Origin of the sequence: Nitrosospira sp. Nsp14 (assembly GCF_900113575.1) — a bacterium.
GTDB lineage: Bacteria > Pseudomonadota > Gammaproteobacteria > Burkholderiales > Nitrosomonadaceae > Nitrosospira.
The window spans coordinates 1-57,671 of sequence record NZ_FOPV01000006.1 but is presented as its reverse complement, the minus strand read 5'-3'; the positions used below and the strand labels follow the sequence as shown (position 1 = coordinate 57,671).

The 57,671-nt window shown below is 57.3% G+C and carries 34 protein-coding genes and 1 tRNA gene (1 of these 35 running past the window's edge); 22 read left to right on the top strand and 13 right to left on the bottom strand.

The genetic code is table 11. The features are described 5' to 3' along the window. Together BM022_RS05390 and BM022_RS05385 are read left to right on the top strand one after the other, a co-directional pair. On the top strand, positions 1–1,989 hold the 3' portion of the coding sequence (locus BM022_RS05390) for a non-ribosomal peptide synthetase (protein ID WP_091137518.1). The gene continues 1,365 nt to the left of window position 1, outside the view; 1,989 of the gene's 3,354 nt are visible here — the last part of the coding sequence; its start codon lies beyond the left edge, outside the window; it ends in the stop codon at positions 1,987–1,989. After that, entirely contained in the window at positions 1,990–14,124 is a 12,135-nt protein-coding gene (locus tag BM022_RS05385) for an amino acid adenylation domain-containing protein (RefSeq protein WP_091137517.1), read from the top strand. A 166-nt stretch (positions 14,125–14,290) separates the two neighbouring features. Here the strand turns inward: BM022_RS05385 and BM022_RS05380 are convergent, their stop codons facing one another. The 4 genes from BM022_RS05380 to BM022_RS05365 form a co-directional block, all read right to left on the bottom strand. After that, complete coding sequence (locus tag BM022_RS05380; RefSeq protein ID WP_091137516.1) at positions 14,291–15,250, bottom strand: alpha/beta hydrolase; 960 nt, start codon at positions 15,248–15,250, stop codon at positions 14,291–14,293. Positions 15,251–15,285: 35 nt separating this feature from the next. Continuing rightward, positions 15,286–17,559: a TonB-dependent siderophore receptor gene (locus BM022_RS05375; protein ID WP_256208953.1), complete on the bottom strand. Its 2,274-nt coding sequence runs from the start codon at positions 17,557–17,559 to the stop codon at positions 15,286–15,288. A gap of 76 nt (positions 17,560–17,635) precedes the next feature. Next, on the bottom strand, positions 17,636–18,940 hold the full coding sequence (locus BM022_RS05370; RefSeq protein WP_091137513.1) for a lysine N(6)-hydroxylase/L-ornithine N(5)-oxygenase family protein: 1,305 nt from the start codon (positions 18,938–18,940) through the stop codon (positions 17,636–17,638). Positions 18,941–18,950: 10 nt separating this feature from the next. Continuing rightward, positions 18,951–20,042 carry a GNAT family N-acetyltransferase gene (locus BM022_RS05365; RefSeq protein WP_091137511.1) on the bottom strand — a complete coding sequence of 364 codons (1,092 nt, stop codon included), beginning with the start codon at positions 20,040–20,042 and terminating at the stop codon, positions 18,951–18,953. A gap of 253 nt (positions 20,043–20,295) precedes the next feature. On the opposite strand from BM022_RS05365, the gene BM022_RS05360 reads away from it, so the two are divergent. After that, complete coding sequence (locus tag BM022_RS05360; protein WP_091137667.1) at positions 20,296–21,954, top strand: cyclic peptide export ABC transporter; 1,659 nt, start codon at positions 20,296–20,298, stop codon at positions 21,952–21,954. Positions 21,955–21,970: 16 nt separating this feature from the next. Beyond that, entirely contained in the window at positions 21,971–23,233 is a 1,263-nt protein-coding gene (locus BM022_RS05355; protein WP_091137510.1) for a PepSY-associated TM helix domain-containing protein, read from the top strand. A gap of 68 nt (positions 23,234–23,301) precedes the next feature. Here the strand turns inward: BM022_RS05355 and cgtA are convergent, their stop codons facing one another. From cgtA to rplU, 3 genes are all read right to left on the bottom strand, one after another. Further along, complete coding sequence (gene cgtA, locus BM022_RS05350; protein ID WP_091137508.1) at positions 23,302–24,360, bottom strand: Obg family GTPase CgtA; 1,059 nt, start codon at positions 24,358–24,360, stop codon at positions 23,302–23,304. A 132-nt stretch (positions 24,361–24,492) separates the two neighbouring features. After that, the gene (rpmA, locus tag BM022_RS05345) at positions 24,493–24,765 is read right to left on the bottom strand and encodes a 50S ribosomal protein L27 (protein ID WP_091137507.1); all 273 of its coding nucleotides are present in this window, start codon (positions 24,763–24,765) and stop codon (positions 24,493–24,495) included. Between the two features lie 12 nt (positions 24,766–24,777). Next, positions 24,778–25,089 carry a 50S ribosomal protein L21 gene (gene rplU / locus BM022_RS05340; protein WP_091137506.1) on the bottom strand — a complete coding sequence of 104 codons (312 nt, stop codon included), beginning with the start codon at positions 25,087–25,089 and terminating at the stop codon, positions 24,778–24,780. Positions 25,090–25,292: 203 nt separating this feature from the next. Here rplU and ispB point away from each other — a divergent pair, with 203 nt between their 5' ends. The 4 genes from ispB (at position 25,293) to ampD (ending at position 27,630) form a co-directional block, all read left to right on the top strand. Beyond that, entirely contained in the window at positions 25,293–26,261 is a 969-nt protein-coding gene (ispB, locus tag BM022_RS05335) for an octaprenyl diphosphate synthase (RefSeq protein WP_091137504.1), read from the top strand. A gap of 163 nt (positions 26,262–26,424) precedes the next feature. Next, positions 26,425–26,501 (top strand) — tRNA-Pro (locus BM022_RS05330). Between the two features lie 288 nt (positions 26,502–26,789). Beyond that, positions 26,790–27,026 carry a PP0621 family protein gene (locus BM022_RS05325; protein WP_091137502.1) on the top strand — a complete coding sequence of 79 codons (237 nt, stop codon included), beginning with the start codon at positions 26,790–26,792 and terminating at the stop codon, positions 27,024–27,026. 61 nt (positions 27,027–27,087) lie between these two features. After that, positions 27,088–27,630 carry a 1,6-anhydro-N-acetylmuramyl-L-alanine amidase AmpD gene (ampD, locus tag BM022_RS05320; RefSeq protein ID WP_091137666.1) on the top strand — a complete coding sequence of 181 codons (543 nt, stop codon included), beginning with the start codon at positions 27,088–27,090 and terminating at the stop codon, positions 27,628–27,630. A 53-nt stretch (positions 27,631–27,683) separates the two neighbouring features. Here the strand turns inward: ampD and BM022_RS05315 are convergent, their stop codons facing one another. Continuing rightward, positions 27,684–29,351, bottom strand: coding sequence for an ABC-F family ATPase (locus tag BM022_RS05315; RefSeq protein WP_091137501.1), 1,668 nt, complete (start codon positions 29,349–29,351; stop codon positions 27,684–27,686). A gap of 320 nt (positions 29,352–29,671) precedes the next feature. Between BM022_RS05315 and BM022_RS05305 the strand changes: the two genes are divergently transcribed. Then, the gene (locus BM022_RS05305; RefSeq protein WP_091137498.1) at positions 29,672–30,640 is read left to right on the top strand and encodes an acetyl-CoA carboxylase carboxyltransferase subunit alpha; all 969 of its coding nucleotides are present in this window, start codon (positions 29,672–29,674) and stop codon (positions 30,638–30,640) included. Beyond that, positions 30,609–32,027, top strand: coding sequence for a tRNA lysidine(34) synthetase TilS (tilS, locus tag BM022_RS05300; protein WP_091137496.1), 1,419 nt, complete (start codon positions 30,609–30,611; stop codon positions 32,025–32,027). Before BM022_RS05305 ends, tilS begins: the two co-directional genes overlap by 32 nt. A 131-nt stretch (positions 32,028–32,158) precedes the next feature. Here the strand turns inward: tilS and BM022_RS05295 are convergent, their stop codons facing one another. Both BM022_RS05295 and BM022_RS05290 read right to left on the bottom strand, forming a co-directional pair. Then, entirely contained in the window at positions 32,159–32,857 is a 699-nt protein-coding gene (locus BM022_RS05295; protein ID WP_091137495.1) for a pirin family protein, read from the bottom strand. A gap of 110 nt (positions 32,858–32,967) precedes the next feature. Beyond that, a complete protein-coding gene (locus BM022_RS05290; protein WP_091137493.1) occupies positions 32,968–34,614 on the bottom strand; it encodes an MFS transporter in 1,647 nt (548 codons plus the stop codon). Positions 34,615–34,927: 313 nt separating this feature from the next. Between BM022_RS05290 and BM022_RS05285 the strand changes: the two genes are divergently transcribed. The 4 genes from BM022_RS05285 to BM022_RS05265 all read left to right on the top strand — a co-directional run bounded on the left by BM022_RS05285 (position 34,928) and on the right by BM022_RS05265 (position 38,608). Further along, a complete protein-coding gene (locus BM022_RS05285; RefSeq protein ID WP_091137492.1) occupies positions 34,928–35,488 on the top strand; it encodes a sugar O-acetyltransferase in 561 nt (186 codons plus the stop codon). Between the two features lie 480 nt (positions 35,489–35,968). After that, positions 35,969–37,327 carry a DNA repair protein RadA gene (gene radA / locus BM022_RS05275; RefSeq protein WP_091137664.1) on the top strand — a complete coding sequence of 453 codons (1,359 nt, stop codon included), beginning with the start codon at positions 35,969–35,971 and terminating at the stop codon, positions 37,325–37,327. 20 nt (positions 37,328–37,347) lie between these two features. Further along, positions 37,348–38,208, top strand: a complete 861-nt coding sequence (locus tag BM022_RS05270; RefSeq protein WP_256208952.1) for an alkaline phytoceramidase — start codon at positions 37,348–37,350, stop codon at positions 38,206–38,208. Positions 38,209–38,221: 13 nt separating this feature from the next. Beyond that, on the top strand, positions 38,222–38,608 hold the full coding sequence (locus BM022_RS05265) for a group II truncated hemoglobin (protein ID WP_256208951.1): 387 nt from the start codon (positions 38,222–38,224) through the stop codon (positions 38,606–38,608). 142 nt (positions 38,609–38,750) lie between these two features. Here the strand turns inward: BM022_RS05265 and BM022_RS05260 are convergent, their stop codons facing one another. Beyond that, positions 38,751–40,136 carry a DEAD/DEAH box helicase gene (locus BM022_RS05260; protein ID WP_091137487.1) on the bottom strand — a complete coding sequence of 462 codons (1,386 nt, stop codon included), beginning with the start codon at positions 40,134–40,136 and terminating at the stop codon, positions 38,751–38,753. 811 nt (positions 40,137–40,947) lie between these two features. Continuing rightward, on the bottom strand, positions 40,948–42,777 hold the full coding sequence (gene ftsH, locus BM022_RS05250; protein WP_091137483.1) for an ATP-dependent zinc metalloprotease FtsH: 1,830 nt from the start codon (positions 42,775–42,777) through the stop codon (positions 40,948–40,950). 299 nt (positions 42,778–43,076) lie between these two features. Here ftsH and BM022_RS05245 point away from each other — a divergent pair, with 299 nt between their 5' ends. The 6 genes from BM022_RS05245 to BM022_RS05220 all read left to right on the top strand — a co-directional run bounded on the left by BM022_RS05245 (position 43,077) and on the right by BM022_RS05220 (position 52,935). Next, positions 43,077–43,763 (top strand): paraquat-inducible protein A, encoded by a 687-nt coding sequence (locus tag BM022_RS05245; RefSeq protein ID WP_091137481.1) that lies wholly within the window; start codon positions 43,077–43,079, stop codon positions 43,761–43,763. Next, complete coding sequence (locus tag BM022_RS05240; RefSeq protein ID WP_256208950.1) at positions 43,760–44,389, top strand: paraquat-inducible protein A; 630 nt, start codon at positions 43,760–43,762, stop codon at positions 44,387–44,389. The genes BM022_RS05245 and BM022_RS05240 overlap by 4 nt, the downstream gene beginning before the upstream one ends. Beyond that, entirely contained in the window at positions 44,386–46,092 is a 1,707-nt protein-coding gene (locus BM022_RS05235; RefSeq protein ID WP_256208949.1) for a PqiB family protein, read from the top strand. The genes BM022_RS05240 and BM022_RS05235 overlap by 4 nt, the downstream gene beginning before the upstream one ends. A 5-nt stretch (positions 46,093–46,097) precedes the next feature. Further along, positions 46,098–46,730, top strand: coding sequence for a PqiC family protein (locus BM022_RS05230; RefSeq protein ID WP_143079531.1), 633 nt, complete (start codon positions 46,098–46,100; stop codon positions 46,728–46,730). A gap of 431 nt (positions 46,731–47,161) precedes the next feature. Continuing rightward, positions 47,162–48,958: an autotransporter assembly complex protein TamA gene (locus BM022_RS05225; protein ID WP_091137477.1), complete on the top strand. Its 1,797-nt coding sequence runs from the start codon at positions 47,162–47,164 to the stop codon at positions 48,956–48,958. Positions 48,959–48,978: 20 nt separating this feature from the next. Continuing rightward, positions 48,979–52,935, top strand: coding sequence for a translocation/assembly module TamB domain-containing protein (locus tag BM022_RS05220; RefSeq protein ID WP_091137475.1), 3,957 nt, complete (start codon positions 48,979–48,981; stop codon positions 52,933–52,935). Positions 52,936–53,026: 91 nt separating this feature from the next. On the opposite strand, the gene BM022_RS05215 is transcribed toward BM022_RS05220, so the two are convergent. Beyond that, complete coding sequence (locus BM022_RS05215; protein WP_091137473.1) at positions 53,027–54,523, bottom strand: alkaline phosphatase PhoX; 1,497 nt, start codon at positions 54,521–54,523, stop codon at positions 53,027–53,029. A gap of 412 nt (positions 54,524–54,935) precedes the next feature. Between BM022_RS05215 and BM022_RS05205 the strand changes: the two genes are divergently transcribed. Both BM022_RS05205 and coxB read left to right on the top strand, forming a co-directional pair. Beyond that, on the top strand, positions 54,936–56,036 hold the full coding sequence (locus BM022_RS05205; RefSeq protein ID WP_091137470.1) for an ADP-ribosylglycohydrolase family protein: 1,101 nt from the start codon (positions 54,936–54,938) through the stop codon (positions 56,034–56,036). A 787-nt stretch (positions 56,037–56,823) separates the two neighbouring features. Further along, positions 56,824–57,671: cytochrome c oxidase subunit II (gene coxB, locus BM022_RS05200; protein ID WP_091137468.1), on the top strand; the 848-nt coding region annotated here is incomplete at its 3' end.

The following is a 57,671-nucleotide window of genomic DNA, read 5'->3' as shown; positions in this document are numbered from 1 at the left end:
ACCATCAGGCGTCTGGCCGGCCATTACCTTCACCTGCTTGAGCAGCTGGCGGCGCACCCTGAACGATCGTTGGCCGATATTGACCTTTTGAGCGAAGCCGAACGAGCAGAACTGAAGGTATGGGGAATCAACGAGCACCGCTATTCGAACACGGAGCCTGTGCACCATTTGATAGAACGGCAGGTGGAGTCTTGTCCCGACGCTACCGCCCTCATTTTTGATAATTTCGAAATGAGCTATGCAGAACTCAATCAGAGAGCGAACCGGTTAGCGCACCGGCTGATCTCGTTGGGCGTTAAGCCCGACATGAAGGTGGGCATCGCGGTTGAGCGCTCGATTGACATGATCGTCGGTTTGTTGGGGGTTCTCAAGGCTGGGGGCGCGTACGTGCCCCTCGACCCGGAGTATCCGCCCGAGCGCCTGAAATACATGGTCGAGGACAGCGCCATCGGCATGCTGCTGACGCAGAGCCATATCAGGGCATCCATACCGTGTCCGCCCGGATGCGAGGCGCTGGAGCTGGATAGAGTGGATGTGAGCAGCGAAACGGCAAGCAACCCTCAAGTTTGCATGCACCCCGATAGCCTCGCCTATGTCATCTATACCTCCGGCTCAACAGGAAAGCCAAAGGGCGTGGGCCTGTCTCACCGTGCCTTGGCGGAGCATGCTCAGGCAGCAGTAGGATTCTTTCGTCTGAACGCCAGTGACCGGATGCTTCTTTTTTCTACGATCAATTTCGACGGTTTCGTCGAGCAGCTTTTCCCACCGTTATGCGCCGGTGCGGGAATCGTCTTACGCGGCCCTGCATTGTGGGACAGCGAGACATTTTACAGGGAGCTCGTCACTAGACGCATCTCCGTCGTCGATCTTACCACCGCCTACTGGATGTTGCTGGTTCAGGATTTTGCAAGGCGAGGTTTGCAGGATTACGGTCTGCTGCGACAAGTACACGCAGGCGGCGAGGCCATGTCACCCGAAGGACTCAAGGCCTGGCGCGATGCGGGGCTTGGCGGCATCACGCTTCTTAATACCTATGGCCCGACCGAAGCAGCCGTAACCGCCACTGCGTTGAATTGCAGTCATTACTCAAATGACGACATGCCCGCGCAGGTAAGCATTGGCGCACCGCTTGCGGCGCGTAATATCTATTTGCTTGACTCAAACCTTGTTCCGGTTCCGCCAGGCGTGGCAGGTGAATTATGCATAGGGGGAGACCTGCTGGCCCGTGGTTATCTGAACAGGCCGGGTTTGACTGCCGAGCGTTTCATTGCAGATCCATTTAATGAGAGGGGTGGCCGGCTGTACTGCACGGGGGATCTGGCGAGATGGCGTGCGGATGGACAGATCGAATACTTGGGCCGCATGGATCACCAGGTCAAGATACGAGGTTTCCGCATCGAGCTTGGGGAGATCGAAGCCCAGCTGCTTTTGCAGCGCGAGATCAGGGAAGCGATTGTGATAGCCCAGGAAGGGCCAAGCGGAGCCAGGCTGGTGGCCTATGTCGCCCCGCATCCCGGGTCCCGGGCAGATGTGGGCGCCTTGCGCGAAGCGCTGGGTAGAGCACTGCCGGATTACATGGTTCCTTCCACCATCGTGGTCCTGGAGAGTTTGCCGCTGAACCCGAACGGCAAAGTGGACCGCAAGGCGTTGCCCGAGCCTGATTTTGTCAGTACCAGCCACTACGAGGCGCCACAAGGCGAAGTGGAAGAAGCACTTGCAGGGGCTTGGCGTGAAGTACTGGGTATTGCTCAGGTCGGACGCCACGATAATTTCTTCGAGCTGGGGGGACATTCTCTGGCCATACTGCAGGTTCAGCAGAAGCTGCAACAGGCTCTGTCCGTTTCATTGCCACTGCGCCTCTATTTTGAAAATCCTCTTCTAAAAGATATTGCGGCCGCTGTTCACGAAAGACGTCCCTTTGCTGAACAAAATGATGAGTATGACGAGTTGTCGGGAATGGTGGAATTGCTTGATTTAATGGAGAGTTGAATGGAATTGAACAAGCATGATATTGCCGGGCGCTTTGCAGCGCTTGCGCCCGGGAAACAGAAAGAATTCCTCGCTGCGTTGAAGAAGCGGGGGCTCGACTTCTCTCTCCTCCCCATCGTTCCGCAAAAAAGCGAAAAGCGGAGGCTGCTTTCCTATGCGCAGCAGCGGCACTGGTTCTTATGGCAGCTTGAACCATTGAGCACTGCGTATCACCTGAACGGCGCCTTGCGTTTAAGCGGAAGGCTCGATGTTGAAGCGCTGCGTTCAAGTTTTCAGGTGCTGGTTGCGCGGCATGAATCGCTCCGTACCGTTTTTCAGGCGAACGAGGACGGATTGCCACAACAGGTTATACAGGCGCAGGGAAAGGTTGATATACCGTTGATCGACCTCAGCAGTCTTCCGGTCGAGCAGCGGGAGAAGAATGCACAGGAGGAGGCCAGCCGGATAGGGGTTACCCCTTTTGACCTCACGCAAGGCCCGCTACTGCGCGTTGCGCTTATCCGAACAGCGCCGGAAGAACACCTGCTGGTCGTGGTGATGCACCACATCATATCCGATGCGTGGTCCAACCAGATCGTCTTTCATGAGTTTGCAATCGTCTACCGCGAACACATATCCCGCGAAGAAGCGAGAAAGGAAGGAGGCGAGGCACCGAGAGCCTCTCTGCCAGTATTGCCGGTTCAATATGCCGACTATGCGATATGGCAGCGCAATTGGCTCGAAGCAGGGGAGAAGGATAGGCAATTAGCCTATTGGCGTGGCCAGTTGGGAGAAGAGCATGGGGCATTGCAGTTGCCTGTCGATCACCCCAGATCCTCGGATGCGCGCTATCGCGCTGCGTCTCATACCTTTATGTTGCCGTCTGTGCTCACAGCGGGCTTGCAGCGCCGGGCGCAAAACCAGGGAGCGACGCTGTTCATGACGTTACTGGCGGGGTTTCAGGCCTTGCTGCAACGCTATGCCGGACAGAACGACATACGTATCGGCGTGCCTATCGCCAATCGGCACCGGGTCGAGATTCAGAACGTGATCGGTTTTTTCATCAATACCCAGGTGCTGCGCAACAGCATTGATGCGCGCATGACGCTAAAGGTCATACTCGATCAGGCTCGCGAAGCGGCCCTTGGCGCGCAGACGCACCAGGACCTGCCTTTCGAGCAACTTGTCGAGGCCCTTCAACCCGAACGCACGCTGAATCAGAACCCGTTGTTTCAGGTCTTGTACAACCATCTGCGTGAAGATCACCGTGAATCAGAGCAATTACCCGGATTAACGGTCGAAAATTACGACCTTGGGGGACAAGCAGCCCAGTTCGAACTAACCCTGGATACGGTCGAGCGATTGGATGGCACGGTGGAGGCTACCTTCACCTATGCGGCCGAACTGTTCGAGTCGGGCACGGTCAGGCTCCTCGCCCAGCATTATCTTCATCTCCTTCATCAGTTGGCCGAGCACGCGGAACGCTGTCTCTGCGAGATAGACTTATTGAGTGCAGGGGAGCGGGCGCAGATCACCGCGTGGGGTGTGAACGAGCAGCGCTACGGCAATACGGAACCGGTGCACTGTCTGATCGAGCGGCAGGTACAAGCCCGGCCGGAAGCGTTGGCGCTGATCTTTGGTGCCGGGCTCGACTGCGTTGAGCTCAGTTATGCCGAGCTGAACCGACGCGCAAACCGGTTGGCGCATCGGTTGATCGCGTCTGGGGTCATGCCCGAGGTCAAGGTAGGCATCGCGGTGGAACGCTCCGTCGATATGATCGTGGGGCTACTGGCCATTCTTAAGGCAGGGGGCGCCTACGTGCCGCTGGATCCCGACTATCCGCGTGATCGCCTCGAGTACATGGTGGCGGACAGCGCGATAGGGATGCTGCTGACGCAAAGCCCGCTCCGTTCGCAGATACCTTGTCCGCAAGGATGCAGGGTGCTGGAACTGGACCGGCTGGACCTGACAGCCGAACCGGAAACCAATCCCGACGTATGCCTCCATGGGCATAACCTCGCCTATGTCATCTATACCTCCGGATCGACCGGAAAACCAAAGGGCGTGGGTGTCGCCCATGGGCCGCTGGCAATGCATGTGCGATCGATCGGCGAGATGTATGGTATGACAGTATCCGATCGCGAGCTTCAGTTTGCATCGATCAATTTTGATGGCGCGCATGAGCGCTGGCTCGTACCCCTGGCTTTCGGCGCGGCGTTGATGCCACGCGACAACGAGCTGTGGACGGTCGATCGTACGGTCAACGAAATCGAGCGGCACGGGATAACCATCGCCTGTTTCACGCCGGGTTATCTGCATCAGTTGGCGGAACTGACAGGCACAGCAGGAAGGAGCCTGCCCATCCGTTCCTATACGGTGGGCGGCGAAGCGATGAGCCGGGCGAGTTTCGATTTTGTGCAGGAAACGCTGCAGCCGCCGCGCATTATAAATGGTTACGGCCCTACGGAAACTGTCATTACTCCGCTGATTTTCAAGGCTTACCCTGAAACACAGTTTGAGTCCGCATACCTCCCGATCGGTCATCCTGTTGGAGACCGTAGGGCATACATTCTCGACAGCCATCTCAATCCGGTTCCGCAGGGAGTGGCGGGCGAATTGTACCTGGGCGGCGACGGACTCGCCCGCGGCTATCTTAATCGGGTCGGACTAACGGCAGAGCGCTTCATAGCCGACCCATTCGATTCTCAGGGAGGGCGGTTGTACCGTACGGGCGATCTGGCCCGCTGGGGGCGAGATGGGCAGGTTGAGTATCTGGGCAGGCTGGATCATCAGGTGAAGGTGCGGGGTTTCCGGATTGAGTTGGGTGAAATCGAGGCGCAGCTGCTGGCGCAGCCGGAGATAAGGGAAGCCGTGGTTGTTGCGCGGCAGGGTCCGGCCAGCGTAGACCACGCGGGGGACACCGCTGCTTCGAGGGGGATCAGGCTGGTGGCATATATCTCCTCTCAACCGGGTGCCGAGGTGGATAGCGCGACTGCGCGGGAGGCCCTGCAGAAAACGCTGCCGGATTACATGATTCCCTCTGTCATCGTAATGCTGCAAAGCCTGCCGTTGAATCCGAACGGAAAGGTGGATCGGAAGGCATTGCCTGAGCCGGAGTTTGAGAATGCGGAGAATTACGAGGCACCGCAAGGGGAAGTGGAAGAGGCGCTTGCGGCCGTCTGGTCGGAAGTACTGGGCATCAAGCAGGTGGGGCGTCAGGACAATTTCTTTGAGTTGGGCGGCGATTCCATACTCAGCCTCCAGATCGTAACGAAATTACGCCGCGTGGGTTGGAAGATCACGCCGAGGCAATTGTTTGAACGCCAAGCCATAGCCGCGCTCGCACCGGTGGTGACCGCGGTAACAGCCGGGGCTACTCCGAGTAGCGGTCTAGAGAACGGGAACGAAAACCGGGAGCAACTGGGGCCGGTGCCTTTGCTGCCCATCCAGCTGGAATTTTTCGAACAGGAGATTCCCGCCCGGCATCACTGGAATCAGGCGGTTCTCCTGAAAAGCCGCAATTGTTTGCAACGGGAAACGCTCATTCAAGCGCTGGAGAGCATCGTGCAGCACCATGATGCTCTTCGTTTTCGATATGCGAAGCAGGACGGCAACGGCTGGGAGCAAAGTTACAGCGCAAATCGCAGCAAAGAGGTTGCAAGCGAGTTGCTTTGGGAGCGTCAAGCGCAGAGCACAGGTCAGTTCGAGTCGATATGCAACGAGGTCCAGCGCAGCCTGAACCTGGTCGAAGGGCCACTTCTGCGCGTTGCCCTGATTGATATGGCGGACGGTGCCCAGCGTTTGCTGCTGGTTATCCACCACTTGGTCATTGACGGTGTTTCCTGGCGCATTTTGCTTGAAGACTTGCAGACCGCATATGGTCAGGCCCTGAGCAATACCGCGGTGGTATTGCCCGAGAAAAGTGCAGCCTACGGGACTTGGGCCAAGCGGCTGCGGGGGTATATTCACGAGCATGCGGATGAGCTGACCTTCTGGCATCGCTTGGCGGATGCGCAGGCAACGCTGCCATCGAGCATTTCCGACGGGACAAAAAAGCTCGGCGAGCAGGCCAGCATTGAGATCAGGCTGGACAGCGACTTGACGCATGCGCTGCTCAGGCAGGCACCTGCGGCGTATCGCACGCAAGTCAACGACCTCTTGCTGGTTGCCCTCGGAAGCGCGCTCTGCCGGTGGAGCGGTCATGAGAAGATCCTGATTGATCTGGAAGGCCACGGCCGCGAGGATTTATACGAGGAGATCGACCTTTCGCGTACCGTGGGGTGGTTTACCTGCCTCTATCCCGTGGTACTCGACGCGTCCGGAGATTTGGCTCAAAGAATCAAGCGTATCAAGGAGAGTCTCCGGCAGGTTCCTCATAAAGGCCTGGGTTACGGGTTATTCAAATATTGTGGCACACCGGCTCAGCGGCAAGCTTTGGCATGTCTGCCGAAAGCGGAAGTGGTATTTAATTATCTAGGCCAATTCGATACAAGTTTTGACGAAAAGGCCTTGTGGACGCTGGCGGATGAGCCTGTGGGCGACTTGATAGACAAGGCGGCACCCTCAAGCCACGGCGTTTCCATTAATGCGCATGTTTACGAGGGTGAGCTTAGGGTAAACATCAGCTACAGCGAGGAGCGCCATGATGAAGCTGCAATTAAAGCATTCAGTGAAATCCTCCGGGTCGAGCTGGAATCGCTGATTGGTCATTGCGTTGGCGGTAATTTCGATTTTACTCCGTCGGATTTCCCGCTCGCTCGCATTACGCAGGAGGAATTGGACAGCCTTCCGATCCTGCGTGAACAGGTAGAGGATTTATATCCTCTTTCGCCCATGCAGTCGGGAATGCTGTTTCACAGCGTATTCGACGCGGATGCCGATACCGACGTCTACCTCAACCAGCTCAAAGTCGACATCCAGGGATTGGATGTCAGACGATTCAAAGCTGCGTGGCAAACGGTAATGGGCCAACATGAAACGCTGCGCACCGCCTTTCTCGACCGCGGCAGGGCATCTTTGCAATGGGTGGCGAAGTCTGTCGAGTTGCCCTTCATCGAGTACGATTGGCGCAGGCCGGCAACCGCCTCCGCAGGCCATCGGGAAGCGGATAACGCGCAAACGGATCTCGAAAAGCTGGCGGAAGCGGAGCGGGCAAAAGGGTTTGATCTTGCACGGCCGCCGCTGATGCGGCTCACCCTGGTCCGCCTTGACGAAGACCGGTATCACTTCATCTGGACCATGCACCATCTTCTGCTTGACGGCTGGAGTACCTCCCGTTTAATGGGTGAGGTACTTCGCCAATATGGCAGCGGCTTTCCGTCATCGGCGCGTGCAGAACAGGGAGGAGGCCGCTATCGGGATTTCATTGAATGGCTCGACCGCCGGGATGCGCATGCTTCGGAAGTTTATTGGAGACAGCAACTGGCAAGCGTGGTCCAGCCCACGCGGCTGGCAAGCGTATTGCCCAGCCCGGCAAAGACGGCTGGCTACGGCGAATATTCTGTCGAACTGGAGCAGTCTGTCACCGAAAGCCTGATTCGCTTTTCCCGCCGCGAACATATTACTGTGAATACGCTTGTGCAGGGAGCATGGGCACTGCTGCTCCACCGGTATACGGGGCTGCAGACAGTGGCCTTTGGCGCGACGGTATCCGGGCGGCCAGCGGATCTGCCGGGCGCGGACCGGTTACTGGGGCTGTTCATCAACACCTTGCCGATGATCGTGGCCCTTGATCCGGAACGAGAGAAGGTTTCGTGGCTGCGCGATCTGCAGGAACGGAATATCGCCTTGCGCGAGCACGAACAAACCCCCTTGTACGAAATTCAGCGTTGGGCGGGGAGAAGCGGAGAAGGGCTTTTCGACAGCATCCTGGTTTTCGAGAATTATCCGATGGACGAGGCTCTGCAGCAAGCCGCACCCGGCGGTCTCGTTTTCTCGGACCTCGGCGGCCGGGAAACGACGAACTATCCGATGACCGTTTCGATACTCCAGAGCGACACGCTTCGCTTGCACTATAGCTATCTTTGCACCCATTTCTCCGAGGCTGCGGTGGACTCCATCGCAAAACAGGTCACCCGGCTGCTCAAAGATATCGTCCGGGGGACGAGCCGGCTGTCGTGCGAGATAGACTTATTGAGTGCAGGGGAGCGGGCGCAGATCACCGCGTGGGGTGTGAACGAGCAGCGCTACGGCAATACGGAACCGGTGCACTGTCTGATCGAGCGGCAGGTACAAGCCCGGCCGGAAGCGTTGGCGCTGATCTTTGGTGCCGGGCTCGACTGCGTTGAGCTCAGTTATGCCGAGCTGAACCGACGCGCAAACCGGTTGGCGCATCGGTTGATCGCGTCTGGGGTCATGCCCGAGGTCAAGGTAGGCATCGCGGTGGAACGCTCCGTCGATATGATCGTGGGGCTACTGGCCATTCTTAAGGCAGGGGGCGCCTACGTGCCGCTGGATCCCGACTATCCGCGTGATCGCCTCGAGTACATGGTGGCGGACAGCGCGATAGGGATATTGCTGACGCAAAGTCCGCTCCGTTCGCACATACCTTGTCCGCAAGGATGCAGGGTGCTGGAACTGGACCAGCTGGACCTGTCAGCCGAATTGGAAACCAATCCCGACGTCTGCCTCCACGGGCATAACCTCGCCTATGTCATCTATACCTCTGGATCGACCGGAAAACCAAAGGGCGTGGGACTGCCCCACTCAGCGCTCGCCGAACATGCCCAGGTATCGATCGGTTTCTTCAATCTCGACTCTTCCGATCGAATGTTGCAGTTTTCCACCCTTAACTTTGACGGATTTGTTGAACAGCTTTTTCCTCCCCTGTGCGCAGGAGCGGCTGTTGTGTTGCGTGGCGCTTCGCTCTGGGATAGCGAGACATTTTACCGTGAGCTGATAGAAAAGCGGATCACGGTGGCCGATCTGACTACCGCTTACGCGTCTTCACTATTGCAGGATTTTGCCCGGAACGGCCACCGGGATTACGGGCTGCTGCGCGAAGTGCACGTGGGTGGGGAAGCAATGACGCAGGAGGGCATCAACACATGGCAGGAAGCAGGGCTTCAGGGCGTGAAGCTGCTCAACACCTACGGCCCGACCGAGGCAACCGTAACCGCCACGGTGGCAGATTGCACCAGCCTGCCCAGGGGCGATGAGTCGAGGCTGGGTCAGGTGCCCGTGTCTGTGCCCATCGGCCGCCCGCTTGCGGGCCGATGCATCTTCCTGCTTGACGCGAACCTGATCCCTGTTCCCGTAGGGATTCCGGGTGAGCTATGCATTGGCGGCGACCTGCTCGCTCGCGGGTACTTTAACCGGGCTTCGCTTACCTCGGAGCGGTTCATAGCCGACCCCTTCGACTGCCGGGGAGGTCGGCTGTACCGCACGGGAGACTTGGCGAGATGGCGGGCGGATGGAGAGATCGAGTACCTCGGGCGGCTGGATCACCAAGTCAAGATTCGCGGGTTTCGGATCGAGTTGGGGGAAATCGAATCGCTATTGCTGGCACGGCCCGAGGTGCGGGAAGCGGTGGTCGTTGTGCAGGAAGCACCGGGTGCGGCAGGCGGGGCAAGCGGGAAAAGACTTGTCGGCTACGTTTCCCCGGCGACTGACGCGACGGCCGATGGCCATGTCCTCCGGGAGGCGTTGCGCGAAACCCTGCCGGATTACATGCTCCCCTATGCGATCGTGGTACTTGAAAGACTGCCCCTTAATCCGAACGGTAAAGTGGACCGCAAGGCCTTGCCCGAGCCCGAGTTCGCTAATGCGGAAAATTACGAGGCGCCTCAGGGGGAGGTGGAGGAAACATTAGCCGCTATCTGGGGGGGAGTACTGGGTATCGCTCAAGTAGGCAGGCATGATAACTTCTTTGAACTGGGCGGCGACTCTATCCTCAGCCTCCAGATCGTTACCGAGGCGCGCCGCGCGGGGTGGAAGATCACGCCAAGGCAACTGTTCCAACGCCAGACCGTGGCTACGCTGGCAGAGGAGGCGGAAGTCATTCGTGAACCCGTCGTCGTGGCAGCGAAGCCTGAACGCGGTTATCTGCGTGATCACCTGAGTGCCGAAACGATTGCCGGGCTGAGTTTCGGCGAGGAAGCAATCGAGGATGTCTATCCGCTATCGCCGACTCAGGAAGGAATGCTGTTCCATACCCTGGAAGCGCCGGGCACGGGCCTCTATGTGAACCAGTTCAGTGTTGAAGTAACCGGTCTCGTGCCTGAACGGCTGGTAGATGCATGGCGAACGATGGTTGCGCGGCATCCTGTCTTGCGCACGGGCTTTTTATGGCAGTCAGGCCTGCCACGACCGTTGCAAATAGTGTTCAAACAGGCGGAAGTCCAAGTCGTACTCCTGGACTGGAGAGGTGACGACCAACTGGAATCACGTATCGCGGCCTACCTGGACGAAGACCTGAAGCAGGAATTCGATTTTCTCGCACCCCCCCTGGGCCGGCTCAGCCTGATTCGCATAGACGATGACCGCTATCGGCTGGTCTGCACGTTGCACCACATCCTACTGGACGGCTGGAGTGAATCGATCCTGATAAGCGAATGGCTGCGTTGCTACGCCGGCGAGGCTCTTGGCGCACCCGGACCGGACTATGGCCATTACGTGCGCTGGCTTGCCGATCAGGATGCGGAAGCGACGAAGGTTTTCTGGCAAGCCGAGCTTGGCCACGTGGACGGCGCGACGCTGCTGGCGTCACCCTCAGCCAACTCCGCGGAGACGGACCAGCGTGAGGGCTTCGAGCTGATCTATACTCGCTTGGACCGGGAGGAAACGGGTCAGTTGCGGGCCTTCGCGCAGCAGCAGCGGGTTACGGTCAACACGTTCGTACAGGCGGCCTGGGCGCTGCTGCTCCAGCGCCATACGCGCAAAGAAACGGTCGTATTTGGGGCGACCATAGCGGGCCGCCCCCCCAGTCTGCATCGGGCAGACGAAATCATTGGTCTCTTCATCAACACGATTCCCATTCCGGTCAAACGGCAAAGCGGGCTGAAGGTGGCAGAATACCTGGAGTCGATGCAGGAAACCAATGCCCGCTTGCGCGAATACGAGCATGCGTCCCTCGCGGACGTTCAACGCTGGGCGGGGTCGTCGGGCCGACCTCTGTTCGACAGCATCGTGGTTTTCGAAAACTTTCCTATCGTCGAGACCCTTCGCAGCAACGAATTCTACGGACTTCGTTTCGGCGAAATGGAAGGCAAGGGGCTTACAGGCTATGCCATGGATTTGCAGGTGACCCTTGGCGAGACGATGGAAATCGAATACGCATACGGCCGGAAGGATTTTAGAGACGACTTCGTGCTGGACCTGCGCGCCCAGATGGAACACCTGATGCGGGAAATGATAGCCAATCCTTCCCGTGCGGTGGGTGAACTCGGATGGATGGAAAGGAGCGGCCTGGAATATCTGTTTTCTCTCGGTCGGGCTCCCCGCCCGGCTTCCCTTTTCCCGGCACAGGCGCGCCAACCTGTTCACAGCCTGATCGAGCGCAATGCAACTGCGCAGCCTAATGCGATTGCACTCTTGATGGGCGAGCGCGAGCTTTCCTACGCCGCGCTGAATGCAGGGGCGAACCGGCTTGCACATCGCCTTATCCGCATGGGTATTGGTCCTGAGGTTCGTGTAGGGGTCGCACTGGAGCGATCCTTGGATATGATCGTCACGCTGCTTGCCGTTCTAAAGGCCGGAGGAGCGTATGTTCCGCTGGACCCGGAGTATCCATCCGCCAGGCTCGCATTCATGATGAAAGACAGCGGCCTGTCTCTTCTTATCACTCAGGCAAGCCTGTCGTCAAAGCTTGCAGTAACTGAGCCTGATCAACCCGGGGTGCAGGTGCTGATATTCGATCCGGCCGATCTTGCCGAGGAGCAGGCGTCGAACCCGGATAGCGCGATCAATGAACACAACATGGCGTATATCATCTACACCTCGGGGTCCACGGGGCTGCCGAAAGGTGTCGCCGTGGCGCATGGGCCCCTTTCCATGCACTGCCAGGCTACGGCTGAGATCTACGGCATGACGCCCCGATCGTGCGAACTGCTTTTCATGTCGTTTTCGTTTGATGGTGCTCATGAGCGCTGGCTCACCGCCCTCACTGTGGGCGCAGGACTGGCCATACGGGATCAGGAGCTGTGGACCGCCGAACAGACCTACGACGCACTGCATCACTATGGCATAACCAATGCGGCGTTTCCGCCGGCCTATCTGGGCCAGGTGGCCGAGTGGGCCGCGCCTCGCGCCGATCCTCCTCCGGTGGATCTGTATGTATTCGGAGGGGAAGCCATGCCCAAGGCTTCCTACGATCTGGTCCGCCGTACCCTGCGACCCCGCATTCTCATCAATGGATACGGGCCGACCGAGACAGTTGTCACGCCATTGATCTGGAAGACCGAGGCGAGCAATAGCTTTGATTGCACGTACGCGCCGATTGGGCGTCCCGTCGGCGAACGCACAGCCTATGTGCTTGACGACGACCTGCAGCTCGTACCCATGGGCGAGGTGGGCGAGCTGTACATCGGCGGGTATGGCTTGGCACGTGGCTATCTCGGACGCGCCGGCCTGACGGCGGAACGCTTTGTCGCCGATCCCTTCGATGACAACGGCGGACGGCTCTACCGGACCGGCGATCTCGTGCGCTGGATGAGTGACGGGAATATCGAATACATCGGACGCGCCGACCATCAGGTAAAGATTCGAGGGTTTCGTATCGAGCCGGGTGAAATCGAGGCACGCATACGCGAGGTTAATGGCATCGCGGACGCTGCGGTGGTGGTTCACCAGGCTGCGACAGGTGCGCAACTTGTCGCATACGTGGTGTCCCAACCAAGTGCTTCAAGGGAAGATCCGTCCAAAATAAGCACGCGGCTCAAGCAGGAGCTTGGCAAACGATTACCCGAATACATGCTCCCCACAATGTTCATTACGTTGGAGACGATGCCCCGTTTGCCCAGCGGTAAGCTCGACCGGGAAGCCTTGCCCGAGCCAGGCGCAATCGCGATTGACGCATATCGGGCGCCCTCCACTCCGGAAGCCAAAATGCTCGCGGAAGTATGGCAAGACGTTCTGGGGGTCGAGCGCGTGGGTGAAAGCGATAACTTTTTTGCTCTGGGCGGAGACTCGTTATCCAGCCTGAAGGTAATGGCGCGAATGCGCACCCTGCCTGATGCGAAATTCAACTTCAAGCTGAGGGATTTGATGCAGCGGCCGACCATCGCTGGACTGCTTGGGCTGGAGGTGCAGGCTTTCACCCAGTCGAATGCATTGCTGGCCTTGAACCGGACCAATGTACAGGAAACCGTACGGCCATTATTCTGCATCCATGCGGGACTGGGAACCGTTTTTGACTATCAGCCCCTGGCCCGGCAATTCCAGAATCAGCGAACTGTCTACGGGCTTCCCTGCCGGATGCTGGGCAATCCCGCGCACCGGGATGACTCGCTTGAGCAGATGGCGAAAGACTATTCTGGAATCATCCGGAGCATGCAGCCGGAGGGACCTTATCACCTGATAGGCTGGTCTCTTGGTGGCACGCTTGCGGCAATGATTGCCGCCCGGTTGGAGGCGGACGCGCAAACGGTAGCATTCCTGGGACTCATTGATCCTTTCATTCCAAATATCGATGAACCTGACGTGGATGATTGGCAGCGGGATTTCTCGGATTTCGTTTCCGTGCTGTTTCCCCATGCGGCAACAGGTATTGATGGGGCGGAGGGCGAGGAATCGCCTGACGGAAACCTGATACATTCGCTCCCCGAATCGATACAGATGATAGAAGACCGGATCGAGCGCCTGATTGCAGCAGCAGGTAACAATAAACGAAAAGGCGCAGGAGACCTTGCCGGCGTAACGGCCGGCGGTTACGCGGATATGGGCGCGGAGGAGCTTGCCCGCATCTTTATGGTTGCGCGGCATCTGAAAGCGATATCTGCAAAAGCGCCTTCGTTAAGGCCGCTATTGGTAGAGCCGGTCTGCTGGTGGGCAGCCGCACGTCCCGTGGCCGAGCGTCTGGCGCTTGCAGAGCAGATAAGCCAGCAAGAGTTGAGCTCAATCGAAATCGACGCCGACCACTTTGGTATCGTGCGGGATGATGCTCTGATGCAAACAGTCGAGTCGGCCCTCGGCGGCTTGCCCACGATGTCTTCGGCCTAAACGACGAAAATATTGGGTTGGCCTGCCCCTGATCCTGTCATAAGGCCACTCTGGATTCGGATTTGCCTTCCTACGGGAGGGCTGAGCCATTGTGCGCATGAAGCAAGAAGGGCGCTGCCAGAGGGGGTGGCGCCGGAGGTTTGCTTCAAAAAAGATGCCGGCCGACTTAATCAGCCTGGAAAGCAATTGCAAGGGCGCGCGCAATATCTTCGCGTACTTGAATTCCTTCAGCGACGACATTGCCTAGACGAGCGAAATCGTGCGTCATCCCCGGATAGATCCTGAGGTCTGTCGGCACCCCCGCAGTTTGCAGTCTTTCCGCATACGCGATGCCCTCATCCACCAAGGGATCATATTCGGCCAGGACGACGAAGGCCGGAGCGAGGCCGCTCAAGTCAGCTGCCTCAAGTGGGGCGAAACGCCAGTCGTGCCGGTCCGCTTCGCGTGCCAAATAATTGTCGAACATCCACTGTAGCGTAGAGGCTTCAAGCAGATGCCCCTCTGCGAGGCGCCGATGAGAGCCAGTATCCTGGAGCGGGCTCGTACACGGGTAGAGGAGCACCTGGAGCACGGGTTGGGGCAGGATCGAGTCCCGAGCCGTAATCGTTATTACCGTCGCCAGTGTCCCGCCTGCACTGTCGCCTCCCACCGCGACGCGCCTCGTATCGATGCCCAAGGCGGTTCCGTTGGCACGCAACCACTCGTATGCGTCCTGTGAATCGTGAACGGCAGTCGGAAAGGGGTGTTCGGGCGCCAACCGGTAGGCGACGCTGAGGACACAGCACGGCGTTAAAGCAGCGATCGCCCTGCAGAGGGAGTCATGGGAATCAAGGCTACCAACGCAGTAACCCCCGCCGTGGAAATACAACAGCGCGGGCAAACGGGACATTCCCACAGGAATATCAGGCGCATAAAGCCTTGCGTCAATCTCGTTCCCGTCGCGGCAGGAGATGCGAATCGGACGAGCGCTCGTAACTGACATCGCTGGGGAATCCAGCGCCAATGTGGAGGCATCGTATTGGCGACGGGCCTCCGCAATCGGCATTTCATGCAACGGTTGGGCCCCACTGGCAATGCCGGCCTCTACCAACTCAAGAAAGGCTGCAAGATCAGGGTCAAGGGGCATCGTCCGTGTCTCTCAAGTATAACTTTTTCAAGCGGCTAGAAGTTCAGTTTTAGCGTGCCGATCACGGAGCGTTCAGTGCCCCGGAAGAAGTTTCCGCCAGAACTGGCCGAGTAATATTTTTCGTTGAATATATTGTTGGCATTGATGAAAAAACGCCAGGGGCCGTGATCGTAGCGGAGAACTGCGTCGAACAGGGTGAACGACGGGGTGATGCTGGTATTGGCGTCATCGTTGTACACGCGTCCAACGTAGCGCACGCCGCCTCCAATACCGAAGCCCTTCAGCCAGCTTATATTCAACGCGCCCAGACTGTAATCTAGCCACCCCGAGGTGATCAGATTAGGAACGCGAACCGGCATTTTTCCCGCAAAGCCATCGAAACTTTCAGTGACCTTGACGTCGCTGTATGTAAAGGCTCCGATAAAATTCAGTCCCCGGTAGATCTCTGTCCTTGCCTCCACTTCCGCTCCTCGGGAGCGGATCTCACCCGTTGCGGTGACCAAGCCGCCTACACGCAAATCGGGAACTAGAACATTGGTTTTTGTCAGATCAAACAATGCTAATGTAATGAGATTTCTGGTACCTGGCGGCTGATATTTAATGCCAACTTCATACTGGGAGGCGCGGGTGGCATCGAACGGTCTGCCGGCATTGCTTCGGTCCAGCCCGGGTTGAGGCAGGAATGATTGCGAATAGCTCACGTAGGGGGCAACGCCGCTGGAAAAAAGATAGGTCAGGCCAGCCCTGCCGGTATAGGCAGAGTCTTTGTTCATGAAAGCAGTCCCAGCGACAAGTTCGGTGGTGCTGTTTGAAACCCGATCATGCCGACCGCTCAGCGTTAGAACCCAGTTCTGGTATTTGAGCTGATCCTGCACATAAAAACCCACCTGGTCGATTTTCTGTGTTCCATCCGCCGCCACGAAATCCGGGGTAGCGATCGGTTGAAAATATACCGGGTTTAGTACATCGATACTTGGGGTTCCAAAGCCCGCAAGGTATTTGAGCGAGGCGTTCGTTCGCGTCCAATCGATTCCGACTAACATCGTATGATTTACCGGCCCAGTATTTACCCGGGCTTGCAGGTGTGTGTCCAGGGCCGTTTGGTCGAGCCGTTCATTGGTGGAAAACGCCATACGATCCAGAATGGACGTACCGGGAACAAACCCAACCGGATTTATATCGCTGAAGCGGCCATCCTGCCGCATGAAACGAAAATTCTGCCTTCCGGTGAAGGTTTCGTTGAAGTGATGCTCGATTTTATAGCTGATCGACGCCTGATCGGTGGAATACCGGGTAAATCCAGGATCGCCTAGCAGCGTGCTGGTAGGCCTGCCGTCAGGCGTTGCCACATAAAAAGTGCCTGCACCGCTGCGATTGTTCAGGATGTCCCCAAAAACCGTGATGGAGGTCCTGTCCGAGGGGCGCCATGTCAGCGATGGGGCGATGTAAAAGCGCCTGATTTCTGCCTGATCTCCATTGGTGTTAGGAAAACGGACTTGGGTGTCGGTATCGAGCGCGGACGTTACAAGCCGGAACATCAATGTTCCATCCGCGTTGACGAGCCCAAAATCCGCTGCGATCCGCTTGCGGTCGAAATTGCCGTACTGGAGCTCGACTTCACGAATCGGAGTCGCGCTAGGAAGCTTGGTGATGCGGTTGACGATACCGCCGGCATCGCCGCGGCCAAACATGACCGAAGTGGGGCCGCGCAGCACGTCCACCCGCTCAAGGGCATAAGGGTCGGTTATAAAGGCGCCGAAATAAAGCCCCGTCCCCTGCTGACTCAGGTTGTCCCGGAAATTGCCTGTCGTCTGGACATTAAAGCCGCGCATGCCGATGTACTCGAAACCCGTTCCATTAAAACCGAACTGGTCGACTACCACCCCCGGCACGTAGCGCAGCGCTTCGGTAAAGTTGAGGTGAACGCCGCGCATGTCGAGTTCCCTTCGGTTGATGATAGAGATCGACTGGGGTATCTCCGTAAGTGGCGTATCCGTTTTCGTCCCGCTTACGGTATGAGTGGTCACGTATCCGCCGACCTTCCCTGTATCCTTGACCACTACCGTTGGCAGCACTGCCGGCTTAGCGCCGGTAGTGGCTTTCGATTTGTCTTCCTGCGCATCAACGGTAGCCGGTGCATCCGGTTTTCCTTTCTGTTCCGGCTTCACGGGTTCGGCGCCCGTTTGCTGCGCGAGCGCATATCCGGTAACGGACAAAGCCAGGAATGCACTCTGCAGGGTCCGGGTGAGTAAAGTTTGTTTTGATGGGATTAGCCACTTGTTGGTTTTTGTGTAGGCTTTCATAGTCATAATTGCTGGTGGTTTAAAAACTGGTGATTAAAAAACTGGTGTGCTCTTTGCTTTGATGAGGAGCGTTAAAAAGGATTTAGCGGCTGGCGACGGCGCGGATGGTGTTATCCGGCTGCTGGCAGCCATGCTGGTTTACAGTGCTCAGCAGGGCTTCGCCGATCTCATCCGTGCGAACCGCGGTAACGGAAAGAAGGGTGTCGCTCAGGCCGTGGCTTGATTCGCACGCCCCCTGCAGGAAGATGGCGGGCCGGAAGTTAGCGGTGCTCAGCAAGCGGTATTGGCGGTCGACAGTAAAATTTTCCAAATAGGGCGAGAGCGGCTTCAGCAGAGACTTATGATGATCCCGGCTATATCCGGTCGCAAGCACGACTGCGTCATAGGTGGCGACCTGTTCGCCACCATCGTTCAGATTCCGCAAAACGAGCCGGATGCCTTCCGGTAGTGCGTGGGCCGTGGCTACTTCATGCCGCCGCAGGAAGCGATGGCGGGCAATACCGGTAACTCTTTGCTGGTAGAAAACATTAAAGATCTGCTCGATCAGCACGAGATCCGGGGCCGCGTAATTGGTATGCCAGAACTCATCCAGCAGCGCGGCCCGATCCTTGTTTGCGCGGCTGAATACAAAATCGGTGAAGTCCGGGTTGAAAATCTCGTTCACGAAGGGGCTATCGTCCGATGGCTTTATCGCTCGCGCCCGCATGATCAAATCAACTTGCGGTGCGTTGGGACGGCCGTGCAAGTCCATGAAAATTTCCGAAGCGCTTTGCCCAGCTCCCACCACTGCTATCCTTTTCGCGGACTCATGCCGTTCGATTTCACCAAGGTAGTTGTTGGAGTGAAACACGCGCGGATCGTCTTTCAAGGGTGCAAAGCATTCAGGGATGCTGGGCCTGCCGCCTACACTGATGATCAGGTTGCGGGTCAACCGCTCGTGGATGACGTTGTCGGCATCCCGTGAACGAATACGAAGCAACGCAACTTCATCATTACGCTTCTCAGGCAACACTTCCAAAACTTCTTCGCCGTAAGCACAGCGATCATCGAAATGCTCCGCGGCCCACTTCAGGTAGTCGTTGAACTCGTGGCGGCTTGGAAAGAAGGTTTTCAAGTTGATGAAGTCCTGCAGCCTTTGTTTCTGGTGCAGGTAATTGATGAACGTAAAATGGCTGGAAGGGTTGCGCAGGGTTGCCAGATCCTTTAGGAAGGATATCTGCATATGCGTGTTGTCCAGCATCATGTTCGCATGCCACGCGAAGCCAGGCTGCTTTTCGATAAAGAAGGAGTCTACGTTGTACCCCTCCTGTCTCTTTTCCTCCAGGGTAATGGCAAGGGCGATATTGGATGGTCCGAAGCCGATACCGATTAGATCATGGATATGCATGGCGATAGCCTCAGGGTAAGGATCTGGAAGAGGGCGAAGCCGCGCTGTCCTTCGGAATCCAATGGCGATCCGCGAAGAACCTTTCCCGCAACAACATGGCGAGCGTGGCGCGTTTATGAGGAAAATCAAACTCCTTGAGATTCACGTAACCACATTTGCCCAGGTTGCGTATCATCTTGTAGTTATCCGATCGCGGCTCAATGACAATGCGCTGAGTCCTGCAGTCATTCAAAAACAGGTAATGGGAGATCGAAGGCAGCCAGGCGGTTACGAAAGGCTTGCCACGAAAACCGGGTTCTCCGATGAGCACGTGCCAGCCGCGATCAAAGTCATCCGCATCATAGAATGGAGCGATTCGATCTTCTTTTGCCCAGTACACCTCGAAATAACCAAAAGCCCGGTCATCGAGACTAGCGATCAAGGCTATTACATGGGGATCGCGGTCGATGTTCTGCAAATAGGCGCGATGTTTGGCAAGATCGCCTTCCTCACGCCATGCCGCCGTTACGACGGGGTCGTTCATCCACCGGCTGAACGATTCGAGGTCATGCTGGAGGTCGACGGTGCGAAACGATAAAGTAGCACCGAGCCAGGGAATGTAGCGCTCGTATACGACGCCGACCGGCTTGGGCGGCCGTAGAGGGTGCCGCTCACCCTGACGGAGCGTATAGGTGAGCGGAAATCCATACGGTTGCGGTTGGCGCAGCCATGGTGTTGGCTGTTGCCAGAAAAGTTCGGCCCTGACAATCATTTGCTTGTTTTCGTCTCTCAGCACCAAGCCCAAGTACATCAGTTCATTTATGTCGGCAACGCTGACGTCGAGCGTCAGCTGCTCGTGCTGGGGATAGGTGAGGAAACAAGCTTCGATCGCCACCAGTAGTTCTGCAACCGAAGGCGTCCCGGAGTCCGCCGTAATACATTCCAGTAAGAGCTGATCCGGGTGTGGATCTAATCGCCACGTCGATTTTCCCGCCTCGCTCGCTTTTTGCACGAGAAGCGTATTGCCATCTATTGTTGCTGTATAAGGGATCCCATCAGGACGGCAAATATTTGTCGTGACACGAGTCGATAAACGTTGACCCTGCTCGTGCAACTTTCCCATCTGTCAAACTTCCCGAAAACATGGTTGAGGCAATTGCCTTTATTCCGTATAAAGACGAATGAGAAACGTTATTTTTTAATAATCAATCTCATTAAAAGGAGGGCGAGCCGTGGAACGATCGGGTGCTGCTGTACTCCAGCCGATTTCGCGGGAGCCCTTTCAAGAAAAAGGGGCTCTGGTCCAATTTCTGTAAGTGAATATTTGCGCTGCCCATTCGTCTTTTTTTCATATTCATCCTTATTGTGAGATAGCTGTGCTGAAGTACCTCATCAGTCGATCCAAAGGACTATTAGCAGTTGCCGCGCTGGTCAGCATAATTTATGGTGCCGGCAGTGTATTTCTGCTGGCACAGATCAGTTCCGCGCTTACCGCCCCGGAGTCCGACCGCGCAGAGACGGGATTGATCTTCGCCGCAACTGCCTTTGTCGTGATGCTGACGTATATGTGCGCTACCATATTATTTCAGCGTCTTGGCCAGCGATCCCACGCGGAGCTTCGTAACTTCGTTGCCAAGCGTGTGCTAGCCGCCGACTATCGGCAACTTGAAGTGGTGGGCGCGGCTCGCGTACAGTCCGCCCTCGCGGAGCATTGCACACTGGTTGCCGAATTTTTCGAGAGCTTTCCCATCATCCTGACAAACGCTGTTATCGTAATAGGCTGTCTGGTGTATATGGCAATGCTGTCCTGGCAAGTGTTTTTGCTTGCGCTGGTTGTCATTGGATTTGGTTCCCTCGGGTACCATCTTGCTCATTTGCGCGCCCTAAAGCACCTGACTGCCGCCGCGGACGAACAGGACCAGTTATTTGCTTATTTTCGTTCGCTCACGGACGGTGCCAAGGAGCTTCGCCTGAACCGGAGCAAGCGTAACGCGTTTTACAAGGGTGTGCTGGGGCGCTCGATCGAAGTCGTACGGCAGGAGCGAACGCACGGCATGTCGCTGTTTATTGCGTCTGCGAGCTGGGGAAATTTCCTGATCTATGCGTTTATAGGTATGGTGTTATTCATGCTGGTCGGGGACGTACCCGACCGGGCATTAATAATGACCGGATTTGCACTTGTGTTTGTCTATATGGTGGGGCCGCTGGAAGCGTTGCTGCTCAACATTCCCAGGGCAAACCTTGCGCAAGTCTCCGGTGACCGGATCGACGAGCTAACCCGGGCGATGACAGCTTCTGAGGTGGAGACAGACGAATACGCCGTCCCATCGTTGCAGTCCGTGTCGCTAAAGGGTGTTTTGCACCGTTATTACCACGAACAGAGCGGCGAAATGTTTACCCTCGGCCCGGTAGATCTGGAGTTCCAGCCGGGAGAAATAACGTTTCTGGTTGGCGGTAATGGCAGTGGCAAAACAACGCTGGCTAAATTGCTGGTAGGACTTTACCCACCGGAAGAGGGTCACATACTCCTTAACGGGGAGGTTGTGAGCGACGCGAGCCGTGATCATTACCGGCAATTGTTTTCGACGATTTTTTCCGATTTTCATCTTTTCGATCGTCTGCTGGAAACGGGCAGCGCCAATCTGGATGAGGAGGGCAACCGCCTGCTGGCCAAACTGCACCTTCAGAACAAGGTAAAGGTGCAGGACGGTGCTTTTAATACGCTTGCGTTATCACAAGGACAGCGCAAACGGCTGGCGCTCGTGGTAGCCTATCTCGAAAATCGGCCATTCTTCATGTTTGACGAGTGGGCTGCGGACCAGGACCCTGTGTTCAAGGAGGTGTTCTACCGCGAAATACTCCCGGAATTACGTGCAATGGGCAAGGCAGTGCTGGTAATCTCCCATGATGATCGTTACTTTCATCTTGCGGACCGTCTCATACGCATGGAGAGCGGATGCCTGACTTATGATAGCCGGGCAGCGAAGGGCGAACCGGCTTTATCGCCGGCGTTTGCGCTTCACGGCACATTTTGAGGTATAGATACAACCCATGGCACACGAAATATCCGGTGCTGCCGGAGCGCCGGAAAAGCAAAGGGCTCAAAAGGCTACCAGGCAGCGGATCGGGCGCAGCTTACTGGTCCTGATGCACCGCTGGGTGGGGCTTTTTCTGGCTGTTTTCCTGTTCATATCAGGGCTTACCGGCGCGATTATCTCGTGGGACCACGAGTTGGACGAGTGGCTCAACCCGCAGTTGTTCGAAGCGCGGGGCGAGGGCGTTCCCGTTTCCCCGTTGATACTTGCAGAACAACTGGAAGCAGCCGATCCGCGGCTGATGATAACCTGGGTTCCCCTGGCAGGGGAGCCTGGGCATAACATCGGATTGGGCGTAGGCCCCCGCCTTGATCCGGCTAGCGGCAAAGCTTTCGATCTGGACTTCAACCAGGTAACGCTTGATCCTGTGAATGGCGACGTGCGCGGGAAGCGGATGTGGGGGGAGATTTCGCTAAGCCGCGAGAATCTGCTTCCTTTCCTGTACAAGTTGCATTACAGCATGCATATCCCGGATGGGTTCGGGATCGAGATCGGGATTTGGTTCATGGGCATCCTGGCCATTGTATGGGCGATTGACTGCTTTATCGCCTTATCGATATCGTTTCCAAGCGCGAGCGCGTGGTCTAAATCGTTCAGTTTTCGCTGGCAGCAAGGGGGCGCCAAGCTGAATTTCGACTTGCATCGTTCCGGTGGAGTCTGGGTATGGGGAATTTTATTGATTCTGGCTGTTACCGCCATATCAATGAATCTCAAGCAGGAGATCATGCGCCCGCTTGTATCCGTTTTTTCTCCGCTTACGCCCAGCCCGTTTACCCGTACACCCAATCCCCCCGAGTTGCCAATCGAGCCTATAGTGAGCCGGCAAGCAATCCTCGAGCTCGCCGCTTCCGAAGCTAAAGCGCTCGGCTGGAGTACGCCCCCGGGTGGTATTTTCTATTCACCCGAGTTCGGTATTTACGGTGTAACGTTTTTCGAACCGGGGCACGAGCACGGAGATGGGGGACTGGGCAATCCATCGTTGTTTTTCGAAGGCAAGGATGGCGCACCTGCCGGCGCAAACATACCGGGCTCGGGAAGCGCGGGAGACATTTTCATGCAGGCGCAGTTTCCTCTGCATTCCGGCAGGATTCTTGGGCTTCCCGGCCGCATCATGATTTCCATGATGGGACTACTGGTAGCGATGCTTTCGGTGACGGGAGTAATAGTCTGGCAGAAGAAACGCGCCGCGCGGAAGAAGATGAGCGTAAAGAGCGGGTGAGCACGCCCACCCACGTGGAGCGTGGTAACGGGATTAACGGGAGGTTAACGGGGAGAGTGCGCGGCGAGTCAGGAAGCGTGCATATCAGCTACCGCCGCGATTTCATCCGCAGCTCGAGACTCCTGCTCCAGGTATTCCATGATCGCGTATGTCAGCTCGCGGCAACCTGCCCCGGTCACTGCCGAAACAAGGAAGCTTCTGCCTTTCCATCGCAGATCTCGGACGAGCTTCTTGCAAATCTTATCCCGGTCTTGCGCGTTCAATAAGTCCGCTTTATTAAGGACCAGCCAGCGCGGCTTGCGATAGAGCGTTTCATCATACTTTCTCAGTTCCTTGATTATGGCTTTGGCTTCATGCACCGGATCGACGTTCTCGTCCAGTGGCGCGATGTCCACAACATGCAACAGCAGGCGCGTACGAGCCAGATGCTTGAGGAAGCGGTGACCGAGGCCCGCGCCTTCCGCCGCGCCTTCTATCAAACCCGGAATGTCCGCCATCACGAAGCTCCGATTCTGATCCACGCGCACCACGCCCAGGTTCGGGTGCATGGTGGTGAAGGGGTAGTCGGCCACTTTGGGCCGCGCGGCGGAGACGGCCCGGATAAGGGTCGACTTGCCCGCGTTCGGCATGCCTAAAAGCCCTACATCCGCCAGCACCTTGAGCTCAAGTCTGAGCGCGAATTCTTCCCCAGGCTCGCCTGGGGTAAATTGACGGGGCGTCCGATTGGTGCTGGACTTGAAATGCAGGTTACCGAGCCCGCCGCCTCCCCCCTTGGCCAGCACTACCTTTTGTTCATGTTCCGCCAGGTCGGCGATCACTTCGCCGGTATCCGCATTTGTGATCACGGTGCCTACCGGCATCCGCAACACGATGTCGTCCGCCGACTTGCCGTAGCAGTCGGAGCCGCGCCCGTTCTCGCCCTTTTTAGCCCGGTGTTCACGCGCAAAGCGGTAATCCACGAGCGTATTGATGTTGCGGTCTGCAATGGCAAAAATACTGCCGCCGCGCCCGCCATCGCCGCCCGAGGGACCACCTTTGGGAATGTATTTTTCGCGGCGGAAACTGGCGGCCCCATCGCCTCCTTTGCCCGCGCTGACATGGATCAGCGCCTCGTCTATATATTTCATCGGATCGTGTCCCGCATTACATGGAAACAAAAAATGGAAACAAAAAAGCCCTATCGGATCGACAGGGCTTTTAGGCGGTGGTTCCTGGAGAGACTTATGCCTGAACGAATTCTCTCGCCAGGCTAAAACGGGTCAAAGAGGGCTCGACTCAAACGGTTGGATACTGACCGTTTTACGCTGTTGCGAGCCTTTCGTTGTAAAGTTCACTGTACCGGTGACCTTGGCGAACAAGGTGTGATCCTTGCCCATGCCCACGTTTTCCCCCGGGTGGACTCTGGTACCGCGCTGACGAACGATGATGCTTCCGGCGGGAATCAATTCGCCACCGTAGCTTTTCACCCCCAGGCGTTTGGAATTTGAATCACGTCCGTTTCTTGAGCTACCGCCTGCTTTTTTGTGTGCCATGCTTGACTCTCCTTATGCCGAAATACCGCTGATCTGGATTTCGGTGTAATTCTGCCGGTGTCCTTGATGTTTCTGATAGTGCTTGCGCCGCCGCATCTTGAAAATGCGTATCTTGTCATGCCTGCCTTGTTTCAGCACGGTGGCCGTCACCGAGGCCCCGTTCAGCACGGGCGTGCCCATCGAGATATTGTCGCCGTCGGAAATGAGCAGCACCTGATCGATCACAACTTCGCTGCCCACATCTGCTGGAATCTGTTCGATTTTAAGTTTAAGCCCGTTCTCGACACGGTATTGCTTGCCACCAGTTTTTATAATTGCATACATAGCTAATTCTTTCTCTTGCGTGAGTGACCAAGGTACATAAACAGTACCTGAAAAAGGTAAACAACAATTATACATCGCCATCTTTCCCAGGTCAAAGTTCTGTTACCTATGACTTTGTGTCACAATAACGGGTTGCCCCAGTTATCGGCTTGACATACTGGCGGCGACGTTTCTACCATGGCACCTTTTTTGCAGGAACCTTTGTGTCGATTGAACGTATCAGAAGCCTTATCGCCCAGGACATGGGCGCGGTGGATACTGTTATCCGCGAGAAACTCTATTCGGATGTGGCGCTCATCCGCCAAGTAAGCGAATATATCATCAACAGCGGGGGAAAGCGGCTGCGCCCCGCCCTGGTGATTCTTTCCGCCGGCGCATTCAAATACGCTGGCAGACATCACTACAATCTTGCCGCCATCGTTGAATTCATCCATACCGCAACCTTGCTTCACGACGATGTCGTTGACGCTTCCGAGTTGCGGCGCAGCAAGGCGACCGCGAATGCCCTGTTCGGGAATGCAGCCAGCGTACTGGTTGGGGATTTTTTGTATTCGCGGGCATTCCAGATGATGGTCGAGGTGGACAATATGCGGGTCATGCGGGTGCTGGCCGATGCCACGAACACGATTGCCGAGGGCGAAGTATTGCAGTTGCTCAACTGCCGTGATCCCGATGTGGATGAGGAAAACTACCTACGCGTGATCCGATATAAAACCGCGAAACTGTTCGAGGCAGCCACCCGGCTCGGCGCAATCCTCGGTAAGGCCACCGCGGCAGAGGAGGAGGCGATGGCGGCTTATGGGATGCACCTCGGCACCGCATTTCAGCTGACGGACGACATGCTGGACTATTCCGGGGATTACCAGGAGACGGGCAAGAACCTGGGCGATGACCTTGCCGAAGGCAAGCCGACGCTGCCGCTGATCTATGCCATGAAAACAGGGTCGAGCGCTCAGGCGGCAATCATACGCAACGCGATAGAGCAGGGCGGCGAGGGAGGGTTTCAGCCCATCCTCGAGGTTATCCAGCAGACTGGCGCACTGGATTACGCGCGGCAGCGCGCGGAAGCCGAATCCGACACCGCATCCCAAACGATTGCGTCATTGCCCGCCTCCGAGTACAAGGAGTGCCTGTTGCAGCTCAGCACTTTCGCCGTGGCGCGAAATTATTAGCGGCTTATGGCCCGACCGCACGCACCAGACGTGTTGAGTTTATTGAGAGCGCAAGCACGATCTAAAGGAAATTTGAATTGCCCGGAAATCCCTTCCTGCGTACAATTGCTGCCCACGCCGTGAAGTGATTATTTCAGGCGCGCAAGGAACAGCACTGTCAATTCGGGGTGTAGCTCAGCCTGGTAGAGTACTGCGTTCGGGACGCAGGAGTCGGAGGTTCGAATCCTCTCACCCCGACCACCGTTTTACAGCTATGACTTTATAGCAGATTATCTCCGGGGTGTGCCGTGATTCGGCCCGGGTTTTTCCAGTAAAGTCGCGCAACAGTTTCAGTTTCTATCGGATTTTCAGCCGCAGATGCTCCGGGAATGGAAAGGCTGATTTATTTTCCGCCAGCTTGCTCCCATTCGCTGATGATCCTGTATGCAGCTTGCACGCGGCCGCGTAGCAAGTAGAATGCAAGGTCGTATCTCAACCGGTATTCACGATATACGCAGCCTATTCTGATGCGCCAACGGAACCAACACCGTGGGTAGAATTCTTTTCTTCGCCCTTATCATTGCCCTTCTTTTTTGGGTAATAAGAAGCTACCGGCGGTCGCTCAAGAAGCGGGAAGAAGCGCATGAAGAGCCGCGCTCGCTGGAGGGCGAGGATATGGTGCGGTGCGTGCACTGCGGCGTGCACCTGCCCAGGAGCGAAAGCGTCACGTCTGAAGGAAAATTTTTTTGTAGCGATGAGCATCGCCGCCTGCATTTGAAGTTGTAAAACCTGCATATGGGGAGGGTGTGAAGTGCGGCTTCAAGGCGATCAAACGCCGATTGATGAAATGCACATTGATCCGGCGGTTTGCCACGGCAACATTCGTTTTATTCCTTCACCCAATTTCGATGAGCGCCCCACCGGGTGTGAAATCAACCTGCTGGTCATCCACAATATCAGCCTGCCTCCGGATGAGTTTGGGGGCGATGGGGTGCTCGAGCTGTTTACCAACCGGCTCGATCCCGAGGCCCATCCCTATTACCGTTCCATATACGGACTCAGGGTTTCCTCTCACTTCCTGATACGCCGGGATGGAGAGACCATTCAGTTCGTGCCATGCGAGAAACGCGCGTGGCATGCTGGGGAATCCTGCTGGCAGGGTAGGCGCCGCTGCAACGATTATTCGATAGGCATAGAGCTTGAAGGCAGCGACAGCGTCCCGTTTGCGGACGTCCAATATGCCGCGCTGGCGGCGCTTACCCGCGCGCTGCGAAAACAGTACCCTATTACCGACATTGCGGGCCACTCCGATATCGCGGCTGGGCGCAAGACCGATCCCGGCCCATGCTTCGACTGGGCACGCTACCGCGCATTGCTTTCGGAAGGGTGATCAGGCTTCCTGTTCTCATGCGAGACGCCGGCGTGAAGCGGCATCATCGGCAGTTATCTTGACGAGACGCGCAGCTTTTCCTTCGATGGCGGATTGCTATTGTTGGAGCCGGACCCGGCCTCGACGCCCTGGCCGCGCAAATAGTCTTCGTAGCTACCCTTGAAATCGGTGATTCCATCGGGTTTCATTTCCAGAATACGTGACGCCAGCGAAGAAACGAATTCCCGGTCATGGGAAACGAAGATCAGCGTGCCGGCATATTTCTCCAGGGCCGCGTTGAGCGACTCGATCGATTCCATATCCAGATGGTTAGTTGGCTCATCCATCAGTAGCACGTTGTTTCTTGTCAGCATGAGCTTGCCGAACAACATGCGTCCTTCCTCGCCCCCGGATATGACTTTCACCGATTTTTTTACTTCGTCGCCGGAAAACAGCAGCCTCCCGAGAACGCTGCGTACCACCTGATCATCGTCATGGGATCCCCGCCATTGGGTCATCCAGTCGGTGAGCGACATGCCTTGCCCGAAATCGCCTGCGTGGTCCTGCGCAAAATAGCCGGGACGCGCTTTCTCGGCCCACTTTACCTCTCCCGCATCTGGTGCAAGGTCGCCTGAGATGCAGCGCAACAGGCTGGTCTTGCCGATGCCATTAGGGCCGATAATCGCGATTTTCTCGCCTGCTTCCACGTTCAGACTAAACTTGTGGAACAGCGGTTTTTCCATTCCCGAGAATTGCTTACTGATGCTTTGCACGGAGACTGCGAGGCGATGCAGTTTTTCCCGCTCGTCCACTTCGAACCGGATGTACGGGTACTGCCGGCTGGAAGGTTTGATATCCTCCAGCTTGATCTTCTCGATCTGGCGCGCACGGCTGGTGGCCTGCCGTGCCTTGGACGCATTGGCGGAAAACCGGCTTACGAACGATTGCAATTCCGCGATCTGGGTTTTCTTCTTAGCGTTATCGGCCAGCATACGCTCGCGCACCTGGGTGGAGGCGATCATGTAGTCATCGTAATTTCCGGGATAGATACGGATTTCGCCATAGTCCAGGTCCGCCATATGTGTGCAGACGCTGTTCAGGAAATGGCGGTCATGGGAAATGATGACGATGGTGCTCCGGCTCGCGTTAATGACATCTTCCAGCCAGCGGATGGTGTTGATATCAAGGTTGTTGGTCGGCTCATCCAGCAGCAGAATCTCGGGATCGGCAAACAGCGCTTGCGCCAGCAATACCCGCAGCTTGAATCCAGGAGCGACCGTACTCATCAGGCCCTGGTGCTGTGCTAGCGGTATGCCCACTCCCAGCAGCAATTCACCCGCGCGGGCCTCGGCGGAATAACCGTCCAGCTCGGCGAAGTGCGCTTCCAGTTCCGCGGCATGCATGTAGTCTGCTTCGGTGGCGTCGGGATTCGCATAAATCGCGTCCCGCTCTTCTTTCACTCGCCACAACTCGGCGTGCCCCATCATTACGGTGTCGATCACCGGAAAATCTTCGAAAGCGAACTGATCCTGGCGCAGCTTGCCTACGCGCTCCCCGGAGTCCACGCTCACATTGCCGGAGCTTGGCTCCAGATCGCCCCCGAGTATTTTCATGAAGGTGGACTTGCCGCAGCCGTTGGCGCCGATCAAGCCGTAACGATTGCCGTCGCCGAATTTGACCGAAACATTTTCGAACAGGGGTCGTGCCCCAAATTGCATGGTGACGTTAGCGGTAGTAATCAAAGGTCTGTCCGGAAAAGGAGAAAACCTTAAATTTTACCGGATAAATATATAATACGTAACCTTCCGGCATTCTGAAAACGATCCGGTGCCGGAGGTCAAGCGATAGCGGGACATGCGGGACGGGCTTGCGAGGTTGGAGTGGTGGCAAAAATAAGTACGCAACTATTCCATGGGACTCCTGAACTGCGCGCGAAGGCCCGATCGACCTCCGGATTCGCGCGTCGCCCGCCCCCGTTTCTGCTATTGAATCCTGCCTGATACATTCGTGCGGCGCCCCGGCATTCATGTATCATTGCGTTTTCGAATTACACCCGTGTTGCATGAAAATCACGTTTCTGGATTTCGAGCAGCCTGTCGCTGAGCTTGAGGCAAAAATCGAGGAGTTGCGCTTCGCCCAGGAAGATTCAGCGGTGGATATTTCAGCCGAAATCTCGCGTTTACAGAAGAAAAGCCAGTCACTTACCAATAGCATCTACGCCAAGCTCACGCCCTGGCAGATTTCGCAGGTCGCGCGGCATCCGCAGCGGCCTTACACGCTAGATTATATCGGACACCTGTTTACCGACTTCGAAGAGTTGCACGGCGACCGCAGTTTTGCCGACGATCACGCCATGGTGGGTGGCTTGGCGCGATTTCAGGGTCAAACAGTGATGGTCATCGGTCACCAGAAAGGCCGTGACACCAAGGAAAAGATCCACCGCAATTTCGGTATGCCCAAACCGGAAGGCTACCGCAAGGCGCTGCGCCTGATGCGCCTCGCTGAAAAATTCTCCATTCCGCTAGTCACGTTCATCGATACCCCTGGCGCATATCCGGGCATCGGTGCAGAGGAACGAGGCCAGTCCGAAGCCATCGGCCGGAATCTCTATGTTCTCGCGGAGCTGAAAGTGCCGGTTATCTGCACCATCATTGGCGAAGGCGGGTCCGGCGGGGCCTTGGCGGTTGCCGTCGGCGATACGGTACAGATGCTTCAATACGCCACATACTCGGTCATTTCTCCCGAGGGCTGCGCCTCCATCCTGTGGAAAAGTGCTGACAAGGCGCCGGAAGCCGCCGAAATAATGGGCATCACGGCGCATCGCCTCAAAACCCTGGGGTTAATCGACAAAATCATCAGCGAGCCTGCCGGCGGAGCCCATCGCGATTATCTTGCTACCATGCAAGCCGTGAGGAAGGCGCTTGAGGAATCGCTTAAACACCTCCAAGGCCATTCCCCGGAGTTGTTGCTGGAGAGGCGTTTTACCCGGCTGATGGGATATGGCAAGTTCAAGGAAGTTAAAGTCAAATAGCGTTTCGCGCAAGGCCGAAAACGTGTTGCGTGAGCAGGTCCGGCCAGGAAACCGGCTGGTCGTCGGGTTGAGCGGCGGGGTGGATTCGGTTGTGTTGCTGGATCTGCTTGTGCCGTTATCCATTCCGCTTCAGGTTACGCTTTCCGCCATTCACATCAATCACGGTATCAGTCCGCATGCGGACCAGTGGAGCCGCTTCTGCCATCATTTATGCCACTCGAGAGGTGTTCCATTCGAGATCGTCAGGCTGAAAATCTGCCGGACACCTGGCATCAGCCTTGAAGCGGCTGCCCGGGATGAGCGCTACCGCATATTTGCAACCCTCGAGGCAGATTATGTGGTTTTGGCGCAGCACCTGGATGACCAGGCTGAAACCCTGATGCTGCAGCTGTTACGAGGTGCGGGTGTGAAAGGGTTGAGCGGCATGCCCGTTGTCAGGGCTGGACGTTCATGGATCAAAGCTCCATTGCCGCAAAGCAGCGAGCAGGCTTCCGGGCACGGTGTTCCGCCTCACCCAAAAATTTTGCGGCCACTGCTGGACGTATCGCGGCGGGAGATCGAGGAATATGCGCTCGAACATGCGTTGCAGTGGATGAAAGATGAAAGCAACGATAATGTCGCTTTTGACCGCAACTTCCTGCGCCACGAAGTTTTCCCCCTGCTAGAAAAACGTTACCCTTCCTACCGCAAGACTTTCCTGCGGGCCAGCAGACATATCGCGGAAGCATCCGCCCTCCTGGATGAATTGGCGCAGGCGGATAGTAGGGAATGCGCGGCTTCCGGAAAAATTGAAATCGAATGTTTGCGCAAGCTGGGTTTTCTTCGCGCAAAGAATTTGTTGCGCTACACGTTTGCGCGCGAGGGCGCGATCCTGCCGAGTGCCGCAAAGCTTGAGGATATCTTGCGCCAGCTGCTTTCCACAGGCGCAAGTACGAAATTGCACGTGACGTTCGGGGACACTGAAATCCGGACATTTGGGGGCCTTCTGCACCTGCGCGAAACCAGCGTCCCTCCGCCTATCCACTGGCGGATGGCCTGGCAGGGAGAAGAGCAAGTTGTTATTGCCGAGCTGGGGGGCACGTTGGCATTTACGCCCACTGAAGGAGCGGGGATCAGCCTGGGCAGGCTCACGGAATTTCCTGTAACTATACGGTTACGCAGCGGCGGCGAGCGCTTGCGGCCCGATTGCAAACGCCCGCGCCGCAGCCTAAAGAACCTTTTACAGGAGGCGGCGATCCCGCCATGGGAGCGTGAAACGTTGCCGCTGATATTCAGCGGCGAGTATCTCGCCAGTGTGCCCGGGCTCGGGGTGGATTGTGATTTCCAAGCGGCCCCGGGGGAGCAGGCGTTGATCGCTCACTGGCGCCCCGGCCCAGCCCCGGCCTGAGAGTGAAACCTTGGGTCGATTTGACGCTGACTCAAACCGGGCAACACGCCAAGCCGCCAGCTGGCCATAGCAACACGGCCCATCTGCACCCACAGCGACCAGCTTTGCGGTAATCGCGCAGCTCCTTCCTTCTATGTCAACTCGAAGACCATCACCTCGGCGTTGCGGCCCTGGGCAAGCATCACCCGCTCGCCACCGGCGAGCATGGCCCCGTCTCCTGCGTGCAGGGGGGTGTCGTTTAGCGCCACATCGCCGCGGGCCACATGGACGTAAACGTATCTGTCTTGCGCGAGCGGGTGCTCAACCTGTTCGTTTCCGTCCAGCAGTACGGCAAACATCTTCGCATCCGCATGAATTTTTACGGAACCATCGGCACCGTCGGGGGAAGCGATGAGACGCAACCTGCCGCGTTTTTCCTCGTCGCTAAAATACTTTTCCTCATAGCTAGGGTTGATGCCGGCAGCATTGGGTAGAAACCATATCTGCAGGAAATGAACTTTCTCGGTCTGCGAAGGGTTGAATTCGCTATGCTGCACGCCTGTTCCGGCGCTCATCCGCTGTACGTTACCGGGATGAATAACGGAACCATTGCCCATACTGTCCTTGTGGGCAAGTGCACCGTTCAGCACATAACTGACGATCTCCATATCGCGGTGTCCATGCGTGCCGAAACCGCGGCCAGGCTCGACGGTATCGTCATTAATCACGCGCAGCGCGCGAAACTGAACATGCTTGGGATCGTAATAGTCGGCGAAGGAAAAGCTGTGCCAGGAATTCAGCCAGCCGTGGTCGGCGTGACCTCGGTCTTGCGCGCGTCGTAATTCCATCATGTCCATTCTCCTTTGATAAATGAATGTGCGAGGGTGCGGCTTGTTGGCAAGCTTACTTCAGTCGAAGAAAGAAAGCATCGCGGTGCGAGCTGAAGCGAACGCAAAAGTTATCATGAGGCAGTTTCCATTGAACGGTCGGTAAGTGCTTTTGGCGCGCCGCCGATAAAATGTGAAACCCTGGGAGCGGCGGCGCCAATGTGAAAACGGTGGATAATTTCCTGCACACGCTGGTCTTCGCGTGTGACACGCGCGTGCTGACGCAAGTGGTCTAGCCATGAGTCTTGCTGGAATAGCTCGATATATCTTCCTGGTACGGCAATATCCTCAAAGACACCCCAGCTGAAGGCGCCATCCCGCCGTCGGATCGTTCCGAGTTGCTGCATGGCGTCCAGGAAGGCCTCCCGCTGCGCAAGCTCGATCTCGTATTCGACCGTGACAAGGACCGGACCGCGTTCCCTGTCCAGATCGCCCGCCGCTTCGGGATGGGGCCAATGGAAAGACGGCGACAAGTCAGGCGCGTCGCCACTGCCCAGGCTGAATCCGCGCACGGCGACGGCTGCCAGCACAGCGCCGGCGGCCGACCCCAGCAGCGCGACGGGAATGCCTGCATGTGCGGCGACCCACCCCCACAGCAGGCTGCCGAGGGTAAGCCCGGCAGAAAACACCATGATGTATAGCGACAGGGCACGGCCTCGAACCCAGGCTGGCACGGAGACCTGCGCGGCAACCTGCAGCGATGACAGCACCATGACCCACGCCGCGCCGGCGATGACCATCACGCCATACAAGGTCGCCTCGTTGCGCACGGTGGCCAGGGCGGCCATCGTTACCGCATAGACGATGCTTGCGATCAGCACCAGGTGGTCACGGGAGATGCGGGCCTGCAGCCGCGGCAAAATGACGACACTTACAACCGCGCCGATGCCAACGAAGGTCAGCAGAAATCCGTAAGTGTCGGGCCCGCCCGCAAGTTCATTGCGCGCAATCAGCGGAAGCAGCGCCCATGCGGAAATGGTGAAGAGAATAAAAGCGATGGTGCGGATCAGCACCGCGCGGAACGGCGAAGCCCGGTGGGCATAGCGGAGACCGGCACGCAGCGCCTGAAAGAAGCGTTCCGGCGGCAGCGATCGCTCATCCGGCTGGCTTTTCCAGTACCAGAGCATCACGATCATGCCGATGAACGAAATGGCGTTCAGGCTGAATGCAGCCCATGCCCCGAACTGCGATAGCAGCAGTCCGCCAATGGCGGGACCAATGGATCGGGAGAGATTCATCGACAGCGAACCCAGGGCAACCGCTTGCGGGAGCAGATTTCTGGGAACGAGTTCGGGCGCCGTGACGTTCAACGCTGGGGTCGCCATGGATGCACCAATCCCCAGGGCGAAGGTCAGGATCAACAGGTTCCAGGCATCGAGCTCACCGGCCGCGGCCAGGAAAGCCAGCACTGCCGCGCAAATCGCCATCCATGACTGGGTAGCGAGCAAATACCGCCGCCGGTCGACAATGTCGGTGAGCGCCCCGGCAACCAGCGCGAACAGCACCATCGGCAACGATGCGGCAGCCTGCACCAGGGAAACCATTACCGGCGAATGGGACAGATCGGTCATTACCCAGCCGGAAGCGACGCCATTGATCCAGGTGCCGATATTGGAACCGAGCGCAGCCAGCCAGAAGGCCCGGAACACAGGCACGTTCAGGGGTCCCCAGGCGCTGGCGCGCGGGGCAGGTGAGGCGGTGTTTTCGTTTGGTTCAGTCACACGTCACAGGTCTCGTCAGCGTAGCGCCATGATGCCGCGGTTCGTCGCCGCTCAGGTATTGGCCTTGCCTGGAGCCAGGATTAAAGCCCTTCCCCTGGTTTGCCCGGAAAGCACGGTGCTCGGGTTTCGCGAATACACCCTCAGGCGCGGGTGGGCGCGTCCCCGTTTTTAATCCGCGTCGCTTACCCGCGTCGCGGCACAGGCATACCGATAATTGTCTATAGCATATAGAGCCGGCTTGTTATCGCAAATTCATGCCAATCTTTACAGCGTCAGGGTTGGCTGTCCAATGGTTTTAACCAAGGGAGGCCCGATGAGAACGGAAAAAGATAAAATGTTGAGCGGCGAACTCTACAACCCGTTTGACCCGCAGTTGTCCGCTGAGCGCCGCCATGCCCGGCTGCTTGTTAAAAAGCTGAACGACACGCGGGACGATCAAGTGGAGGAGCGTAAGCGCCTGATAAAAAGCCTCCTGCCTTCTACCGGAGAGAGCATCTGGATCGAGCCGCCTTTCTTCTGCGACTACGGCAGCAACATCACCCTGGGTGACGATGTTTTCTTCAATTTCAACTGCGTAGTACTCGATGTCGCTCCCGTCCGCATCGGATCGCGCGTGTTGTTCGGGCCAGCGGTCCAAGTGTATGCAGCGACACATCCGTTGCGCGCGGCGGATCGACGAGCGAAGCGTGAACTCGGAGCAAGAATCGAGATCGGCGACGATGTCTGGATAGGCGGGGGCGTGATCATCTGTCCCGGTGTGCGGATCGGTGCGCGCTCTGCAGTAGGTGCGGGCAGCGTGGTGACAAAAGATATACCCGAAGGCGTGGTGGCGGCTGGCCACCCGTGCCGCATTTTACGGGAGATCGAAGAATGAGTGAGTCTCGTCAACGGAAGCGTGGAGCTTGCCTGATCGCGCAACCGAAGACTAGGGGAACCCCTGAACAAATCCTCGCTGATCGCGTTGCTGTTAAAATCGGAATGATCATAAGGCGCGCGACGCTGATCGTAGCTGGGACCACGATGCCAAGGAGCGCAACGCCATGAGCACCCGATTTTACCGCAACCCCGATGGGACGAGGCTTTGCGGGCGGTCTGCCTTGTCAGGCTCCTAGCGAAGGTGATCAACCATTCGCGTCGTCGCTTTTCGCGCATCCCATCCCGCAAAGCCACCGTCGCGCCAGCGGAGATTTGTTCAGGGGTTCCCTAGAACCTGGATTTGCCGATGGGCGTATTAAACGGGCGGCATGCGCGCGGATGCTCGCTCGTTGCGGGGAGATCGAACGCGCTATTCCGAACGGAGTAGAATAGTTCTTTACACGCTGTCCGCGTGACGATAGCTCAACTCTTCAAGAAGATGGCTAAAACCAAATCGACCTATTCCTGTACCGAATGCGGGGGCCAGACCCTCAAATGGCAGGGTCAGTGCCCGCATTGCCAGGCATGGAACACGCTCGTTGAGGCAGTGGCGGAGAGAACTGCGTCACGCTTCGCGCCTGTGTCTGAAACGGGTCAGGTTCAGAATTTAAGCGAGGTGGAGGGCGGGGAAGAGGCGCGTTATTCCAGTGGCATAGCTGAGTTTGACCGCGTGCTGGGCGGCGGCCTGGTGGAAGGTGGGGTGGTATTGCTGGGAGGAGACCCGGGCATCGGCAAATCCACGCTGCTGCTGCAAGCGCTCTGTCATATGTCCCAGGGTTCGTCGGGACGAGAGGTATTGTATGTCAGCGGCGAGGAATCGGCTCGCCAGGTGGCGCTACGGGCAAGGCGCATGGCGTTGGATGCGAAGGCTATACACCTGCTGGCGGAGATCCGGCTTGAACAGATACAGACAGTGCTCGCCGAGCGGAAGCCTGGCGTGGCCGTGATTGATTCGATACAGACAATTTATTCGGACGCGCTCCAATCGGCTCCCGGTTCGGTTGCTCAAGTGCGGGAATGCGCCGCCCAGTTGACGAGGTTGGCCAAGGCCAGTGGCACATGCATGATCCTGGTCGGTCATGTCACTAAGGAAGGATCGCTGGCCGGGCCGCGCGTGCTGGAGCACATGGTGGATACGGTGCTATATTTCGAAGGCGACACCCACTCCAGTTTCCGCATGATTCGCGCCTTCAAGAACCGGTTTGGTGCGGTGAACGAATTGGGCGTGTTTGCCATGACCGAAAAAGGTTTGCGTGAGGTCAGCAATCCTTCCGCGCTATTCCTTTCTCACCATGGGGGGGAAGTGCCGGGTTCCTGCGTGATGGTAACGCAGGAAGGGACCCGGCCGCTGCTGGTGGAGATACAGGCGCTGGTGGATGAGGCGCACGGGCCCAATCCAAGGCGGCTGAGCGTGGGACTGGAACAGAACCGTCTGGCGATGTTGCTCGCCGTGCTGCACCGGCACGCGGGCATCGCCTGCTTTGACCAGGATGTTTTTGTCAATGCGGTAGGCGGGGTGAAAATTACCGAGCCAGGCGTCGATCTGGCCGTGTTGCTTGCGATTGTCTCCTCGCTCAGGAACAGGCCCTTGCCGGAAAAAATGGTGGTGTTTGGGGAAGTGGGCCTGGCGGGCGAAGTGCGGCCGGTCCAGCGCGGCCAGGAACGGTTGAAAGAAGCGGCCAAACTGGGATTTGTTCGCGCCATCGTACCTAAAGCCAATATGCCCAAACAGGGCATTCAGGGTATCGAGATTATTGCGGTGGACCGGGTGGAGGACGCAGTGGCGAAAATGCGCTGAGGCGTTGCGATGGCGACGGGATGGCTACGATAATGAGGGGAGGGCACTTTATATTTATTCGTGAAGAAAATACAAGCCGCCGTCGCGCCCGCTTCCGCCTGTGGCTGCTAGGCGTTCTTTCTGTAGCAATGCTGCTAATCGCCGGGCTTGCTCCTCCTGTTTCCCAGCCAGTGGAATATCACCAGTTCGCGGATCAACGCGAGTTTTTCGGTATCCCACATTTATTAAATGTTGTCTCCAACGTTGGATTCCTGCTGGTGGGGATGGCTGGTATGCTTTTTTTAACGCGTGCAGGCAGGACCCGGACGAATATAGCTTTTGTCGATCCGCGTGAACGCTGGCCATACCTCGTGCTTTTTGCGAGCGTCGCGGTGACCAGCTTTGGCTCCGCATATTATCACCTGGCGCCGGATAATGACCGGCTGATGTGGGACCGGCTGCCGATGGCTGCTGCTATCACGGCACTGGTAGCGGCGACCTTGGCCGAGCGCGTGAGCGTCCGGGCCGGACTGCGGTTGCTGCCTCTGCTGGTTGTGCTCGGGGCCGGATCCGTGCTGTACTGGAATTGGAGCGAGCAACAAGGTGGTGGGAATCTGAACTTTTATATCGTGGTGCAATTCTACTCAATTCTGGTGATTATTCTTCTGGCAAAGCTTTTTCCCTCCCGATATAGCCGCGGAGCGGACATATACGCGGTATTAGGGTGGTACGCGCTCGCCAAGGCAGTGGAAATGGCTGATCAGCAAATTTATGACCTGGGGAATCTCGTGAGCGGACACACGGCAAAGCATCTGCTCGCTACCGTGGGGGCGTACTGGATATTGCGCATGCTGCGACGACGAACGCCAATTTCGCAGCGTTTTGAATCGGCAATGGTTTAACTGGAGAGACGAAGTGCACCTAATAGAAGCATATGAACTCATGGGCGGCGAAACGGCCGTGCGGTGTCTGGTGGATCGTTTTTACGATCTGATGGATGAGGACCCGGACTATTACGGCATACGCAAGCTTCACCCGCAGGATCTGTCCAACTCCCGGCAGAAGCTGTTCATGTTCCTGTGCGGTTTCATGGGCGGTCCATCCTTGTATACGGAGAAATTTGGCGAGCCGCGCATGCGCACGCGTCACCTGCCTTTTTCCATTGGCGTTTCAGAGCGTGACCAGTGGCTTTCCTGCATGAGCCGGGCGATGGAAGACGTGGGATTGGAACAGGAAGTGTGCAGGAGCCTTGGAAAGGCGTTTTACCAGACGGCCGATTTCATGCGCAACCAGCCGGAATAGAAGATCAGTGTATCTCTATACATAGTTGCCGGTCGATGTACACGACCGGGTGCTGACGAAGTTTCCCGCCGCCGCAGGGGGATCCTTACAGGAAAAAAATGGTCCGGGACGTACCATCCCGAACCATCCATTGCTCTAATGCTTACTTCGGCCGGAAATAGGGGCTCGACGCGCCGCTGTTTCTGAAAGTATTGGTTGCGGTGTTTGCCCGCGGCGCCTTTTCTCGATTATCGCTCAAGGAACGGCCGCGGCCATTCTCCCAGTTTCCATTGCCGACTGCGGGCGCTCTCCCGCTATCGTTTGACCAAGTACGGTTGCGCTTGTGGGCGACGCTGGGCGCGCCTCGGGACGCGCCGCCCGCGCCGGCACCAACACCCGGACGGGGTTTGAATCTTGGCTCCAGTCCCGGTACCACATGCGAATCGATCCGCTGGCCAGTGAAGCGTTCAATTTTTTTCAGGCTGACGCCATCCTTCACCGAAGCGAATGATACCGCGATTCCAGATGCGCCCGCCCGGCCGGTGCGGCCGATACGGTGGACATAGTCTTCGGCAAACTTCGGGAGGTCGAAATTAATCACGTGAGTGATGCCGGCCACGTCGATTCCCCGCGCGGCTACGTCAGTTGCCACCAGTACTCTCAGCCCACCGTGGCGGAGCTTTGTCAACGTACGGTTGCGGTCGCGTTGATTCATATCCCCGTGCAGCGCAGCGGCTTCATGACCCTGGGCTGAGAGATTGTCAGCCAGCGTGTCGGCGTCGCGTTTGGTGGCGGTGAAAACGATCGCCTGTTTCATCGTTATATCGCGCAGGAGGTGATCCAACAGGCGGTTTTTATGGGACATGTCGTCGACGTAATGCAGCCGCTGCTCGATGTTATCCAGCTTTGCCTGTTGCGTTGCCACCTGGATACGCTGGGGCGCCTTGAGTAAGCGTGCGGCGACCTTATCGATCGCGCCGTCAAGCGTGGCTGAGAACAGCAGGGTCTGACGGGTTGCGGGTGTGGCCGAGGCGATAGTCTCCACGTCATCAATGAAACCCATGTCAAGCATGCGATCGGCTTCGTCCAGCACCATCATTTCGAGACGCGAAAACTGGATGCGTCCACGCTGGATGTGGTCGATCAACCGCCCCGGTGTTGCCACCAGAATGTCGACCGGTTGCGAAAGCAGTTTGTTCTGAAGCGGATAGGGCATGCCGCCAAGAATGCTTACGACCCTGACGCGCGGGAGATGCTTGCCATACTTTGCCGCCGCTTCCGATACCTGGAGCGCAAGTTCGCGCGTCGGCGTGAGCACCAGTACCCGTGGTCCGCGACCGGGTACGCTGGAGGGCTCTGCGAGGCGGTGTAACGCCGGCAGCATGAAGGCTGCAGTCTTGCCCGTGCCGGTCTGGGCGGAGGCCATGATGTCATGGCCCGCGAGAAGAGCCGGAATGGCCTGTTCCTGAATGGGTGTGGGTGACGTATAACCCGCGTCGTTAATGGCTTTAAGGATGAGTGGATGCAGATTCAGATTTTCGAAGGACACTTTGTTTTCCTATAAATGGAATGCATGATGCATCGTATTTTCCGGGTTCCAGTTCTGCATTGCCGCCCTCAGGCTTATCGCCGCAATGTAAATGACCACGCGTCGCTTTTTTCGAGCGCGCCGGGGTGCTTCCCGCGTTTGTGGTCGCCCGTATATGCTGGACTTGGGATTATTGATGCGCTAACGCACGCGAGCAGGAGATGACTGCCGTAAAACGGACAACTGACGGGCAAAGCACCGCTGGCGCACAACAAGGAGTTTTCCAGGCGTCCCGCTTAAGGGATGCTATTCGAGAAAACCCTAAACATCGCCGCTAACCAGCGTGCCGCACAATTTCCTGGGAACTGGAAAATCGAAGAGAGATCGGAAACGGTCAGGAACGATGAACCGAAGAAAAGGGAAGAGATACACGTTGCGACGTTTGTACCCTTTCCATCGCTTTGCGTAGTATACACGAAGGCCGCGGTAAATTACAGTTATTTAAAAAGCCTCTGAACAAGCTCTCCCGGGCACCACAATGGGCTGTGCGGATGGGATGCCCGAAGGGCGACGGCGCCAATGGGTGATCCTCAGCATTCTTTCCAGGAGAATGGCAAGCGAGGCACTCCGAGGCGACGTCTGTTCCCGTTGCAGCAAAATCGAGTACTGATGGCATGTGCAAATACGCGCCTGGTGCGTCGTGCGCCGAGAGTCTAGGCGGGACCTGCGCACGACGCGGGGCAACTCAAGATTATCCCCATGTGGCGTAGCGTGCTCTGCGACAGAGTTTCAATACCCCTTAAGTCGGCACCCGCCCCATGGCTGAACCGGGTCAGGCTGCAAGCGCCTCGCCCCTCCGGATCTCACGTTTCAACGCTTCTATCTGCGGCGGGTTGAGCGTTTCACTCTTGAGCAGTTCCTCGGCGGTGCGGTCCAGCAAGCTCCGGTTCATCTTCAGTATGGAGATCGCCCGCTCTAGGGCGCGGTCCACCAGTGCGCGCACCGTGCTATCGATTGCTTTAGCCGTCTCCTCGCTGTACTCGCGACTCTGCGGCAGGGGAATATTTGGCTGCAGGAAGACTGAGCGTTCCCGGTCATATGCCACGTTCCCTAATGCACTGCTCATGCCATAACGCAGCACCATGGCTCGGGCAAGGTCGGTAGCACGCACCAGGTCATCCGATGCGCCGGTTGAGATCTCGTTGAATACGACCTGTTCCGACGCCCGTCCGCCCATCATCACAGCCATCTTGTTCTCAAGTTCCGTTTTTTTCATCAGGAAGCGGTCCTCTGTCGGACGCTGAATGGTATAGCCGAGGGCGCCGACGCCACGAGGGATGATCGAAATCTTGTGCACCTCGTCGGTTCCCGGTAGGGCGAGTGCGACCATTGCATGTCCCAGCTCATGAAAAGCGACCACCCGCCGTTCAAACGGATTCAGCAGGCGGTTGCGTTTTTCAAGTCCGGCAACGACGCGCTCGATGGCATTGTTGAAGTCGTTCATTGTTACTGCCGCGCCGTTTCGCCGGGTCGCAAGAAGCGCCGCCTCATTGACCAGAGTGGCCAGATCCGCGCCGGTGAAGCCGGGTGTCAGCGCCGCGATCTGTTCCGGCTTCACATCGGCATCGAGTTTTACCTTTTTCATATGCACTGCCAGGATCTGCTCGCGACCCAGCTTGTCTGGTCGATCGACCAGAACCTGACGATCGAACCGGCCAGCCCGTAGAAGTGCTGGGTCAAGAATTTCCGGGCGGTTGGTGGCGCCCAGTAGTACGACTCCGCTTTTTGAGTCAAAACCGTCAAGTTCAGCCAGGAGCTGATTCAGCGTTTGCTCCTTCTCGTCGTGCCCACCTAGTCCGTAAGCGCCGCGAGCTCTCCCCAGCGAATCCAGTTCATCGATGAAAATGATCGCCGGCGCCATCTGGCGTGCCTGCTCGAACAGGTCGCGCACGCGGGCAGCGCCAACCCCGACGAACATTTCGACAAATTCGGAGCCTGAAATCGAGAAGAACGGTACACCTGCTTCACCGGCAACGGCGCGCGCCAGCAGCGTCTTACCAGTGCCCGGCGGGCCAACCAGCAGGATGCCTTTGGGCGCCCGCCCGCCCAGGCGGCTATACCCCTGCGGGTCTTTCAAGAAATTGATAATTTCGACCAGTTCCTCCTTCGCCTCTTCGACCCCGGCCACATCGTCGAAGGTAACTTTTGTTTCTTTCTCAACGAATACCTTTGCCCGGCTCTTGCCGATTGCCATTAATCCGCCGGTGACCCCGCCTGGGTTCATGCGACGAATAAGAAACAGCCAGATACCGATGAATATAGCCATGGGCAAGATCCATGACAGCAGGTCGCGCAACCAGGTGCTCTGCACTACCCCGGTATATATGACTTTGTGTTTGTCGAGCTGTTCGGCGAGATCGGACTCGACGCGGGTGGTAACGAAATCCTGGATTCCATCCGCACCTTTCTCCTTGAGCGAACCGTAGATGTGATTCTGGGTGATGGCAATTTCCGCGATCTTGCCCTGGTCGAGCAGTTCGTGAAAGCGGCTGTAAGGGATCGGCTCCACCTTGGTGTACTGCGAATACATGCTTTGTATGAGCAAAATGCCAAATATGGCGATAATGATGTACCAGAAATTGAGTTGCGCTTTCTTGTCCATTTATCGATCCTTTTTGTCTTGAAACTCACTGTATTTCAGACCAATCCGCCGGGCCTTCGTTCTAGCATAGCAGATGGACGCTCAGCCGCCGAATACATCCGGCCTCATGGTGCATGTGGGTTAAGGGCGATGAAAAGCTGGTAAAAGTCGAGAAGCTCGACTAAAACTCGAAGTGAGTTCTATTTTCACAACGTGTCCTGTAGTCCCGCAAATCGGACTAGCAAATATTATGTCGTCTTGCAGAGATATCCTTTCTGCGACGGAACACGACTCTCGAAACTCCACTACGGTGACTGTCCGTGCAAGAAATACCGGGTTTAATGGCTTGTGAACATTGCGATGCGGTTCACATCCGGCCAGCGCTGGGACTTGGCGAGATCGCGCGCTGCAGCCGCTGCGGTGGTGAGCTGGAACGGGACATGCAGGCCCATCGCAGGCGCATTCTGCCGCTGACTATTGCAACTCTGATCATGTTCATTGTCGCAAACGCGTTTCCGATTATGGAAATCGAGCTTCATGGTCGTTCCAACCAGACGACACTCATGGGCTCCGTATTGTCCATGAATACGGCAGGGATGCCCTTGATTGCATTTCTGATATTTGCAACGACCATTGCGTTCCCCTTCGTTAAACTTGTTGCTCTGTTCTATCTGCTTGTATGCATAAAGCGGCGGGTGAATCCACTGGGGTTCAATTTATTGGTGCGAATGATTCAATTGTTACGGCCCTGGATTATGTTGGAGATTCTGCTGCTCGGCGCCATCGTTTCATTTGTCAAAATGACGAGCATGGCAACGGTCGTGCCGGGAATCTCGCTATGGGCATTGGGCGGACTCGCCTTGCTTCTCGCATCAGTGCTCTCATTCGATCCGCAATGTATGTGGCACATGTCCCTGCTTAACAATGATGACGATAAGGCGATGCCGGCAAACAGAACCGGAACCGGTGGATCAATCGAAGAAGCCGTAAAGGACAAAGCATCGTGAAAACGGCGGCGAGCCTGAACATGGTTGCCTGCGCTCATTGCGCCAAACTATGGAAAGCGGTTGAAGCGAGCGAACGTTGCGGGTGTTGCGGAGCAAAGCTGCAGATGAGGAAGCCTGACAGCGTGCGTCGAACTTGGGCCTTCCTGATTGCCGCTTTCATACTGTATTTGCCCGCAAATATGCTTCCCGTGACGGTTACCACCTCCTTCCCGCGGGGGGAGCAGCACGACACCATCATGAGCGGCATCATTTATTTCTGGGTTTCGGGCTCATGGGTAGTGGCAGCTATCATTTTTATCGCCAGCTTTGTGGTGCCGCTGTTCAAGCTGGCGGCCATGATGTTGCTGCTGATAACGGTGCAACGGCGTAGTCGCTGGCAACTCCTGCAGCGGACAAAACTTCACCGCGTGGTCGAAGTAATCGGCCGATGGTCGATGCTGGACGTTTTCGTCGTATCGTTATTGACCGGTCTTGTACAGCTCCCCGGCTTTGCCGCGGTCCATCCGGGACCGGGGATCGCAGCGTTCGCGGCAGTAGTGATACTGACCATGCTTGCTTCAATGAGCTTTGATCCTCGCTTGATATGGGATGCCGCCAACGAACGGGATTCCGAGGTAACGGCGTGAACGGGGACAGAACAGATGAGGCAGGGAAAACCGGGGATGCGGGGGACGCCGTTCACTTGGCCGAAGCAATGCCGGCACCTGAAAAGGCGCGCCAAAAGGATTGGGTTCCTTCATTAATCTGGTTGATTCCCATACTTGCCGCCATTATCGGAATTTCCCTCGCGGTTAATACTGTAATCCAGCGCGGCCCGGAAATTACGATAACATTCAGATCTGGCGGGGGTCTTGAAGCGGGCAACAAGACCAAAGTTAAATATAAGGACATTGAAATTGGCGTGGTGCAATCCGTCACCCTTAGCGAGGACCGCTCTTATGTCCTGGTGAAAGTGCAGTTGAAAAAAGAGGCCAAGAGCTTTACCGCGGCCGACAGCCGATTCTGGGTTGTTCGCCCCCGGCTTGCGCTCTCCGGGATATCGGAACTGAGCACCCTGGTATTCGGGCCGCACATAGGCGTCGACCCGGGCGTTGCAAGTGAAAAAAAATATACGTTTACCGGATTGGAGTCGCCCCCCATCGTGACGCGCGACGCCTCCGGCAAACAATATGTCTTGCATGCCGCCGATATCGGCTCGCTGGATATCGGCGCGCCCGTTTATTACCGCCGAATGAAGGTGGGACAGGTCGTGGCGTATAATGTTGATCAAAACGGTCAAGGCATTACGGTGCGTATATTCGTTAATACTCCCTACGACAGGCTGGTTGGTATCAATACGCGCTTCTGGCACGCCAGCGGCATCGATATGCAAATAAGTCCCAGTGGCGCCTCACTCAAAACGCAATCGTTCGCTTCCATTGTGCTCGGGGGTCTCGCATTTCAGTCGCCAGAGGAAGGTCCTGGACCTAAAGCGAAAGAAAATACCGCGTTCACCCTGGCGGAAAGCCAGATTCAAGCGCTGTCAGGAAACGAGGGCGAACCGCAGATGATATTGTTCAATTTCAAGCAATCCGTGCGCGGATTGGTGCCCGGCGCGGAGATAAGTTTTCGCGGCATCGTCCTTGGGAAGGTCAAATCGGTTGGAATCGAATATGACAGTAGCCAACAAGAATTCGTCATGCCAGTGCTGGGAGAAGTTTACCCTGCACGTCTAAGCGGAACGGTCGCTGTTGATGAGGGAAAGCAGCCAGCCCATACGCCGCAGCAACGTCTGCAATCGATGTTGGACCGTGGCTTGGCCGCGAAACTACTAACGGCTAATCTTCTGACCGGCCACGCGTATATTGCCCTGGATTTTTTTCCTAAAGGGTCTCTATCGAAGGTTGTAAAAAAAGCAGGGCCGCCCGGTGCGGATGCGAGCGCTCCCGGTACACTTATCGAGTTGCCAACCATTCCCGGCGGTTCGGATGAAATTCAGGCGCACATTGCGGAAATAACGCGCAAGCTCAGCAAAGTCCCGTTCGATCAAATCGGCGATGATGTGCGGCAATCATTGAACGCGCTCCAGCACACACTGGACAGCGCAGGACGATTGGCCGAGCAGTTGAATAACGATGTTGCACCAGAAATTGCCGGCGCCATGAAGGACGCGCGTAAAGCGCTGGGGACGGTGGAGCGTACGCTAGCGGAAGACGCCCCCTTGCAGCAGGATTTGCGCGAGGCTTTACAGGAACTGGCGCGTGCCGCTGCTTCGTTGAGAGTTCTAACCGACTATCTGGAACGTCATCCAGAAGCGATAATCCGTGGCAAGCGGGAGGACAAGCATTGAAATTCATGCCAAGTTCAATCTGTGGTTTGCTGGCTGTAGTGTTCCTGGCCGCCGGCTGTGCCTCTGTGGGCGAAAAAACGAAATTTTATACATTGTCGGTCCCATCTGATACAAGGGGAAAGGACCCATATTCAGGATATTCGGTTACTCCGATTTTTATTGAGGTAATGCCGGTCGGCGTACCGGAACGGCTTGCCCGTCCGCAGCTTGTCGTCAGTAGCAAGGGACAGGGAGGTGAACTCCTGGTTCTTGAACAGGCGCGGTGGTCTTCCCCTTTTAATCACGAGCTGCGGGATGCGCTTGCCGCGGCTATCGCGGGGAAAATTGGCGCGATACAAGTTATCCGGGGTGGTCGGCTACCCGGTCAAGCGGTCTATCGTATTGCGGTTGAACTTAGCCAATTCGACGCAACGATCGGCAGCAGTGTTAACGCGAGGTTTGACTGGACAATCACCCACTCGACCCAGGCGCGTAGCGCCGCGTGTTATTCGCTGATATCAGAGTCGGCGGGCGACAGTATTGAAAGCCTAGTCAAAGGGATTCAATATGTGGTGGCGGCTGCCGCGGAGAGCATATCGGAGAATCTCATGCAGTTGAACGGCGGTGGAGCGGCAAGCTGCGGTTTCACGGAAAACTAATGGAAGTTAATGCCTCGTGCCACGGACAAAAGCGAAATCATGTACTTGCGGGATTTGTTAACACCGCGCCGACCATCGGCTTGCCGCCTGACATCTCCCGTCGAACCCACTCACTCCCCGGATGGTTTCGCGCTGAACCGCTGGGCCGCTTGACTTGACCTTCGTGCCGACGAGGCAGCGTTTAACACAGGGTTAACTGTTCTCTTCGGTTGCAGTGGCAAGTGCTGCTAGGTATTATCGATAATTCCAGCAGCTGTGCCATTTCTACTCGAGCACAACACCTATCTTTGCAAGCCTTTGCTTGCTGTACCTCTGAGTCCGCAATTCAGTCCCTCGAACACTATACGGGGAGTGGGACTCGAAATGATTGCGGTCGGAAATACCCTTAATTCCTTTTATTGGGGTCTTCCACCGCGTGATCTCATTGAGCCATGTCTATCGTCCCATACTTCACCCGTTCTCGGACGGCGGGCATCCCGATATCGGTATTTATCCCGGTATTGCTTTGCTTGGCGCTAACGTTAACGATCGGCAAGGCAGAGGCACAACTGTTCTGGAAAAAGAAACCGCCACCATCCATTACGATAAAGGCGCCGGAACCCGTGAAGAGTTTGCTGGAAACACACTTCCAGCCTCCCATGGCGCCGCTTACGGACGAAATCGCCCGCGCTGCCTTCGCGCGGCGGGCGCAACGCGAGATCAGTGAGCTCCTCGCCACTGAAGGCTATTTCAAACCAACCATAAAAGTTCGTTCAGTCCCGCCTCATAACGTACCGTCGCTTGAGGTGAATCCAGGGCCCCGAACGCTGGTGGCCGAGCTTCATATCGAATTCACGGGCGACTTGGCGATTAAAGAGCCGGGGCGTCTTGCCCGGGTTGAAAAGTTGCGTGGGGCCTGGTCATTGGCGGTTGGTCAGCCGTTTCGTTCGCTTGCGTGGCAAGAAGCCAAAGCGATATTGTTATCCAGCGTCACGAGCGAAGAATATCCCGCAGCAACGATCGAGGAAAGCAGGGCGGAAGTCGATGCCGACTCACTCCAGGCCCGTCTATGGGTAACGGTGAATTCAGGGCCGGCATTTCGTTATGGGTCCGTGATCATAAAAGGGCTCAGCCGTTATGATGAATCATTGATCAGAGACCTGGTACCGTTCAAACCGGGCAATCCCTATAAGCGGGATGAGTTGCTCACCTTCCAGACGAAGCTGCAGAAGATGCCCCAATTCAGTTCTGTCGTCGTCCATATGGAGACGGATCTGGCCGCGTCTCAGGCAGCGCCGGTGGAAGTGGTATTGTCGGAGGCACAAACGCAGCGTATCTCCCTTGGCGCCGGCTATAGCTCGAATACTGGTGCACGGGGCGAGATCAATTACACCAACAACAACCTTTTAGATCACGCTTTGCGTCTCAACAGTGTCTTGCGGGTGGAGCAAAAGCGTCAGACGCTTGCGTCCACGCTCGACAGCGTGCCCAACGAGGCGGGCCGCTGGTTTTCCCTGGGGGCGACGGCCGAAAGAAACTTCATCCAGCAGCTTGAAACCATCCGGGGAAAAGTAGGCCTCAGCCGTAATCAGATATTCGGCAATACCGAAACGCGGCTTGCAATAAATTGGCAACGGGAAGACCGTAATCCTGAAGGGGGGCTGCACCAGGTCAATCAAACCTTGGCGCTGGACGGGTATTTGCGCTACCGTTCCGTGGATAATCCCCTTTTTCCACGGGATGGCGGCGTGACCGAATTGCGAGTCGGGGGTGGCAGCAAGCAGGTCCTGTCCGACCAGGATTTTGTGCGTACCTACGCGCGGCACCAGTTCTGGTATCCGGTGGGGGACCGGCATGTCCTGTTCCTGCGGGGAGAGCTCGGTTATACGTTCGCTCCCTCGCGCTTCGGCATACCGCAGGAATACCTGTTCCGGGCTGGCGGCATCCAGTCGGTCAGAGGTTACCCCTTCCAGAGCCTGGGTGTGCAAGAGGGCAGCGCCGTGGTCGGGGGACGCGTCCTTGCCACTGCAACCATCGAATATAATCACTGGCTTACCCAGAACTGGGGTGCTGCCATATTCACCGATGTCGGTGATGCCGCCGACAGCTGGCAACGGTTGGATCCTGTTGTCGGCTATGGCGGCGGCATTCGCTGGCGCAGCCCGGTAGGCCCGCTCGCACTGGATCTCGCCCGAGGTCATCGCGACGGGAAACTGCGCATGCACTTTTCCATTGCCGTGGCATTCTAACCGGCGTCCACCGACCAGACATGGAACATCGAGTAAAGGACAACCTTTCCAGAAAGTCCGGCGCGCCGCGGTGGCAGCCTGCCGCGTTGCTGGTTTCGGTTTTTGTCGTGATGGTTGCGGGATTTGGTGTCTGGCTGACGACAAGCACATCCGGCCTTCGATGGGCGGGGTCGACCGTGTCGCATCTCAGCAGCGGCCAAGTATCGATCGAAGGCCTGGACGGCACACTCATGGGGCCCCTCAGCGCGCATGTCGTCCGCCTGACGGCGGACGACTCGGTTGCCGTCAGCCGCAACGTAAGACTGCATTGGCAACCGGGTTCTCTCAGGTCCGGACTGCTGGAGATCACATCCTTGGCGGTGGAAGATATCGAAATCATCTCGCCGCCTTCTTCGGAGCCCCGATCCCTTCCCCAAACGCTTGAGTTGCCTATTGGCGTCAGCTTACACAAGCTAGATATCGGCGCCTTGCGCGTATTGCACGAGAAGGACGGAAAGCCGGATTTCGCCGCGACTCAACTTATTGCGAGCTTTTTTAGCGACGGCAGTCATCATCGGGTGCCCGATCTTCGCGTCCGGCTGGATTTTGGCGCCTTGACCGCCTCCGGCGAAATCGAGGGGACCAAACCCTTCGGTTTGAGCGCACGCATGGAGCTGGAGGGGTTGGCTGTACCCAGTGCGCCGCAAGCACAGCAAAGCCGCCTCTCCGGGGGCGTCGTCGGCAGCCTTGCACAGCTGGAGATAAGGGCAAGTGGGGAAGGTGGCGGACTGACGGGGGAAGCCCGGGCGCAGCTGCGGCCGTATGACCCGCTAAAGGTTGCACGCCTGAGCATGGCAGTGAATGGCCTCGACCCCCACGTTTTCTCGCCAGCGGCGCCGGAAGCCAGGCTCGACCTTCAGGCCGATCTGCGAGAAAACGCTGCCGGTCGGCTTGAAGGGCGCCTTACCGGTAAAAACCGCGCTTCCAAGCCACTCGATCAGGGGGGCTTGCCACTAACCGAAATCGAGGCGGATACGCTAATTTCCCCGGAGTCGCTGCAGCTCGACGAGCTGATGTTGGCGCTGCCGAACGGTGCGAAGATCACCGGCAACGTATTGTGGCGGCACCAGCTGGGCACCGCTTCCGGGGATCTGCGGGCGATCGGGCTGGATCCTGCGGGCATCGACAGCCGTCTGCGTACCGCTCGGATCAACGGGACAATGAAGCTGAGCGGGGATGCTGAAAGCCAGCAGGGTATTTTGTCACTCGCTGACCGAGACCTGAAAGCGGAGGTCGTGTTCGAAAGAGCGCAGGAAATACTCAGCCTGAATAAGCTGCATCTCAGGCATGGCCGGGCAGCGGCGCTTATGGGCAGCGGAAAGCTCGGCTTGAACGCGCCCCGGTTTTTCAATTTCGAAGGCAGCCTTCAGCACTTCGACGTTTCCGCCTTCCTGCAGGCGCCCCGGACGAGTCTAAATGCAACTTTAAAGGTTGCGGGCGAGCTGGAGTCTCCGTCCGGAAGGGGACCGGAAGCCAAGGTTGAATTCAGGATGGGGAATAGCCGGATAGCGGACCATGCGGTGACGGGTGAGGGCCGCATCGAATTTTTGGGCCGCGACTTGGCAACGGCTAGGGGTTCGGCAGAAGTCGAATTACGGCTGGGTCAAAACCAGCTGCTGGCGCGAGGGGGGATCGGCCAGAAAGGCGACCAGCTGTGGCTGGGCCTTCTTGCCCCCAAGCTAGCGCAAATCGGGTTTGGGCTGCGCGGGTCGCTCGAGGCGGAGGCGGTAGTGGAAACGGGGGCTGCCGATTTTGGGCAATCTGGTCAGAAACTGCCCGATATACGCTTCAGCGCCGAAGGGAAAAGCCTGTCTTTCGGGGATCACAAGCTCGCCGTCTTCTCCTCGAATGGGTCGCTCCAAGGTGATCAAGTTGCTTTAACAGTGTCGCTCAAGGATTATGGGACTAGTCAAAAAACCGTGGTACAAAGTGTTGAGCTGGAGATGAGCGGGCCCAGCTGGGAGCACGAGCTGGTAGGCAGGGCCCGGCTGGGCGAGAACCAGAACCTCGCCCTGCGAATCAGCGGGGGACTCCGGGAATCGCTGCAAAAATGGCAGGGGTGGCGGGACCCCCGATGGACCGGCAAGCTCGCGGAGCTGTCGGGGGACGGCCGGTTCGCATTTCGTCTAAAGGAGGCCGCTCCTCTGGAAATGGCTGCCAATCACCTTTCACTTGGCACAGCAAGCATGGCCATGGCGGGCGGCAACATAAGCATCAGTCGCGTTCTCTGGACACCGCAGACCTGGAACACCAAGGGCGACTTCAGCCGGATCGGGTTGCGTCCCCGGGCCAGTTTGACCGAAAGAGACGGAGCCGAGGAACAGGAAGGGGAAGGTCAGCAGATGCTGCGGCTTGGCGGCGAGTGGGATATTGCCTCGGCCGCGCAGTTGCAGGGTACGCTACGTGTGGCGCGCGAAAGCGGCGATTGGATATTACCCGGAGATCCGCCGTTTCCCCTTGGGCTGCAAACGCTGGAGATGTCGATCCACGCCGGAGGGGGCAGGGTGATGGGTGAATTGAAAGCGCAGGGAACGCGTCTGGGTCTCGCAAGCGCAAGCTTTGCAATTCCGGTAACGAGATCGGACGAATCCGCGCTCAACTGGACTGTGGCCCCGGCTGCGCCGCTGGCTGGGAGCGTTTCCGTCGATATGCAGGATATCTCCTGGGGCGGGGCCGCGTTCGGGAGTGACAATAACCTCAGAACCGCCGGCAAGCTTGCCTTGCAGTCCGACCTGATGGGCACGTTCGACAAGCCACGCCTCAAGGGACGCGTACGCGGCGACGATCTCACGGTGGCCCTGCTGGACCAGGGCATCTGGCTGGAGCATGGAACCCTGGCGGCGCATTTTGACGAGGAAGCGGTGCATATGGAGGTCCTGGACTTCAGCGCGCCCCATCAAGCGATACCCAAGGACCCCTTGTTAAAAAACCTGAAGCTGGCGGCAGGTCCTGGCAAGTTGCGCGCATCCGGCGTAATGGACTTGGCGGGCGAGCGCGGTAATCTGGAAGTAACCGCCAGCCTGCTACCGTTGGCCCAGCGCCCCGACCGCTGGATTATTGCTTCCGGCAACGGCCGGGCCACGCTTGAAAATAACATGCTCACGCTAAGGGGCACGCTGGCGGCGGATGCCGGTCTGCTCGCCCAGCCTACTGCTGGCCGGCCGCATCTGCCGGACGATGTCGTCGTCGTCGGAAAGGATATCGACGGGGCCGCACAACCCGAGCGTCGGCTGCGGATCAATGTGGAGGCCGGTCTCAACCTGGGTGAACGGTTTTATATACGCGCTTCCGGTCTGCAGGGCCGGCTGGACGGCGAGTTGCAGCTGCGGGGAGAGCCGGGGCGCCCCTTGCGCGCCATGGGAACCATAGCGGCGCGCGATACGAAATTTGAGGCCTACGGTCAAAACCTTGTGGTTGAGCGCGGAATGGTCAATTTCCAGGGCCCCATCGACGATCCGGCCTTGAACATACTTGCCTTGCGCAAGGGGCTGGCGGTGGAGGCAGGCGTGGAGGTGACGGGAACCGTGCGGCAGCCTAAAGTACGGCTCGTATCCACGCCTGACCTGCCTGAATTGGAAAAGCTGTCATGGATCGCGCTGGGCCGCGCTCCCGGTGGAAAGGCGGACGCGTCGCTTTTAATCTCCGCTGCCGGCTCCATTTTGGGCGGGCAGGCCGGGGGCGTAATGGAAAAAATCAGCCGGACCATCGGGGTGGATGAGCTCTCCATCCGCCAATCAGGAATCGACCCCCTGATGGGGCAGGTTGGCGTGGTTGGCAAGCGCTTGTCGGACCGCGCTTATATCACTTATGAACAGGGATTGACTGCGGTGGCAGGCATAACGAAGCTGACGTATAACCTCACACCAAAGATCACCGTCGTCACCAGAGCCGGCCTCGACAATGCGATAGACGTATTCTATACGCTCCGTTTCGATTGACGTGGGTGGAGCGGGCATGCAGGCGGGACGGGTCCCCACGGAGCTACGGCGCACAGGGACCAGACGGAGGGCCTAGCGCCAAGCCCGAGGTTCAGGGCTCCGTACTTGCGCTGATCAGGTAAAGCTGGCCGCCCTGGACAAGTTCGCCGGGAATGACGTAGTGTGCCTGCATCGTGCTGAGGAAGTAACGCCGTCCGTCGTTCCGTCTCAGAATCGAGGTAATCTCGATAATGCCGGAGCTTTCCTCATCGTGGTTGAATGGCGCTGCCGGGGCAAGAAACCGCGCCCGGTCCGACTCAAGGATCTGTGCCCATGAGTTGGCGACGGGATCGAACATCCAGGTCTTGGAGATATAGGCGCTGTCGCCTCCATCTTCCTGGATGTACACTTTGCCGTCTTCCCCGACTGTTATGTTGTCGAACTTCCGGGCAATCTGGCCGTCGGTTCCCATCAGCGTGCTGCTGTCCTTCACCATGGCAATCGAGCCGCTGCTGTAATCGACCTCACCCCCAGCCTCATCGAACACCAGCTTATATAGGCGCGCCGGTTGCGTCCCGACAGCACCGGGTCCGTCAGGATCGGCCCCGGTGGTGACGAAGTAGAAGGTTTTCGCATTCGCCCAATGGCCATCCTCAGGACGCGCAAACTCGGTAATACCCGCCGAGCGGCTGTTCGCCTGCTGGGTGGCGCCATCTACAGAGGTATCGACCGCAACAGTAGAGAACGTGCCATTGATCTGCCCTGATTCCAGGTTACCGGTCATGCCCGGATTTGATGCAAGCTTGATCCCTGCAAGGGTGCCGTTGGTCAGCCCGGCTTTGTCGATTTGAAGGCCACTATCGGTCTTTGCGCCCCGATAGATGTACACTTGTCCCGGCGTGGAGTCGTCGGTGCCGATGACAATCGTGCGGTCGCCGGAGTAGGGATTGGCAAGGCTGTTTTCCCATGAGAATTTGCCGAGCTTAGGCAATTCATAAGCCGTGCCCTTGTTTGTTCCCGTGGCAATGAGCGCATACGCGCGACCCTCGGTGCCAGCTTCCTCGCCGGTCATGAAGAGGCGCACCATGGTGCCTTTGCCGCTGGCCCTATTATAAAAAGCGGAGTCGGCGGGCAGATCGGCAGAACAAAGCCTGTTAAAGCGATTGACCACCCCGGTTGCGGTCTCATAGCGATTGGCAGAACTGTTCCATACGAGGTGAGTGGTGGCGAGATCCGCACCGCTGATCACCTTGAAATCGGCTTTGTTGATCACCCACTCGGACACAAACGCGCCAGTCGCCCCATGCGCCCGTTCAATGCCATCGCTGGCACCGAGTTCGTGGTTGATCAACACGGTGAACGTGCCGTTGCCGTTGTCGTAAGCGCCGAGGCCATCCGGGATACCGACCATCTTGTAGCCATTGTCGGCGGCATCGCCCGCGGAAATGATGGAGGTCACATGCCAGTCCGGCGCAGTGGGGGTGACATAAGGCGTCTGCAAACTGCTCGGGCTCTGCACGCCCCGTATGTCCGATGCGCCCTGTGTGCCGGCGGGGAGCCCCGCGCAGGCCGAGAGAGCGATGGCAACCGGCAACGTAATTTTTTTCATGCGTAGCACCGCGTGGGTCCCTGGGATGGATTCTGAAATCATTTGTTGAGAAACGTGTTGCCAGTATCTAGGGAAGGAGAGCGAGGGTCTGAACCTTGCGGCCCTGAAAGGCGAAGCGATTCTAGAGATTTAATGTCTCAGAATTTCGTTTGCCTCACGCTTCGCAGGCTCTTCCCCGGTCGCGCACGCATTCTTGCATAGGCTTTAAGTGATAGATGCTCATGGTCTTGGCCCGCACTCTTGCTCGGATATCCGGCGCTAACAGCAAGTGTACGATTTACGGGGAACAAGATATTGTGGGCTATAAAGAAAGTGACGATTGCGGGCAGAAAATGGAAGTCGAGTTTTTCCGGTCTAACGGCGCGATGGGCGCCTTGTTCAGAAATAATTTAACCACGAGGAGGATCAGAACATGACCGACGCCGCCATTCAAGACCGTGCTGCCGGTGCCATCATGGGCGCCTTTATTGGGGACGCCCTGGGTCTTGGGCCTCACTGGTACTATGACCTGGACGAGCTTCACCGTGACTACGGGGACTGGATTACGACTTATACTGACCCCAAGCCCGGGCGATACCATGAAGGCCTCAAGGCGGGCCAATTGTCTCAGGCAGGCATTATTCTCAGGCTCATGCTCCGCTCGCTCGTGGAGCGAGGCGGTTATGACGAAGCGGATTTCTGCAGGCGCATGGATGAAGAGCTGTTCCCCTTGCTTGACGGTACTCCGGCGAACGGACCAGGCGGATACACGAGCCAATCCATCCGCAACGCCTGGCGCAAGCGCGTCCAGGAGGGACTGCCCTGGGGACAGACCGGCGGTAATGCCGATACTACCGAAGCTATCGAACGCACGCTCGCCCTGGCGGTTCGCTATGCCATGCAGCCCCACGAACTGGCCACCGTTATTTCCGATAACGCCCGTCTTACTCAGATCGACGATGTCGTGCTATCGATGACGGTCGCTTACGGGGTCGTGCTCGGTCTCCTGGTCCAGGGGCACAAGCTCGACAAGACGCTGTCCAGTAAGATGATGCAATTGGTAAAGACGGGCCAACTGCCTTTTCACGCGGTGACGTACTCAGATCTGCAACCGCCCCGTCCCGGCGACCCGGATCCGCCTCGCGCCGGACGTTTCGCATCCCCTGACGCCCTGCTGACGCCGTCGTATGTTTCCACTGCCGCGACGGACCCGGGAATCCCGATAGAGCCCGCGTGGAAGGTTTCCCTCATATACGGCATGCCTTGCGCCATCTATCACCAGCTCCCCGCAGCCTACTACCTGGCAGCCCGTTTCCCTCGCGACTTCGAATCGGCTGTGCTGCACGCCGTGAATGGCGGCGGGCAAAACCAGGCGCGCGCCATTTTGACCGGGGCGCTCGCCGGAGCCCAAACCGGGCTGTCTGGCATTCCCCAGCGCTTCCTCGACGACCTGGAAGAAGGCGAAACGCTCAGGCAGCTTGCAATGGACTTGGCCGCGAAGGTAGGTGCCCCGACCAGCGTTGGGAAGAGCTAAAACCTCGAGAGCCCGGAAAACGGATCGGAAAGGTACGCCAAGAGCACTGCCTTTTGCCTGTGAAGTGTTCCAGCACTGTCGCGAGCGAACCCGGTCATCTCGGGAACGAATGCTTTTCTCCGGCGCGGCTCTCTCGCCGCATGGAGAAAAGCGGCGGTTTAAAAATTGTTGATCGGTCGCCTATCGCTTCGCTGCGGTTCCGTCTCCAACCCATAATCGGGTATTGTTTCGGGTTCAGGAACCGTTCAATCCGCTCCCCGCCCCGTTCGGGCTGTCCGAACTGCGCGAATTCATGTGCCTGTTCATTGCTTCCGGCCGGTTAACCGCTCCGCTTGTTCCCATCCCCATTTCCTCTCGTTTCCCTCATTTTCCTGTTGCAGCGGTCTTGTCGGCATCTCATTCAGCTTCCGTCCTTGATTCGCGCCGTGACGGCGCCTCACGCGGCAGAGGCGTAGCGCAAGCCTGCCCCATAGCCAAGTCTTGACGATTATCCGTCTTGGCGATTATCCCGCACCCCAACTCGGCAGCCGAGTTATTCACTACCCGCACGGAAGTTGACGTTCATCAAGGTTTTGTTGCCTGCCGGGCAATACGATTCGATACCGGATAACAGAGTCCGTTTATCTTGAAATGGAATCGGACCCCCGGGATGTATCCCTATAAGGAACGAGCAACGCTCAGTAATTGTTACAGGCACAAGCCACAAGAGATCGTTATCAGGAATTTGTCCATCTCTTGGTCGAAGGCTTCGGTCAGGTGCGCGTCAGCAACAAGGTTGGGGGGAAATATGAGCGGTAAAGCAGCAGCAAGAATAGTGGGGGCATTGGCGCTGGGGTTTTATAGCGGGCTGGTCCTGGCGGCGGCGGATCCTCACCAGTTGAACTTACCCGAACCGCAATCGGTCATCGCGCAGCAGATCTATGACATGCACACGATGCTGTTATGGATCTGTCTGGCGATATTCGTGGGCGTGTTTGGGGTGATGTTTTACTCCGTGTTGAAACACCGCAAGTCTTTGGATTATCCGGCTGCGAACTTCCATCACAGCACCACGGTTGAGATTATCTGGACCATCATTCCCATCTTCATTCTGGTTGGCATGGCCTACCCTGCGACCAAGACGGTGATTGCGATGAAGGACACCTCCAGTCCGGACATCACCATCAAGGCCACGGGATATCAGTGGAAATGGGGTTATGACTACCTGACGGGCGAAGGGGAGGGGATCAGCTTCCTGAGCAATCTTGCGACCCCCAAGGCGCAGATCGAGAATGCCGCGCCCAAGGGCGAGAATTATCTGCTGGAAGTTGACAACCGCCTGGTGGTGCCGGTGGGCAAGAAGGTACGCATACTTCTGACGGCCAACGACGTGATCCACGCCTGGTGGGTGCCGGCGCTGGGGGTCAAGCAGGATGCCATTCCCGGCTTTATTCGCGATGTCTGGTTCACGGTAGAGAAGCCTGGCACGTATCGGGGGCAATGCGCCGAGCTATGCGGCAAGGAGCACGGTTTCATGCCGATCGTGGTGGAAGCGGTGACCCCCGAGCAGTATGCCCAGTGGGTGGGTGAGCAGAAGACCAAATTGGCGGCGGCGACCGTGGATGTCAACAAGGAATTCACGATGGATGAGTTGAA

Coding starts and splice junctions, on each gene's coding strand:
- rplU (WP_091137506.1), bottom strand. CDS start 25,089: ATGTATGCAATTATAAAAACTGGTGGCAAGCAATACCGTGTCGAGAAC.
- BM022_RS05365 (WP_091137511.1), bottom strand. CDS start 20,042: ATGGGAAAGTTGCACGAGCAGGGTCAACGTTTATCGACTCGTGTCACG.
- ampD (WP_091137666.1), top strand. CDS start 27,088: ATGCACATTGATCCGGCGGTTTGCCACGGCAACATTCGTTTTATTCCT.
- BM022_RS05230 (WP_143079531.1), top strand. CDS start 46,098: ATGCCAAGTTCAATCTGTGGTTTGCTGGCTGTAGTGTTCCTGGCCGCC.
- BM022_RS05305 (WP_091137498.1), top strand. CDS start 29,672: ATGAAAATCACGTTTCTGGATTTCGAGCAGCCTGTCGCTGAGCTTGAG.
- rpmA (WP_091137507.1), bottom strand. CDS start 24,765: ATGGCACACAAAAAAGCAGGCGGTAGCTCAAGAAACGGACGTGATTCA.
- BM022_RS05205 (WP_091137470.1), top strand. CDS start 54,936: ATGACCGACGCCGCCATTCAAGACCGTGCTGCCGGTGCCATCATGGGC.
- tilS (WP_091137496.1), top strand. CDS start 30,609: ATGGCAAGTTCAAGGAAGTTAAAGTCAAATAGCGTTTCGCGCAAGGCC.
- BM022_RS05375 (WP_256208953.1), bottom strand. CDS start 17,559: ATGACTATGAAAGCCTACACAAAAACCAACAAGTGGCTAATCCCATCA.
- BM022_RS05370 (WP_091137513.1), bottom strand. CDS start 18,940: ATGCATATCCATGATCTAATCGGTATCGGCTTCGGACCATCCAATATC.
- BM022_RS05355 (WP_091137510.1), top strand. CDS start 21,971: ATGGCACACGAAATATCCGGTGCTGCCGGAGCGCCGGAAAAGCAAAGG.
- BM022_RS05295 (WP_091137495.1), bottom strand. CDS start 32,857: ATGATGGAATTACGACGCGCGCAAGACCGAGGTCACGCCGACCACGGC.
- BM022_RS05225 (WP_091137477.1), top strand. CDS start 47,162: ATGTCTATCGTCCCATACTTCACCCGTTCTCGGACGGCGGGCATCCCG.
- BM022_RS05220 (WP_091137475.1), top strand. CDS start 48,979: ATGGAACATCGAGTAAAGGACAACCTTTCCAGAAAGTCCGGCGCGCCG.
- BM022_RS05285 (WP_091137492.1), top strand. CDS start 34,928: ATGAGAACGGAAAAAGATAAAATGTTGAGCGGCGAACTCTACAACCCG.
- ftsH (WP_091137483.1), bottom strand. CDS start 42,777: ATGGACAAGAAAGCGCAACTCAATTTCTGGTACATCATTATCGCCATA.
- BM022_RS05380 (WP_091137516.1), bottom strand. CDS start 15,250: ATGCCCCTTGACCCTGATCTTGCAGCCTTTCTTGAGTTGGTAGAGGCC.
- BM022_RS05385 (WP_091137517.1), top strand. CDS start 1,990: ATGGAATTGAACAAGCATGATATTGCCGGGCGCTTTGCAGCGCTTGCG.
- BM022_RS05215 (WP_091137473.1), bottom strand. CDS start 54,523: ATGAAAAAAATTACGTTGCCGGTTGCCATCGCTCTCTCGGCCTGCGCG.
- BM022_RS05270 (WP_256208952.1), top strand. CDS start 37,348: ATGGCTACGATAATGAGGGGAGGGCACTTTATATTTATTCGTGAAGAA.
- radA (WP_091137664.1), top strand. CDS start 35,969: ATGGCTAAAACCAAATCGACCTATTCCTGTACCGAATGCGGGGGCCAG.
- cgtA (WP_091137508.1), bottom strand. CDS start 24,360: ATGAAATATATAGACGAGGCGCTGATCCATGTCAGCGCGGGCAAAGGA.